52 protein-coding genes, 1 tRNA gene and 1 riboswitch are annotated in these 54,160 nt (G+C 60.7%); of the genes, 18 read left to right on the forward strand and 35 right to left on the reverse strand.

The features are described 5' to 3' along the window. The first annotated feature begins 172 nt into the window (after window positions 1–172). The 4 genes from J9893_RS00500 (at window position 173) to aceA (ending at window position 4,328) form a co-directional block, all read left to right on the forward strand. Window positions 173–249: transfer RNA gene (locus J9893_RS00500), tRNA-Pro, on the forward strand. Window positions 250–504: 255 nt separating this feature from the next. Then, window positions 505–645: a hypothetical protein gene (locus J9893_RS00505; protein ID WP_010675269.1), complete on the forward strand. Its 141-nt coding sequence runs from the start codon at window positions 505–507 to the stop codon at window positions 643–645. Window positions 646–1,337: 692 nt separating this feature from the next. Continuing rightward, window positions 1,338–2,945, forward strand: a complete 1,608-nt coding sequence (aceB, locus tag J9893_RS00510) for a malate synthase A (RefSeq protein WP_210599818.1) — start codon at window positions 1,338–1,340, stop codon at window positions 2,943–2,945. 69 nt (window positions 2,946–3,014) lie between these two features. Further along, window positions 3,015–4,328 (forward strand): isocitrate lyase, encoded by a 1,314-nt coding sequence (gene aceA, locus J9893_RS00515; protein ID WP_041213155.1) that lies wholly within the window; start codon window positions 3,015–3,017, stop codon window positions 4,326–4,328. 206 nt (window positions 4,329–4,534) lie between these two features. Here aceA and hda read toward each other — a convergent pair whose 3' ends face one another. The 3 genes from hda to upp form a co-directional block, all read right to left on the reverse strand. Further along, complete coding sequence (gene hda / locus J9893_RS00520) at window positions 4,535–5,236, reverse strand: DnaA inactivator Hda (protein ID WP_010675272.1); 702 nt, start codon at window positions 5,234–5,236, stop codon at window positions 4,535–4,537. Between the two features lie 102 nt (window positions 5,237–5,338). After that, window positions 5,339–6,367 carry a DUF2066 domain-containing protein gene (locus J9893_RS00525; RefSeq protein ID WP_210599819.1) on the reverse strand — a complete coding sequence of 343 codons (1,029 nt, stop codon included), beginning with the start codon at window positions 6,365–6,367 and terminating at the stop codon, window positions 5,339–5,341. 141 nt (window positions 6,368–6,508) lie between these two features. Next, a complete protein-coding gene (gene upp, locus J9893_RS00530; protein WP_005302745.1) occupies window positions 6,509–7,135 on the reverse strand; it encodes a uracil phosphoribosyltransferase in 627 nt (208 codons plus the stop codon). 176 nt (window positions 7,136–7,311) lie between these two features. On the opposite strand from upp, the gene purM reads away from it, so the two are divergent. Beyond that, window positions 7,312–8,349 carry a phosphoribosylformylglycinamidine cyclo-ligase gene (gene purM / locus J9893_RS00535; RefSeq protein WP_010675274.1) on the forward strand — a complete coding sequence of 346 codons (1,038 nt, stop codon included), beginning with the start codon at window positions 7,312–7,314 and terminating at the stop codon, window positions 8,347–8,349. Between the two features lie 32 nt (window positions 8,350–8,381). Continuing rightward, a complete protein-coding gene (gene purN / locus J9893_RS00540; RefSeq protein ID WP_210599820.1) occupies window positions 8,382–9,020 on the forward strand; it encodes a phosphoribosylglycinamide formyltransferase in 639 nt (212 codons plus the stop codon). Between the two features lie 114 nt (window positions 9,021–9,134). Here the strand turns inward: purN and J9893_RS00545 are convergent, their stop codons facing one another. The 5 genes from J9893_RS00545 to J9893_RS00565 all read right to left on the reverse strand — a co-directional run bounded on the left by J9893_RS00545 (window position 9,135) and on the right by J9893_RS00565 (window position 15,046). Next, window positions 9,135–9,896: a Nif3-like dinuclear metal center hexameric protein gene (locus tag J9893_RS00545; RefSeq protein WP_010675276.1), complete on the reverse strand. Its 762-nt coding sequence runs from the start codon at window positions 9,894–9,896 to the stop codon at window positions 9,135–9,137. Between the two features lie 107 nt (window positions 9,897–10,003). Next, window positions 10,004–11,338 (reverse strand): sigma-54 dependent transcriptional regulator, encoded by a 1,335-nt coding sequence (locus tag J9893_RS00550; protein ID WP_202042286.1) that lies wholly within the window; start codon window positions 11,336–11,338, stop codon window positions 10,004–10,006. 70 nt (window positions 11,339–11,408) lie between these two features. Next, the gene (locus tag J9893_RS00555) at window positions 11,409–12,443 is read right to left on the reverse strand and encodes an ATP-binding protein (protein WP_043153839.1); all 1,035 of its coding nucleotides are present in this window, start codon (window positions 12,441–12,443) and stop codon (window positions 11,409–11,411) included. Between the two features lie 105 nt (window positions 12,444–12,548). Then, complete coding sequence (locus tag J9893_RS00560; RefSeq protein WP_282597899.1) at window positions 12,549–13,967, reverse strand: sigma-54 dependent transcriptional regulator; 1,419 nt, start codon at window positions 13,965–13,967, stop codon at window positions 12,549–12,551. A 239-nt stretch (window positions 13,968–14,206) separates the two neighbouring features. Continuing rightward, window positions 14,207–15,046 (reverse strand): DUF2726 domain-containing protein, encoded by an 840-nt coding sequence (locus J9893_RS00565; protein WP_111896806.1) that lies wholly within the window; start codon window positions 15,044–15,046, stop codon window positions 14,207–14,209. 258 nt (window positions 15,047–15,304) lie between these two features. Here J9893_RS00565 and J9893_RS00570 point away from each other — a divergent pair, with 258 nt between their 5' ends. The 3 genes from J9893_RS00570 to ppx all read left to right on the forward strand — a co-directional run bounded on the left by J9893_RS00570 (window position 15,305) and on the right by ppx (window position 19,443). Beyond that, the gene (locus J9893_RS00570; protein ID WP_010675281.1) at window positions 15,305–15,817 is read left to right on the forward strand and encodes an ACT domain-containing protein; all 513 of its coding nucleotides are present in this window, start codon (window positions 15,305–15,307) and stop codon (window positions 15,815–15,817) included. A 76-nt stretch (window positions 15,818–15,893) separates the two neighbouring features. Then, window positions 15,894–17,963, forward strand: coding sequence for a polyphosphate kinase 1 (ppk1, locus tag J9893_RS00575; protein WP_010675282.1), 2,070 nt, complete (start codon window positions 15,894–15,896; stop codon window positions 17,961–17,963). Continuing rightward, window positions 17,953–19,443 (forward strand): exopolyphosphatase, encoded by a 1,491-nt coding sequence (ppx, locus tag J9893_RS00580; RefSeq protein WP_041206049.1) that lies wholly within the window; start codon window positions 17,953–17,955, stop codon window positions 19,441–19,443. The genes ppk1 and ppx overlap by 11 nt, the downstream gene beginning before the upstream one ends. A 59-nt stretch (window positions 19,444–19,502) precedes the next feature. On the opposite strand, the gene mgtE is transcribed toward ppx, so the two are convergent. The 14 genes from mgtE to J9893_RS00650 form a co-directional block, all read right to left on the reverse strand. Continuing rightward, window positions 19,503–20,846 (reverse strand): magnesium transporter, encoded by a 1,344-nt coding sequence (gene mgtE, locus J9893_RS00585; RefSeq protein ID WP_210599822.1) that lies wholly within the window; start codon window positions 20,844–20,846, stop codon window positions 19,503–19,505. A gap of 123 nt (window positions 20,847–20,969) precedes the next feature. Beyond that, window positions 20,970–21,139: riboswitch (M-box (ykoK) riboswitch) on the reverse strand. Between the two features lie 177 nt (window positions 21,140–21,316). Next, the gene (gene flgL / locus J9893_RS00590; protein WP_210599823.1) at window positions 21,317–22,525 is read right to left on the reverse strand and encodes a flagellar hook-associated protein FlgL; all 1,209 of its coding nucleotides are present in this window, start codon (window positions 22,523–22,525) and stop codon (window positions 21,317–21,319) included. Between the two features lie 3 nt (window positions 22,526–22,528). Then, window positions 22,529–24,526 (reverse strand): flagellar hook-associated protein FlgK, encoded by a 1,998-nt coding sequence (gene flgK / locus J9893_RS00595; RefSeq protein ID WP_210599824.1) that lies wholly within the window; start codon window positions 24,524–24,526, stop codon window positions 22,529–22,531. A 3-nt stretch (window positions 24,527–24,529) separates the two neighbouring features. Next, entirely contained in the window at window positions 24,530–25,630 is a 1,101-nt protein-coding gene (gene flgJ, locus J9893_RS00600) for a flagellar assembly peptidoglycan hydrolase FlgJ (RefSeq protein WP_069652528.1), read from the reverse strand. Between the two features lie 46 nt (window positions 25,631–25,676). Continuing rightward, complete coding sequence (locus J9893_RS00605; RefSeq protein WP_010675288.1) at window positions 25,677–26,774, reverse strand: flagellar basal body P-ring protein FlgI; 1,098 nt, start codon at window positions 26,772–26,774, stop codon at window positions 25,677–25,679. A gap of 60 nt (window positions 26,775–26,834) precedes the next feature. Then, the gene (gene flgH / locus J9893_RS00610; RefSeq protein WP_161646573.1) at window positions 26,835–27,506 is read right to left on the reverse strand and encodes a flagellar basal body L-ring protein FlgH; all 672 of its coding nucleotides are present in this window, start codon (window positions 27,504–27,506) and stop codon (window positions 26,835–26,837) included. A 16-nt stretch (window positions 27,507–27,522) separates the two neighbouring features. Continuing rightward, a complete protein-coding gene (flgG, locus tag J9893_RS00615) occupies window positions 27,523–28,311 on the reverse strand; it encodes a flagellar basal-body rod protein FlgG (RefSeq protein ID WP_010675290.1) in 789 nt (262 codons plus the stop codon). Between the two features lie 14 nt (window positions 28,312–28,325). Continuing rightward, entirely contained in the window at window positions 28,326–29,072 is a 747-nt protein-coding gene (gene flgF, locus J9893_RS00620) for a flagellar basal-body rod protein FlgF (protein ID WP_042648967.1), read from the reverse strand. Window positions 29,073–29,218: 146 nt separating this feature from the next. Then, window positions 29,219–31,084: a flagellar hook-basal body complex protein gene (locus J9893_RS21885; protein WP_113070031.1), complete on the reverse strand. Its 1,866-nt coding sequence runs from the start codon at window positions 31,082–31,084 to the stop codon at window positions 29,219–29,221. Window positions 31,085–31,094: 10 nt separating this feature from the next. After that, window positions 31,095–31,832, reverse strand: coding sequence for a flagellar hook assembly protein FlgD (locus tag J9893_RS00630; protein WP_053288339.1), 738 nt, complete (start codon window positions 31,830–31,832; stop codon window positions 31,095–31,097). Between the two features lie 90 nt (window positions 31,833–31,922). Continuing rightward, window positions 31,923–32,342, reverse strand: coding sequence for a flagellar basal body rod protein FlgC (flgC, locus tag J9893_RS00635; RefSeq protein WP_005329775.1), 420 nt, complete (start codon window positions 32,340–32,342; stop codon window positions 31,923–31,925). Next, window positions 32,339–32,740, reverse strand: a complete 402-nt coding sequence (flgB, locus tag J9893_RS00640) for a flagellar basal body rod protein FlgB (protein ID WP_053288337.1) — start codon at window positions 32,738–32,740, stop codon at window positions 32,339–32,341. The genes flgC and flgB overlap by 4 nt, the downstream gene beginning before the upstream one ends. 61 nt (window positions 32,741–32,801) lie before the next feature. Further along, complete coding sequence (locus J9893_RS00645; protein WP_052815061.1) at window positions 32,802–33,626, reverse strand: protein-glutamate O-methyltransferase; 825 nt, start codon at window positions 33,624–33,626, stop codon at window positions 32,802–32,804. Between the two features lie 17 nt (window positions 33,627–33,643). Continuing rightward, window positions 33,644–34,555 (reverse strand): chemotaxis protein CheV, encoded by a 912-nt coding sequence (locus J9893_RS00650; RefSeq protein WP_053288335.1) that lies wholly within the window; start codon window positions 34,553–34,555, stop codon window positions 33,644–33,646. Window positions 34,556–34,792: 237 nt separating this feature from the next. Here J9893_RS00650 and flgA point away from each other — a divergent pair, with 237 nt between their 5' ends. The 3 genes from flgA (at window position 34,793) to J9893_RS00665 (ending at window position 36,226) form a co-directional block, all read left to right on the forward strand. After that, on the forward strand, window positions 34,793–35,398 hold the full coding sequence (gene flgA / locus J9893_RS00655; protein WP_029314756.1) for a flagellar basal body P-ring formation chaperone FlgA: 606 nt from the start codon (window positions 34,793–34,795) through the stop codon (window positions 35,396–35,398). A gap of 94 nt (window positions 35,399–35,492) precedes the next feature. Continuing rightward, entirely contained in the window at window positions 35,493–35,813 is a 321-nt protein-coding gene (gene flgM, locus J9893_RS00660; protein ID WP_210599825.1) for a flagellar biosynthesis anti-sigma factor FlgM, read from the forward strand. After that, window positions 35,810–36,226: a flagellar protein FlgN gene (locus tag J9893_RS00665; RefSeq protein ID WP_052815062.1), complete on the forward strand. Its 417-nt coding sequence runs from the start codon at window positions 35,810–35,812 to the stop codon at window positions 36,224–36,226. The genes flgM and J9893_RS00665 overlap by 4 nt, the downstream gene beginning before the upstream one ends. Before the next feature lie 43 nt (window positions 36,227–36,269). On the opposite strand, the gene yfcE is transcribed toward J9893_RS00665, so the two are convergent. Together yfcE and J9893_RS00675 are read right to left on the reverse strand one after the other, a co-directional pair. Continuing rightward, complete coding sequence (gene yfcE / locus J9893_RS00670) at window positions 36,270–36,812, reverse strand: phosphodiesterase (RefSeq protein WP_069652525.1); 543 nt, start codon at window positions 36,810–36,812, stop codon at window positions 36,270–36,272. Between the two features lie 10 nt (window positions 36,813–36,822). Continuing rightward, window positions 36,823–38,460, reverse strand: coding sequence for a peptide ABC transporter substrate-binding protein (locus tag J9893_RS00675; protein WP_052814883.1), 1,638 nt, complete (start codon window positions 38,458–38,460; stop codon window positions 36,823–36,825). 289 nt (window positions 38,461–38,749) lie between these two features. On the opposite strand from J9893_RS00675, the gene J9893_RS00680 reads away from it, so the two are divergent. After that, window positions 38,750–39,652 carry a DMT family transporter gene (locus tag J9893_RS00680; protein WP_010675302.1) on the forward strand — a complete coding sequence of 301 codons (903 nt, stop codon included), beginning with the start codon at window positions 38,750–38,752 and terminating at the stop codon, window positions 39,650–39,652. 101 nt (window positions 39,653–39,753) lie between these two features. Here the strand turns inward: J9893_RS00680 and rsuA are convergent, their stop codons facing one another. Beyond that, window positions 39,754–40,446: a 16S rRNA pseudouridine(516) synthase RsuA gene (gene rsuA / locus J9893_RS00685; protein WP_210599826.1), complete on the reverse strand. Its 693-nt coding sequence runs from the start codon at window positions 40,444–40,446 to the stop codon at window positions 39,754–39,756. Window positions 40,447–40,618: 172 nt separating this feature from the next. Here rsuA and J9893_RS00690 point away from each other — a divergent pair, with 172 nt between their 5' ends. From J9893_RS00690 to J9893_RS00700, 3 genes are all read left to right on the forward strand, one after another. Further along, the gene (locus J9893_RS00690) at window positions 40,619–41,809 is read left to right on the forward strand and encodes an HD-GYP domain-containing protein (protein WP_210599827.1); all 1,191 of its coding nucleotides are present in this window, start codon (window positions 40,619–40,621) and stop codon (window positions 41,807–41,809) included. Window positions 41,810–42,075: 266 nt separating this feature from the next. Beyond that, window positions 42,076–42,969: an EamA family transporter gene (locus tag J9893_RS00695; RefSeq protein ID WP_010675306.1), complete on the forward strand. Its 894-nt coding sequence runs from the start codon at window positions 42,076–42,078 to the stop codon at window positions 42,967–42,969. A gap of 90 nt (window positions 42,970–43,059) precedes the next feature. Further along, window positions 43,060–44,910, forward strand: a complete 1,851-nt coding sequence (locus J9893_RS00700) for an extracellular solute-binding protein (RefSeq protein WP_225159936.1) — start codon at window positions 43,060–43,062, stop codon at window positions 44,908–44,910. Between the two features lie 89 nt (window positions 44,911–44,999). On the opposite strand, the gene J9893_RS00705 is transcribed toward J9893_RS00700, so the two are convergent. Continuing rightward, window positions 45,000–45,392 carry a DUF2750 domain-containing protein gene (locus J9893_RS00705; protein WP_010675308.1) on the reverse strand — a complete coding sequence of 131 codons (393 nt, stop codon included), beginning with the start codon at window positions 45,390–45,392 and terminating at the stop codon, window positions 45,000–45,002. A gap of 94 nt (window positions 45,393–45,486) precedes the next feature. After that, complete coding sequence (locus tag J9893_RS00710) at window positions 45,487–46,035, reverse strand: hypothetical protein (protein ID WP_045524136.1); 549 nt, start codon at window positions 46,033–46,035, stop codon at window positions 45,487–45,489. Between the two features lie 246 nt (window positions 46,036–46,281). On the opposite strand from J9893_RS00710, the gene J9893_RS00715 reads away from it, so the two are divergent. Then, the gene (locus J9893_RS00715) at window positions 46,282–46,530 is read left to right on the forward strand and encodes a TIGR02647 family protein (RefSeq protein ID WP_010675310.1); all 249 of its coding nucleotides are present in this window, start codon (window positions 46,282–46,284) and stop codon (window positions 46,528–46,530) included. Here J9893_RS00715 and J9893_RS00720 read toward each other — a convergent pair. The 7 genes from J9893_RS00720 to J9893_RS00750 form a co-directional block, all read right to left on the reverse strand. Then, window positions 46,517–46,828: a hypothetical protein gene (locus J9893_RS00720; protein ID WP_103260431.1), complete on the reverse strand. Its 312-nt coding sequence runs from the start codon at window positions 46,826–46,828 to the stop codon at window positions 46,517–46,519. The two genes, J9893_RS00715 and J9893_RS00720, sit on opposite strands and share 14 nt — an antisense overlap. A gap of 77 nt (window positions 46,829–46,905) precedes the next feature. Further along, the gene (locus J9893_RS00725; protein ID WP_005302803.1) at window positions 46,906–47,115 is read right to left on the reverse strand and encodes a cold-shock protein; all 210 of its coding nucleotides are present in this window, start codon (window positions 47,113–47,115) and stop codon (window positions 46,906–46,908) included. A 206-nt stretch (window positions 47,116–47,321) separates the two neighbouring features. Further along, entirely contained in the window at window positions 47,322–48,422 is a 1,101-nt protein-coding gene (locus tag J9893_RS00730) for a dihydrolipoamide acetyltransferase family protein (protein ID WP_053288328.1), read from the reverse strand. Between the two features lie 94 nt (window positions 48,423–48,516). Next, on the reverse strand, window positions 48,517–49,503 hold the full coding sequence (locus J9893_RS00735) for an alpha-ketoacid dehydrogenase subunit beta (protein ID WP_210599828.1): 987 nt from the start codon (window positions 49,501–49,503) through the stop codon (window positions 48,517–48,519). After that, a complete protein-coding gene (gene pdhA, locus J9893_RS00740; RefSeq protein ID WP_210599829.1) occupies window positions 49,500–50,588 on the reverse strand; it encodes a pyruvate dehydrogenase (acetyl-transferring) E1 component subunit alpha in 1,089 nt (362 codons plus the stop codon). The genes J9893_RS00735 and pdhA overlap by 4 nt, the downstream gene beginning before the upstream one ends. Window positions 50,589–50,859: 271 nt before the next feature. After that, complete coding sequence (gene astE / locus J9893_RS00745) at window positions 50,860–51,879, reverse strand: succinylglutamate desuccinylase (RefSeq protein WP_210599830.1); 1,020 nt, start codon at window positions 51,877–51,879, stop codon at window positions 50,860–50,862. Between the two features lie 269 nt (window positions 51,880–52,148). After that, complete coding sequence (locus J9893_RS00750; RefSeq protein WP_010675316.1) at window positions 52,149–52,358, reverse strand: DUF1127 domain-containing protein; 210 nt, start codon at window positions 52,356–52,358, stop codon at window positions 52,149–52,151. A gap of 531 nt (window positions 52,359–52,889) precedes the next feature. Here J9893_RS00750 and J9893_RS00755 point away from each other — a divergent pair. Next, window positions 52,890–53,783 (forward strand): DNA replication terminus site-binding protein, encoded by an 894-nt coding sequence (locus J9893_RS00755; protein ID WP_052814709.1) that lies wholly within the window; start codon window positions 52,890–52,892, stop codon window positions 53,781–53,783. 78 nt (window positions 53,784–53,861) lie between these two features. On the opposite strand, the gene J9893_RS00760 is transcribed toward J9893_RS00755, so the two are convergent. Then, window positions 53,862–54,160, reverse strand: a 299-nt coding sequence (locus J9893_RS00760) for a C-terminal helicase domain-containing protein (RefSeq protein WP_210621908.1), incomplete at its 5' end; no start/stop codon positions are given.

Here is a 54,160-nt window from a genome sequence, read left to right on the forward strand (position 1 = left end):
CCACCCTGTGCCCGCCTAAGGGGGCGGCGATTATGCCAAAACTCCGGCCAGGGCCCAAGTTGCATCTTGGCTGAACAATAAAGAAGCAGTCGGCATCTCCCTGATAAAAAAGGAGTTGCGCCCGCCAAATCATCCGATTAGACTTCCTTCCCGTCAGCCGAGCTGACTCCGTCGGTGTGTAGCGCAGCCAGGTAGCGCATCTGCATGGGGTGTAGAGGGTCGGAGGTTCGAATCCTCTCACACCGACCAAATTCCCCGAAATAGCCCAGTCAAACGACTGGGCTATTTTTTTGCCTGCACGCCCGACGCTTGCCTCTTTTCCTCTCACCTCCCCCGTTCATCGGGTCGCCGCTTTTTATTGGCATGAATTTTATACAGAACCACTTGAAGCTTTCATAAAGTGCCGCTAGGATACGCAACTTTTCCGCCGGCCATAAAAACAGGGAGGTGGACACTAGGGTGATGGAATCACCGACCGGCTTGCAATCAATGAGGCAAGCATCCATGACCCAAGCTGTTGACTCCCAGCCCGTTCAGCCCCTGATCTCCCCCACGCCCTCCGAGCTCGATTCCGCAGAGCACGGGTTTGGCAGTTCAGTGCACCTCGATGTGATCGATCTCGCCGCCCCGGATGAAGATTACTGAGACGAGCCCGTGCCATAGTGCGGTTCAAGACGCCGGTTTTGCTGTCCGGCACCGCCCTTGACCCAGGCCAACAGACCGCCACCGCAAATAACGACAAAATGCTAGTTTTTCTTCAAAAATCAGTTTAATTGACCATCTCCTGCGTTCCAACCTCCCTCTCCTTCATGGACACGCCTTGATACAAACCTACGTTATTGCTCGTCATTTCCCTCTCTCCTGTTCGCCTTCGCCATTTTGACTCAATTTGACATTTTAGTTTTAAACGCCAGTTCACTACCCGGTTACTTCATAGCCCCCATGCAGTCTGGATTGAACGAAGGCATTTCATACAGCTGTTTTTGCAAAGCTTGGAGTAATGTCGGGATTTGTTTTTGCATTTGTAATTTTATTACGTAATTAGTTACATTTTTAACCCATCCCCTCTACCGAAATCCTCCCCCCTGCCGCCCCGGCGACCCAAGAGCATAACCATCTGCAAAGAGCTTTTGCACTAATCACATAAATCCATTTAAAACAGCACCTTAACTATCATCAAAAAACACCCGTTTTAAAAATCAAGTTGACGAATCCGCCATTATTTTGCACCTTATGAATCGTGTTACCCCGCTGTTACGGGGAGTTTGAAAGAAAGGGATATAGACGTTAGTCGTAGTTAATAAATTCAAAATGTAACTTTTGGAGGAGTACCCACTATGTCGGCACCGGCCCAGACCATCAGCAGCACCCGCCTGCGCATTCAAGGCGAGATGCTTCCCGATTACGCGCAGATCCTGACGCCGGATGCGGTGGCCCTGGTGTCCGAACTGGTGGAACGTTTCGCACCCCAACGCAACGAGCTGCTGAAGCAGCGAGTCGCACGCCAGGCCCGTATCGATGGCGGCGAGTTGCCGGACTTCCTGCCAGAGACCGCCCATATTCGCGATGGTGACTGGACCATTCGCGGCATCCCCGCCGATCTGCAGGACCGCCGTGTGGAGATCACCGGCCCGGTCGAGCGCAAAATGGTGATCAATGCCCTCAACGCCAACGTCAAGGTCTTCATGGCGGACTTCGAGGACTCCCTGGCCCCGGCCTGGAACAAGGTGATCGAGGGCCAGATCAACCTGCGCGATGCGGTCAACGGCACCATTGCCTACCAGAGCCCGGAGGGGAAGGCTTATACCTTGAATCCAAATCCGGCCGTGCTCATCTGCCGGGTGCGCGGTCTGCATCTGCCGGAGAAGCACGTCACCTTTGATGGTGCCCCCATTCCCGGCGGCCTGTTCGACTTCGCCCTCTATTTCCTGCACAACCACAAGGCGTTGCTGGCCAAGGGCTCCGGTCCCTACTTCTACGTACCCAAGCTGCAGAGCCATCTGGAAGGGCGCTGGTGGAGCGAGGTATTCGCCTGGACCGAAGACAGGTTTGCTCTGCCCCGCGGTACCATCAAGGCCACCGTGCTCATCGAGACCCTGCCGGCGGTATTCGAGATGGACGAGCTGCTCTATCAGATGAAGGATCACATCGTCGCCCTCAACTGCGGCCGCTGGGATTACATCTTCAGCTATATCAAGACCTTGAAAAACCACCCGGATCGCGTCCTGCCGGATCGTCAGGTGGTGACCATGGACAAGCCGTTCCTCTCTGCCTACTCGCGGCTGCTGATCAAGACCTGCCACAAACGCGGCGCGCTGGCGATGGGGGGCATGGCCGCCTTTATTCCGGCCAAGGACGCGGCAGTCAACGAACAGGTGTTTGCCAAGGTGCACGCAGACAAGCAGCGCGAGGCCGACAACGGCCACGATGGCACCTGGGTCGCCCACCCCGGTCTGGCCGATACCGCCATGGCGGTGTTCAACGCCACCATTCCGGCGGGTGCCCAGAACCAGATCGGCGTGCTGCGCGAGCAGGATGCCCCCATCACGGCCGCCGACCTGCTGGCCCCCTGTGAGGGTGATCGCACCGAGGCGGGCATGCGCACCAATATCCGCGTCGCCCTGCAATACCTGGAAGCCTGGATCAACGGCAATGGCTGCGTGCCCATCTACGGACTGATGGAAGATGCCGCCACCGCCGAGATCTCCCGCACCTCCATCTGGCAGTGGATCCGCCACGGCAAAACCCTCTCCAACGGTCAGGCGGTGACCAAGGCGCTGTTCCGCCAGATGCTGGCCGAGGAGCAGGAGGTGGTCAGAGGCGAAGTGGGCGAGGCCCGCTGGCAATCGGGCCGTTTCGCCGAGGCGAACGCCCTGATGGACGAGATCACCTGCGCCGACACACTCATCGATTTTCTGACGCTGCCCGGCTACGAGCGGCTGTGAGACCCGGGCCGGTAACGGCCCCCATAACAAGTCAATGGAAACGTGAAATCAATGAAAGAGGGAACTGATATGGCACTGACCCGTGAGCAACAGATCCAGGCTATCGAGAAAGACTGGGCAGAAAACCCCCGCTGGAAAGGGATCAAGCGCGGCTACAGCGCCGAGGACGTGGTGAACCTGCGTGGCAGCCTGCAGCCGGCACACACTCTGGCCCAACGCGGCGCCGACAAACTGTGGGAGCTGATCCACGGCGGCGCCAAGAAGGGCTATGTAAACTGCCTCGGCGCCCTGACCGGCGGCCAGGCGGTACAACAAGCCAAGGCCGGCATCGAAGCCATCTATCTCTCCGGCTGGCAGGTGGCGGCGGACAACAACCTCTCCTCCACCATGTACCCGGATCAGTCCCTCTACCCGGCCAACTCCGTCCCCTCCGTGGTGGAGCGCATCAACAACTCCTTCGCCCGGGCCGACCAGATCCAGTGGGCCAACAAGGTTGGACCAGAGGACAAAGGCTTCATCGACTACTTCCTGCCCATAGTAGCGGATGCGGAAGCCGGTTTCGGCGGCGTGCTGAACGCCTTCGAACTGATGAAGGGGATGATTGAAGCGGGCGCCGCCGGCGTGCACTTCGAAGATCAGCTCGCGTCCGTGAAAAAGTGCGGCCATATGGGCGGCAAGGTGCTGGTCCCGACCCAGGAAGCGGTGCAAAAGCTTGTCGCGGCTCGCCTCGCGGCAGATGTCTGCGGCACCACCACCCTGGTGATCGCCCGCACCGACGCCAACGCAGCGGATCTGCTGACCACGGATGCCGACCCCTACGATGCCGGCTTCCTGACCGGTGAGCGCACCAGTGAGGGCTTCTACAAGGTGCAGGCCGGCATCGAGCAGGCCATCTCCCGCGGCCTGGCCTACGCCCCTTACGCCGACATGGTGTGGTGCGAGACCGCCAAGCCCGATCTGGACGAGGCGCGCAAATTTGCCGAGGCCATCAAGGCCCAGTACCCGGACAAGATCCTGGCCTACAACTGCTCCCCGAGCTTCAACTGGAAGAAGAACCTGGACGATGCCACCATCGCCCGCTTCCAGCAAGAGCTCTCCGACATGGGCTACAAGTACCAGTTCATCACCCTGGCGGGTATCCACAACATGTGGTTCCACATGTACGAGCTGGCCTACCAGTACGCCCGTGGCGAGGGAATGAAGCACTATGTCGAGATGGTGCAGCAGCCGGAATTTGCCGCCGCCGAGCGGGGCTACACCTTCGTGGCACACCAGCAGGAAGTGGGTACCGGTTACTTCGACAAGGTGACCACCGTCATTCAGGGCGGCCAGTCGTCGGTGACCGCGCTGACCGGCTCGACCGAAGAAGATCAGTTCCACTGATAACTGTGTAATGCTCGCAAACAAACCCCGGCCAAGTCCCGGGGTTTGTCATTATGGGGCTTAGAACCTATCCCAGTAGGCGTAATCGTTGAAGGCAGTTTGAACACGGACAGCGCGCAGAAACCGGAGCGTACTGTAGTACGTGAGGATTTCGAGCACTGCCCAGGTTCAAAATGGCGAATAAGATAGCCTAATGTGATAGGTTTTCAGAGCTCGAGGATCTCTTTGACGAAAGGGATAGTGAGCTTGCGCTTGGCACGGAAGGAGGCGTTGTCGAGACGATTGAGGGTGGCAAGCAGGGTACGCATGTCGCGGGAGAGGCGGTTGAGCAGGAAACGGCCCACGTCGATGGGCAGCTTGAAACCCCGCAGCTCGGCGCGCAGTTGCAGGGCGCTGAGTTTGCCCTCGTCGTCCAGCTCGTCGAGGTGGAAGCTCACTCCCCAGTCGAGACGGGACGCGAGATCCGGCAGTTGCAGCCCCAGCTTGCGTGGCGCGCTGCAGCCGGTAACGATGAGCGTCCCCTCCCCCTTCTCCTTCCATCGATTGTAGAAGTCGAACAGGGCCCGCTCCCACAGGGCGTTGCCGGCGATCGCCTCCAGGCTGTCAAGACAGACCAGGGGCAGGCTCTCCAAAGCATCGAGCATGCTGGGGTCAAGCTGTTCAAACTGATCGAGGGAGAGATAGGCCGCCGCCGCGTCGCGGGCGTTGACCTCGGCACAGGTGGCATGGAGCAGATGGGAGCGGCCCGACCCCTTGGCTCCCCAGAAATAGAGGAAGGGCGAGCCCTGACCGATGGCCGCATTCTTGAGGGCGGTGATCAGATGGGCGTTGTTGCCGGGATAAAAACTGACGAAGGTTTCATCATCCGGTAGTTGTACGGCTAAAGACAGTTGGGCCGGTTGCTTCACTCGTTGGGCTTTGACTGTGATATTTGCGGGCAAGTGTATCACCAGCGGGGCAGATAGAGAACCGCCCGGACCATGTCGGGCGGTCAGGATCCTTCCCCGGGATCAGGGCTGCGACCATTGATAGCGCAGGCCGCTCTCGTTGTCTTCCGCCTGATGCAGGCGGCTCTCCAGTTGCAACCCCCTCACCAGCTCGGCCTTGTCCCCCTGCAGCGAGAGGTTGAAGGTCACCTTGTCCCCTTCCAGCTTGCCGATAGCCACCTTGGTGACACTGGCCATCCCCTGCAGCAGCTTCTGGATCTGGATCATGCCATCGATGTCGGACAGCCCCTCCACCACCAGGGTCTGGCTGGAGGCGACACCGGAGAGACGGGTACCGTACTGCTGCACCAGCCAACCGGCCAGGGCATCGGCAAAGCCCTTTGCCACCTCGGCCTGGGTACCTGAACCCGTGCCCTTGGTCAGCTCGGTCAGCTCTCCTGCCTGCGCCCCCGGCTTGGTACCATAAAGACCCCAGTCGATGCTCCAGGCCTCCCCCTCCGGGCTCAGTTTGCCGAGCACCACCATTTCGGCGCCGTAACGCTGGCTCGCCTTGAGCACGGGATCGGCAAAGCGGCCCCAGACATCGGTGGCATTGACCGCCATGTTGTCATCCAAGTCCATCAGCGGGAGACTGACCGGCAGCCCCATGGCCTGGGTCTGGGCACGCAGCGCCTCGGACCAGCCATCGCCGGACTGATCCGGCAGAATGCGCCGCTCCCCTTCGTCGACCACCAGCCAGATGGCGACCTGCGGCCGCACCGGGCCAAGCAGGGCAAACTTGCTCTGGCCGACCAGGGCGTTCACCTTGACCACATTGAAATCCGCCTTGAGAAACTTGACCGAGCCGATGTCCTGATAGCTGTATTGCTGCACGTAATCCGCCGGCGCCGCCAGGGCCTTCACCACATCCGGCTGGGTGAGGATATCACGCTTGCCCGTCACCTTGACGAGCACATCCCCCAGCGCCTGGGACTGGGCGGCCGTCATGTCGCCACTGGTGGGAGCCTTGCCCTGATAGAGGTCGGTTACCTGGGCGGCCGACACCACGAGAGGCAGACAGCAGCAGAGGAGAGTCGCTAAGCGTTTCAGCATAAAGAAGATTCTCGAAATGGGGGATGGTGCTTATGGTAGCGGCAAGGCGCGCATGGCAGCAAGCAAAGGGGGGGAGAAACAGCGGAGCCGGCAGGATGCCGGCTCCGTTTGCGCGCCTTGGGCGCGGCGATGGGGTGATGCTTACTTGGTGCCGAAGATCTTGTCGCCGGCATCCCCCAGACCCGGGACGATATAGCCCTTCTCGTTCAGCCCCTGGTCGATGGAGGCACAGAACAGCTCCACGTCCGGGTGAGCGGCTTCCAGGGCCTTGATGCCTTCGGGGGCGGCAACCAGCACCAGCACCTTGATGGACTGGCAACCTTTCTTCTTGAGCAGATCGATGGTGGCGATCATGGAGCCGCCGGTGGCCAGCATGGGGTCGATGACCAGGGCCAGACGCTCTTCGATGTTGCTGACGATCTTCTCGAAGTAGGGGACAGGCTGCAGGGTCTCTTCATCGCGATAGATACCGACCACGCTGACGCGGGCGCTCGGCATGTGCTCCAGCACGCCGTCCATCATGCCAAGACCGGCGCGCAGGATGGGCACGACGGTGACCTTCTTGCCCTTGATCTGGTCGACTTCCACAGGGCCGTTCCAGCCATCGATGGTCACTTTTTCGGTTTCGAAGTCAGAGGTCGCTTCGTAGGTCAACAAACTGCCCACTTCCTTGGCCAGTTCACGGAAACGCTTGGTGCTGATGTCGCCTTCGCGCATCAGGCCGATCTTGTGCTTGACCAGGGGGTGTTTGACTTCAACGACTTTCATTATTATCTCCTCTAACCGGCGCCAAAAAAATCGCGGAATCATACAACAAAAGCCACGGCTTGTAGAGCTTTTCGATTCAAAAACGCGCAAACGATTTTCTTTCTGGTTTTTCGTGCCCGCTGGTAGAATACGCCCCGAATTTTACCCTCCACTTCTTTATATGACGGGGAATACGCGTGACTGACAAAACCTCACTGAGCTACAAGGATGCTGGCGTAGATATCGATGCCGGCAATGCACTGGTTGAACGTATCAAGGGCGTGTCAAAACGCACTCGTCGTCCTGAAGTCCTTGGTGGTCTTGGCGGCTTTGGGGCCCTGTGTCAAATCCCTGCTGGCTACAAGGAACCGGTACTGGTCTCCGGTACCGACGGGGTGGGCACCAAGCTGCGTCTGGCCATCGACCTGAAGAAGCACGACACCGTAGGGATCGACTTGGTCGCCATGTGCGTCAATGACCTCATCGTGCAGGGCGCCGAGCCCCTCTTCTTCCTCGACTACTATGCCACCGGCAAACTGGACGTGGACACTGCCGCTGCCGTGGTCACCGGCATCGGCGCCGGCTGCGAACAGTCCGGCTGTGCCCTGGTTGGCGGTGAAACTGCCGAAATGCCTGGCATGTATGAAGGGGAAGATTACGACATCGCCGGTTTCTGCGTCGGCGTGGTGGAAAAGAGCGAGATCATCGACGGCAGCAAGGTTGGCGAAGGGGATGCCCTGATCGCCCTGGCCGCCAGCGGTCCCCACTCCAACGGCTTCTCCCTCATTCGCAAGATCCTGGAAGTCTCCAAGGCCGACGTGCAGCAGCCGCTGGGTGACACCACCCTGGCCAACGCCCTGCTGGAGCCGACCCGCATCTATGTGAAGCCCGTGCTCAAGCTCATCAAGGAGTGCGAGATCCACGCCCTGTCCCACATCACCGGCGGCGGCTTCTGGGAGAACATCCCGCGCGTGCTGCCCGCCAACACCCAGGCGGTCATCGACGAGCAGAGCTGGCAGTGGCCGGCGGTGTTCAGCTGGCTGCAACAGGCAGGCAACGTCACCCGCCACGAGATGTATCGCACCTTCAACTGCGGCGTCGGCATGATCATCGCCCTGCCGGCGGATCAGCTGGACAAGGCACTGGCCCTGCTCAAGGCCGAAGGCGAGAACGCCTGGCACATCGGCCACATCGCCAAGGCGGCCGATGGTGAGGAGCAGGTCATCATTCAATGAATGATCGGATCAACGGCCAGATGACTTCCCCTATGAAACGCATCCTCGTCCTCATCTCAGGCAGCGGCAGCAACCTGCAGGCCATCCTCGATGGCTGTGCCGGCGGCAAGATTGCCGGTCAGGTGGTCGGCGTCATCAGCAACAAGGCTGATGCCTATGGCCTGGTGCGTGCCAGGGAAGCCGGGGTGGCAACCGCCACCCTGGCCCAGCAGCAGTTCGCCAGCCGGGAGGAGTATGATGCCGCCCTGCTGGCCCTGATGGCGGATTATCAGCCGGATCTGGTGGTGCTGGCCGGCTTTATGCGGATCCTGAGCGCCGACCTCGTGCGCCACTTCGCGGGGAGGATGATCAACATCCACCCCTCGTTGCTGCCGAAATACCAGGGTCTGCACACCCACCAGCGCGCCATCGAGGCCGGTGATGACGAGCACGGCGCCAGCGTCCACTTCGTCACCGAAGAGCTCGACGGCGGCCCGGTGATCCTCCAGGCACGGGTCCCCATCTTCGAAGGGGACAGTGCCGACGAGGTGGCGGCCCGGGTCCAGGTGCAGGAGCACAGCATCTACCCCCTGGTGGTGCAGTGGTTCTGTGAAGGGCGCTTGCAGATGCGAGAAGGGTCTGCCTTCCTCGATGGCAAGCAGCTTGGCCTGGCAGGCTATGCCAGCGAGTAACCGCTAGCAGCCGTAAGACACAACAAGGGAGGCTTAGGCCTCCCTTGTCATTTCCATCGACCAGCGCAATGGCTGTCATCACGTCCGATGACGCCGCTGCGCGGCTAATCGGCCCTACACCGGATTGTCGATATCGATAAAGGTCACCTCCAACCCGTGTACGGTGGCGAGCCACTCTCCCAGCGCCTTGACGCCGTAGCGCTCGGTGGCGTGATGGCCTGCGGCGTAGAAGTGCATGCCCATCTCGCGGGCGGTGTGGATGGTCTGCTCGGAGGCTTCGCCGGAGATGAAGGCATCGATGCCCTGCTCCGCCGCCTGGCTGATGTAGCTCTGGCCACCGCCGGTGCACCAGGCCACGGAGCGGATGAGCTCGGGACCACTGTCACCACAATGAAGCGGCTCGCGACCGAGACGCTCGGCAATCAGCTTGGCAAAATCGCTGCCGCTCATGGGCTCCTCCAGCTTGCCCACCATTGCGACGCTCTTGCTGTTCCAGGGTTCGAGGCCGCGACGCACCTTGATGCCAAGCAGCCTGGCAAGCTGGGCGTTGTTCCCCACCTCGGGGTGCACGTCCAGCGGCAGGTGGTAGGCAAACAGGTTGATGTCGTGGGTCAAGAGGGTCTTGAGACGACGCTGCTTCATGCCGGTGATCTGGGCCGGCTCGCCGCTCCAGAAGTAGCCGTGATGGACCAGGATGGCGTCAGCATCAGCGGCCACGGCGGCATCGATGAGGGCCTGGCTGGCGGTGACGCCGGTCACCACCTTGCGAATGCGCTCGCGCCCCTCCACCTGCAGGCCGTTGGGGCAGTAATCCTTGATGGCATGGGGTTCGAGCAGGTGGTTGAGCAGGCTTTCCAGTTTACGATGAGAGATCATGGGGGTCTCCTAGCTGGGCTCCCCACGCACTGTGCGGGGAGCCGGATTCCGATCGTCAGAGCCCATGATAATCGAGCCGGACCGGCAAGGCCATGCGCCTGTCAGGCCTAGGCGGGCAGCTCGATGCCGGCGTCACGCATCTGGGCCAGCTTGTAACGCAGGGTGCGCGGGCTGATGCCGAGCTTGTCGGCCACCGCCTTGCGACTGCCGTTGCACTCCTGCAGGGTGTCCAGAATGATCTGGTGCTCCTGCTGCTTGAGTTCGCCGCCGAGCCCCTCCCCTGACAGCCGCTCGAGCGGGCGCACCAGGGTCTCGTCCGTCTCCTCCAGGATCAGGTGCTCACAGTCGATGAGGCCGTCTGGACAGAGGATCAGGGCGCGCTGAACCACGTTGTCGAGCTCGCGCACGTTGCCGGGCCAGGGGTGAGCCATCAGACGCTCTCGGGCGTCCTCTGCGAGCTGCGGCGTCGGCAGCCCCATCTGGCTGGCATGCAGCGCCAGCAGATGCTCCGCCAGGGGAAGAATGTCCCCCGGGCGCTCCCAGAGCGCCGTCCAGCGCAGGGGGAAGACGTTGAGGCGGTAGTAGAGATCCTCGCGGAACAACCCGTCCTGCACCGCTTTTTTCAGATCCCGGTTGCTGGTGGCAATGACCCGCACATCCAGGGGGATCATCTTGCGGCTGCCGAGCCGCTCCACCTCTTTCTCCTGCAAGACCCGCAGCAGCTTGGCCTGCAGTCCCAGATCCATCTCGGTGATCTCGTCGAGCAGCAGGGTTCCTCCCTGAGCCTGCTCGAACTTGCCAGGGCACCCCTGCACCGCACCGGTGAAAGCGCCCTTCTCGTAGCCAAACAGGGTCGCTTCCAGCATGTTCTCCGGAATGGCGGCGCAGTTGATGGCGACGAAGGCCTGTTCTGCCCGGTTGGAGTGGTCGTGAATGTAGCGAGCCAACACCTCCTTGCCCGTCCCGCTCGGGCCGGTCACCATGACGGTGGCTTCGCTTCTCGCCACCCGGGTCGCCAGCTGGAACAGCTCCGCAGTCCTAGGGTCCCCGTACACCACGGCCCGCTTCTCCACCTTCTGGGCCGGCACATAACGGCTGACCTGGTTGAGCAGCACCTCGGGGGAGAAGGGCTTGGCCAGATAGTCGATCGCCCCCTCGCGCATGGCGCGCACCGCCCCGTCGATGTTGGCGTAGGCAGTCATCAGGAGCACAGGCACCTGGGGATATTGCTGGCGGATGTTGGCGAGCAGGGTCAGGCCATCCATGCCCCCCATCTGGATGTCGGAGATCACCATGTCAAAGCGCTGACGGGACAGGGCAAGCAGGGCCCGCTCGCCGCTGTCCACCTCGCGGCACTCATACCCACCGAGCAGCAGGGTATCCACCAGCGCCTCGCGCAGGCCGTTGTCATCTTCCACCACCAGAATGCGAGCCTGGGTCATGCCACACCTCCTACAACCAACATGGCCTTGTCGAGAATCATCTTCACCGGCGCTCCGGCTTTTGCGCGCCTCATGCCACGCCCCCCAACTGAACCTGTTGCTGATGCAGGGGGAAGGACAGGGTAAAACAGGTGCCCTCGCCAGGGACCGAGGCCACGCTTACCTCTCCCTGATGGGCTCGTACCACCGACTGCACCACCGCAAGACCGAGGCCCGTGCCTTGGGATCGGGTGGTAAAGAAGGGTTCGAAGATCTGGTTGAGCAGGGAGGGGGCCATCCCCTTGCCGTTGTCGATGACCCGCATCTCCACCCGGTTGCCGCTGCGCACAGCGCTCACCAGGAGCGAATCGGCGCCGGCCTGCCGGGCGTTGGCGATGAGGTTGTTGATGGCCCCCGCCAGGGCACTGCTGTTGGCAAGCAGACAGAGATCGGGCTCAGGGGCCTCCAGATGCAAGGCGCAGCCCTGCTGCTGGCAGAAGGCTTCGGCCCCCGCCTGCACTTCCGCCAGCAAGCCCTGCACCGAGAGGGGCGCCACCACCTGGTTGTCGCCATTGCGGGCAAACAGCAGGATGTCGTTGATCTGCTTCTCGAGATCCTGCAGGCGCGCCATCAATTTTTGCTGGAACTGGCTGCGGGATTCAGGCTTGAGGGTGCGGTTGGCCAGGTTGGCCGCATAGAGCATGGCGGCGGAGAGCGGGGTGCGGATCTGGTGCGCCAGGGAAGCCGCCATGTTGCCAAGGGCGGAGAGACGCTTCATGTGGTTGACCCTGTCCTGCAACTGGCGGGTCTCGGTCAAGTCGGTAATGAACACCAGTTGGCCGGGCTGATCCGGCAGCGGCTGGGTCGACAGCTGAACCCGGCGACCGTCTCGCAAGGAGATCTCGTGACCGTCATCCTCACGGGGTTCGAAGCAGCGGGCAATGATCTGGCGCCAGGAGAGGCCTTCCAGTGGCTCTCCCAGCAGCGCCAGGGCGGCAGGGTTTGCACGGGTGATCAGCCCCTCGCCATCGAGCAGCAGCACGCCGGTCGGCAGCGCCGTGAAGATGGCGTAAAGCTGACTCACTTCATGTGACTGGAGGGGGACATCCTGCTGCAAGATTGTCATAAAGCTGACCTCAAACTGGCGATTGAGTCAGCTTATTCAATTTCCATGCCAGCAAAATAGACGTTATTTATCAATCCATTGGCTCAATGCGTCAAAGCATTGACCTCAATTGTCCTTGCTCATGCCGTACTTCTTCATCTTCTCCACCAGGGTGGTGCGGCGCATGCTGAGCAGGTCGGCGGCGCGGGCCACCACCCCGTCCTGGGACTCCAGGGCCTGGCGGATCAGCTCCACCTCGAGATCGGCCAGCATCTCCTTGAGGTTGACCCCTTCCTGGGGCAACTGCATGGGCAGGGGCATGGCGATGCCGGGATCCAGCTCTGGTGGGGACTGGAACACGGCAGCCAGGGCGTCCCGCTCGTCCATCTCGGTGAGCCGTTCATCTCGTGGCTCGCAGGGCAGCAGGCGATAGCGGCCGGGCAGATCCGCCACATCGACGATCTGGTTCGGATAGAGGATGAGCAGGCGCTCGATGAGGTTGGACAGCTCGCGCACGTTGCCGGGCCAGGCGTACTGCATCAGGGACTCCATGGCGCGCTGGGTCAGACGGATGATCCCCTTGTGCTGTTCGGCATGGCGATTGAGCAGCTCCTGCAGCAGCAGCGGGATGTCGTCGGCCCGATCCCGCAGGGGGGGCGTCTCGATGGGGAACACATTGAGGCGGTAGTAGAGATCTTCGCGAAATGCCTGGGTGCGGATCATGGCTTCCAGATCCCGGTGGGTCGCCGCGATCACCCTCACATCTGCCTGGACGGCCTTGCCGCCCCCGACCCGGTCGAACTGGCGCTCCTGCAGCACCCGCAGCAACTTGACCTGCATCGGCAGCGGCATATCGCCGATTTCGTCGAGGAAGAGGGTGCCCCCCTGGGCCAGTTCGAAGCGGCCGCGCCGAGCGGCAATGGCACCGGTGAAGGCCCCCTTCTCGTGACCGAACAGCTCGCTCTCGAGCAGTTCAGCCGGAATGGCGCCGCAGTTGATGGGCACGAAGGGGCCCGCGCTTCGGGCGGACAGCTCGTGGATGGCGCGAGCCACCACCTCCTTGCCGGTTCCGGACTCACCGAGGATCAGTACGTTGGCGTCGGTCTCGGCCACCTGGCCGATAAGACGGCGCACCTCCTGGATGCCCCTCCCCTTGCCCACCAGCAGGCGCAGCAGGGTCTGACCCTTGTCGTGGGTCTGATGACGGGGATGCAGGGAGATGAAGGCCTGGCAGAAGTGCAGATGACGGGTGAGGGACTCATAGGTAAAGGGCGCCTCGGCCACCCCGATGAAGTTGCTGCAACCATGGCTCGCCGGCATCAGGGAGAGGAAGGGCAGACGAGGATGGGCGGCAAGCAGCTCACTCAGGGCGCGCTCGCGCAGTTCCCCGGCCAGAATCCCCTGCAAGGGCCCGGCAGTCTCGATGGCCACATCGAGATCGCTCTCAACCACCTCCTGCCAGGGGATCCCCATGAAGGAGAGCACAGTCCCCAGTTGCTGGCGCCGCACATCATTGGCATCAACAAGCAGCACACCCATAGCCATCCTATCCATATTTTCACACCTGACGCCAAACTATTGTTTTTTAAGTGCTTATTAAAACCAATTTCGCACTGTGTCATAAGGGGGACAAAGTGCCAAAATTATGGCGGATTGTCAAAACTTGTCACATCCTCCCGGACCCTGGCGGGACGGGGATCACGCTTCCAGCCAGATTGAGTATCGGATGAAAACCAGCGAAGGGGAAAGAATGACGCCGACAGGGTGCGGCGTCAGAGGAGGGATCAGTGTTTCACGCTCTCCTGGGGAGCGGCATAGCGGCACTCGGGAAACCGGCTGCAGGCGAGGAACAGGCGACCGGCATGGGGACCCTTTCGTGCTTCCCGTGCCACCAGGGGCGCGGCACAGCGGGGGCAATGAGGGATCGTCTCCCGGGGCTCCTCCTCATCCGGATCGAGGAAGGGATTCTCCTCCATCAACACGGGCATTGCCTCTCCGGCCTGGGGGGGCGGCACCTGGGGCTCCCTGGCAGCCCCCGGGTGTGACGTGCCCAGATCGACACCATCGAGCAGCAGCGGGCTGAAGGTCGGTTCGCGGCGCTCGCCGGGCAGCAGGTCATCCACCGGCGCCGTCGTTCTCGCCAGCAGGGGCAGCAGTTGCTCCCGCAACTCGTCGACCTGGTAGTGGCTGCTGGCCGGGATCTGCAACAGCGGCAGGCCGGCGCCATCGCAGGCCGCCTTCAGGAAGAGATCCCGCGACTTGCGCTTCTGGTGGCGGTGCCCCTCGTCATCCAGCTCCACGGCACACAGGAAAGAGAGATCCGCCGGGTGGCAGAGCAGAAAATCGAAGTGCTTCTCCCCTATCTTGCCGAGCGCCTGCTGGCGCTTGCCCTTGCCAAGGTGCGCCTCGGGCGTCAATACATAGGAGGCTCGTACCTTGGCAAAGACACGGGCCTTGTCCCCCACCGCCTGATCCAGCACCCCGAAGAAGGTGCGCTCGGCTGGGCTCATCAAGGTTTCCTGCAGATCATAGGGCTCGGCCTTGCCCTCTTTCTCCCTGCGCCAGACGATCACCAGCAGGAGCAACCCCAGCAACACGGCTCCTGATACGACAAGGCTATTCATACACGCACATCCCGTTTACAAGACAAATTCAGTTCACACCAAAGGAAGGGGCACACTCTACCACGGGGAAAGCGACTCAGGCAGCGCAGAAATCAAGCCCGTCCCGGCATTCGCGTTTTTTCACTGAATTTGCGCAAGGCGGGCTTCATATGGCCTGTCACAGCAGGCACAATGCTAGAGCCCATGGACGTTCTGGCGCGCACCCCGTCGCCGCCAGGCGTCAACGGACCCCACGCAGCCCCATTCAAGGAGAGCAGGATGCAAAAGCAATTGGTCGTCACCGTGATCGGCGCAGACAAACCCGGGATCGTCGAGAGCCTGGCCGATACCATCACCCGGCAGCAGGGTAACTGGCTGGCCAGCTCCATGAGCGAGCTGGCGGGGCAATTTGCCGGCATTTTGCACGTCGCCGTGCCTGACGAGCATTACCGCAGCCTGTGCGAGGCCCTGGTGATGCTGCCTGGCCTCACCGTGAGCTTCGCCGAAGGGCAGCTGAGCCCGCAACCGGCCCATCAGGTGATGCTCAGCGTCACCGGCAACGACAGACCGGGCATCGTCCACGAAGTGGCCAGCATCCTGCGCCAGCTCAACATCAACGTCGCCGACCTCACCACAGGTTGCGAACCTGCGCCCCACTCAGGCGCCCCTCTCTTCTATGCCCACGCCCTGGTGGCCCTGCCGCCGCAGCTCGAACTGGACGATCTCGTCACGGCCCTGGAGTCCCTCTCCGACGACCTCGTCGTCGACATCGATCAGGATCTGAGCGAATAGTGTCGCCTGTCATAAATTTGTCATGGTTTGACGCCATAACTTCCGCGCAGACGCAACCAGAGCAAAGAGGCACCAGATGAGCACCGACAAGCAGTATGAAGAGAAAGAGCTTAGCTGGCTCTCATTCAATGAACGGGTGTTGCAAGAGGCGATGGACAAGACGGTACCCCTCATCGAGCGGGTCCGTTTCCTCGGGATTTTCTCCTCCAATCAGGACGAGTTCTTCAAGGTACGGGTGTCGGACGTCAAGCGCCGCATCCTCATCAACGAAGTCCACGGCGGCGACGACGAGGCCAAGGTGCTGCTGCGCGCCATCCAGCAGAAGGTGATGGCGCTCGGCGAGGCGTTCGACAACACCTACAAGGAGCTGCTGATCGCGCTGGCCCGCCACAACATCTTCCTGGTGAACGAAAGCCAGCTCTCCGAGTCCATCCAGCAGTGGCTGCGGATCTTCTTCCGGGAAAAGGTGCTGCGCCACATCATCCCCATCCTCCTCAACAAGGAGGTCAACCCGGTCAAGTTCCTGAAAGACGAGCACACCTATCTCGCCATCGAGATGAAGAAGAACGGCCAGGTGATCCAGTACGCCCTGGTGGAAGTGCCCACCGACGATCTGCCCCGCTTCTTCCAGCTACCGCCGGAGGGCACCCGTCGCAAGAAGCAGATCATCATCCTGGACAACGTTATCCGCTTCTGTCTGGACGAGATCTTCAAGGGCTTCTTCGACTACGACGAGATTGCCGCCTACGCGGTCAAGCTGACCCGGGATGCCGAATATGACCTCTCCGACCAGCTGGACCTCAGCCTGGTGGACAAGATGAGTGACGGCTTGAAACAGCGCCTCACTGCCATGCCGGTGCGCTTCGTCTACGAGCGGGAGATGCCGGCGGCCATGATAAGCTTCTTGAAGCTCAAGCTGCAGATCAGCTCCTACGACGCCATCATGCCCGGTGGGCGCTATCACAACTTCAAGGATTTCATCGGCTTCCCCAATGTGGGTCGGGATTATCTGGAAAACCCCAAGCTGCCGGCCCTCGATTGCCGCGACTTTGACGGCTTCGTCAACGCCTTCGACGCCATCGCCAAGCAGGACATCCTGCTCTACTACCCGTACCACAAGTTCCACCACTTCACCGAGCTGGTGCGCCAGGCGGCCTTCGACCCGGCGGTCAGCGCCATTCGCATCAACATCTACCGGGTGGCCAAGAAGTCGCGGATCATCCACTCCCTCATCGACGCCGCCAACAACGGCAAGAAGGTGACCGTGGTGGTGGAGCTGCGCGCCCGCTTCGACGAGGCGGCCAACATCGACTGGGCCAACATCCTGACCGACGCAGGCGTCAAGGTGGTGTTCGGGGTGCCCAGCCTCAAGATCCACTCCAAGCTCTGCCTCATCACCCGCCACGAGAACGGCGAGGCGGTGCGCTACGCCCATATCGGGACCGGCAACTTCAACGAGAAGACCGCCAAGATCTACACCGACTTCTCCCTGCTGACCCGCCATCCGGACATCACCGCCGAGGTGGAGAGCGTGTTCGAGTACATCGAGTACCCGTACCGGCGCTACAAGTTCAACCACCTGCTGGTCTCCCCCATCAACAGCCGCCGCCAGCTCTATCGCCTCATCGACAACGAGCTGGCCAACGCCAAGGCGGGGCAACCCAGCGGCATCACCCTCAAGATCAACAACCTGGTGGACAGAGACCTCATCAACCGGCTCTATGCCGCCGGCCAGGCCGGGGTGCCCATCCAGATGATCATCCGGGGCATGTGCGCCCTGCGCCCGGGGGTGCCGGGTCTGAGCGACAACATCCGGGTCATCAGCATCATCGACCGTTTCCTCGAACATCCGCGGGTGATGGTGTTCCACAACAAGGGCAATCCCCAGCTCTATATCTCCAGTGCCGACTGGATGAGCCGCAACATCGACGGTCGCATCGAGGTGGGCACCCCCATCTATGACGAGCGGCTCAAGCAGCGCATCCTCGACATTCTCGAGCTACAACTGAGTGATACCTGCAAGGCGCGGGTGATCGATGCCGACCAGAAGAACGAATACGTGAAGCGGGGCAACCGCCGCAAGGTCCGTTCCCAGGTGGCGATTTACGACTACCTCAAACGCATAGAGTCAAACCATGGACAATAGTCTGTACGCCGCTGTCGACCTGGGCTCGAACAGCTTCCACATGGTCATCGCCCGCCTCACCGAGGGGCGGATGCAGATCATCGATCGCATCAAGGAGCGAGTGCGCCTCGCCGAAGGGATGGACGGTCAGCGCCGCATGTCCCCGGAGGCCATGGCGCGCGGGCTGGACTGCCTCGCCCTGTTCGCCGAGCGGCTCACCAACATCAAGCCGGATCAGATCCGCATCGCCGGCACCTACACATTGCGCCGCGCCAGCAACGCCCGCGACTTCGTGCGCGAGGCGGCCAAGGTGCTCAACCACCCCATCGAGATCATCAGCGGCCAGGAAGAGGCCCGCCTCATCTATCAGGGGGTCGCTCATACCCAGCACATCGAGGGCCAGGTGCTGGTGGTGGACATCGGCGGCGGCAGCACCGAGCTCATCATCGGCGAAGGGTTTGAGCACAAGGCGCTCACCAGCCGCAAGATGGGCTGCGTGAGCTTCACCCAGAGCTTCTTTGGCAACGGCAAGCTCGGTGAGAAGGCCTTCAACGCCGCCGTGTTGGAAGCCCAGCATCAGCTCGCCCCCATCATCAACCAGTACCGCAAGCTGGGCTGGCAGAGCTGCCTCGGCAGCTCGGGCTCCATCCGCACCGTGCGGGACGTGTTGCAGGGGGAAGAGTGGACCGATGGTGCCATCACCCTGGCGGGACTCGAGCGGCTGAAAGAAGAGATGCTCAAGCACAAGCGGGTCGACCAGCTCAAGCTGGCGGGCCTCACCGAGGAGCGTCAGGGGGTGTTCGCCGCCGCGGTGGCCATCCTGCTCGGGCTCTTCACCTCCCTGCCCATCGAGCGGATGGAGTACTCCGACGGCGCCCTGCGCGAAGGGTTGCTCTACGAGTTCGAGGAGCGTCTGCAGCATCACGACATTCGCGAACGCACCGCGCTTGCACTCAGCACCCACTATCGCATCGACAAGCGCCAGGCCACCCGGGTGGAGAGCAGCGTCCTCTCCCTGTTCGACGCCCTGAGCGGCCCCTGGGAGATGCCGGAAGAGCCCTATCGCGCCATCCTCGGCTGGGCGGCGCGGCTGCACGAGATCGGCCTTGCCATCAACTACAGCGGCATCCACAAACACTCCGCCTACATCTTGCAAAACACCGACCTGCCCGGCTTCAACCAGGACGATCAGGCCTTGCTGGCGGCCCTGGTGCGCTTTCATCGCAAGGGGCTCAAGCTCTCCGAGCTGCCGGCCCTGCCCAACCACGACGAGCAGACGGTGCTGCGCTGCATCCGCATCCTCCGCCTCGCGGTGGCGGCCCACCACAGGCGTCAGGACAACCTGCTGCCCGAGTGGAACGTGCAGGCCGCCGGGGATCAGCTGGTGGTCACCCTGCCCCTGGACTGGTGCGACGAGAACAAGTTGCTGATGCAGAACCTGGAAAAGGAGCACCGCTACTGCCACGAGCAGGGCTGGCCCCTGCTGTTCCAGCTCGGGTAACCCGCCCCTCTGTGCAAAAAGGCAGCCGATGGCTGCCTTTTTTTGTCTCTTGTCTTTTCCTACTGCAGATCCGGCAGGATCAGCTTGGCTATCTCGAAGTAGATGATGAGGCCGGTACCGTCCACCAGGGTGGCGATGAAGGGGGCGGAGACCACCGCCGGGTCGATGCGAAAGCGACGCAGCACCATGGGGATCACCGAGGCGACGGTGGCGCTCCAGAGCACGATGGCGACGATGGTCAGGGTCACCACCATGCCGATCTCGGGCCCCACCCCCAGGCTCCAGGCCCGCACCCAGGCCGCCAGCGCGATGGCGGCCGAGATGAGCAGACCGGTGGAGATCTCCTTCTTCAGCACGGTGCCGAGGTTTTTCAGGCTCACCTCCCCCACCGCCATGGCACGCACTATGGTGGTGGTGATCTGGGTACCGCTGTTGCCACCGGTACCGATGAGGAGCGGGATGAAGAAGGCCAGGGCGATGGCTGCCTCCAGCTGCTCTTCAAAGGCCCGCAGCACGGTGCCTGTGTAGGCTTCCGCCACGAACAGGATCAGCAGCCAGCCCACCCGCTTGCGCCACAACTGCCAGGGGGTCGCCTGCAGATAGGGGGTATCCAGCGGCGAGGAGCCCCCTTGCAGCTCCGCATCCTCGGTGGACTCCAGCTCCAGGATGTCGGCGGCATCGTCCACGTGGAAGACCCCCACCAGACGCCCCTGATCTTCCACCGGCAGGAGCGAGAGGTCGCGGTCAATGAGCAGGCGGGCCGCCAGCTCCTGATCCGCCCGGGCGTTGATGCGCACCGCCTCCCCCTCCATCAGCTCCCCTACCGGCAGCAGCGGATCGGCGATCAGCAGCGACTTGAGGGAGACGCTGCCAAGCAGGCGCTGCTCGCCGTCAACCACATAGAGATGACCAAACAGCCTGGCCTGATCCCAGGCGCCGTGGATCAGCTGCTTGGCGCTTTCCACCGTCGCATCGGCCTCCACTGCCAGGTATTCGTGGCGCATGTTGGCCCCCACCGACTCGTTCGGCCAGGCCAGCAGGGACTGGAAGGCTTTGCGGGCGGGCTCCGGCAGCCGGGCGAGCAGGGTCTTGCGATCGTGCTCGTCGAGCCTGCGCAGGATGACCAGCAGGTCACGACGGGCCAGGGTGCCCTGCAGTATTCCCACGATGCTGCCATGCAGCCTGAGCAGCAGATGGCCGGCACACTCCGCCGGGAGGGAGGCGAGCAAGGACGCCCCTTCCGGCATGGAGAGGGTATCGAAGATGCAGTTGAGCTCTTCCGGGCGCAGGGTCAGAAGCTGATCGGCACGGGCCACCGGATCCAGGTTGTGCGCCAGCCAGTTGCGCAGGGCAACCGGGTCGAGCAGTTGATGACGATTGAGCAGGGTGTGTGTTTTCTTCATCACAGATGTCCTCATGTGATTTCAGGCGAACCTGAACGCCTCCGGCACCTGGCCGGATGCAACGGCAAGAAAACAGCAATTTGATTGACGAGTAACAGGCAGGAAATGACGCCGTCCGGCGTGTTTTCATCCCCACGTACCAGCTTTAGCACTGCATAACGTATCCGGCATGCCGGAAGCCACTTGGGTTGACACCTTAATCCGATGAAAACTGTCCTGATCTTGGGCGTCTCTGGACGTCGTGAGATCAGTGGCCTGTGTTTATGCAGGAGCCTCGCCTAACGAGATGCTGCGAACATTGATTGCACGGCGCTACCGTGCGGGCGGCATCATCTGCCCAGGCGCAGGTCGAGTCAAGGCAAACGGGCCCCTGGCAACGGGTTGTTACAAATTGGCCGGACGGCGGGCCTTTCATGAAACGAGGCTCCCCCGTGCGTGGCACGGGGGAGCCTGCGGTCAACGGATGAACGTCAGCGGATATAGTCGAAGAGGGTCAGCTTGCTTATCTTGCTGAAGGCGAGCTGGGAGGCGCTCATGGCTGCATCCTCCTTGGAGAGGGCCGCGATCACCTCGTACATGTCCGCCTCGGACACCTTGGCCCGCGCCTGCTGGTTCAGAGTGCTGAGTCCGTCGTTGGAGCTCATCACCTGCTCCAGGCTGTTCATCCTTCCCCCCAGCTCCCCCAGTCCCCGGTCTATCTTGGTTCTGGCGTTGCTCATGTGGGTGGTGGCATCGGAGACCGCCAGCTGGAAATCGCTCTCGGACAGGGTCGGATCGCGCATGGCGGAGATGAAATCGGACATGCCATTGAGGATGTTGTCGTTTTTCGGGGTATCCAGCACGAAGTTCTGGGTCGCCGACCCCGCAGGGAGGTCGAGGGTGAGCGCCAGGCCGTTGAAGGGGATCTTGTTGCCCGCCACATAGTCGCCGCTTTGCAGCAGGGTGCCACCGCTGTCACGGATCTCGTAGGTGTCCGGCGGCCCGGCCAGGGTGCTGACCGCATATTGGTTGCTCGGCAGGGAAGCGTCATAGTTGTTGCGATAGAAGCTCTCGAAGTTCCCCTGATCCGCCACCGACACCTGGATGTTGCCACTGGCGGCGCTGGCAGTGCGCCGGGTCGCCACTATCTCGAACAGATCGAAACCGGAGTCGTTGGCCGGGATCTGCACCGTGGGTGAGACCTGGATGTTGCGCTGCCCCGTGTCCCCCTGGAACACATAGTTGCCACTGGCATCCTTGACGAAGGGCTGGGTCTTGCTCTGATTGCCGCCGAAGATGTACTCCCCCTGGGAGTTCTTGCTGTTCATCAGGTCGAACATCTGCTTTTGCAGCCCCTCCAGCTCGCTCGCGATGGCGCTGCGCTCCTCGGAGCCCATGGCGGAGTTGTTCGCCTTCTGGATCAGGGTCTGGGCACTGAGCATGGCGCTGTTGAGGGAGGTCAGCACCGTCTCCTCGTGGCCCAGACTGTTCTCCAGCAGGCTGCCGTTGACGCCGTACTGCTTGAAGAGATCGATCTCCTTGGTCAGCGCCATCTTCTGGCTCATGCCGGCCGGGTCCTCCCCGGAGCGAGAGAATTTATCCCCCGTCATCAACTGGTTGTAGGCGGTGTTCTGGCGCTCGCTCACCTTGCTCATGGAGGCAAGGTTGCGGTCATAGATCATGTTGGTGGTGATGCGCATGACTTACCTCACGGAGGAGAGCAGGGTGTCGAAGATGGTCTTGGCGGTGTTCACTATCTGGGCCGAGGCCGCATAGGACTGCTGGAAGCGGATGAGGTTGGCCGCCTCCTCCTCCAGATTGACGCCGGAGACACTCTCGAAGATGGCGGTACTCTGGGTCAGCTTCGCCTCGTTGGCCTGCAGCAGGGTCTTGGCCTGGCTGGTCTTGTTGCCAATGCCGCTCACCAGACCCGAGTAGGCATCGTTGAAGGTCATCTTGTCGTTGCTGGTGGCGGCGTTGTTGTTCTTGCGCACCAGCTCCTTGTTCTGCAGCTCCGCCAGCGCCAGGCCGTTGGCGTTGTCCGCAAAGCCGTCCTTGTTGTAGCTGAGCGTGAAGCTGTCGCTGGCCTCCACCTTGCCGGTGATGCTGAACTCATAGCCCGGGCTCTGGGTCGGATCGGCGTAGACCTTGGCTCCCCCCAGGGGGCTCTCGAGGGCGGCCATCAGGTTCTGTCCCTTGCTGGAGGCGGGGGCGACACCCAGCAGGTTGTTGTTCTTGTCATAGACCTCGTAGTTGCCGCTGCCGTCGATCTTGATGACCTGGGGGGCACTCGGGTCCAAAGTGTTGGTGCCAAAACCCGAGCCCGTGCCGGTGTTGTAGACACCGCCCAGCGTTATCTCGCCAGAGCCCAGGTTCTGGGATCCCTTGTCCGCCTTCAGGGGGGAAGCCAGCGCGATATCCTCAGGACGGGTGATCGCCTGCTCCAGGTTGGCAGCCGCATTCCGGGTGGGTTGCAACAAGATCTTGTCACCTGCAGCCGGTGTGCCGGAGAGATCGATTTCGATGCCGTGGCCCGTCACTTCGAAGGTGGCTGGCGGCGTGGTCCCCGTGGCGAGCGAGGTACGCTGCCCGCTGCCGTCGATGGCGAACACCTCGTAACCGGTGGCGCTGTTGAACCGCACCTCGTAGTCGAAGGTGGTGACCTCGCTCCCCTTGCCGGGAACGAAGTTGACGCTGGCCGCCCCGTTGCCCTGGTTGCTGGCGTAGGGCAACCCCTGGCTTCCTTTGAGGGTGAAGAGATCCCCCCCAAGCTCGTTGTCGAGATCCATCCCCAACCGGTTCTGCTGGTTCATGGCATCCCCCAGGGCGACGGCCATCTGCCCCAGCTCCCGCTTGGCGGGCTCCAGATCCCGACGCGCGGTGAAGAGGCCACCGATGGCGCCGCCAATATCCTTGTCGTTGATGCTGGCCTGGTTCTTGCCCAGGGTCAGCTGCAGGGAAGGCTCACGGGAATCCGGGTCCCCCGGCACCACCTTGAACTGGGCCACGCCGCCATCGAGCACCAGGGAGTGCCCTGTGCTCATGTTGACCAGCATGCTGCCGTTGGGCTGGGTCACGGTGCGGATCTCCATCTTCTCGGAGAGCTGGCGAATGGCCTCATCACGCTGATCGAACAGCATCAGGTTCTCTTCAGGGGAGCCCTGGGTGCGGACGATGGCCTGGTTCAGATCGTTGATGCTGTTCAGCAGGCTGTTCACCCTGTCCGTCTCGTCCCCTATGGTGGCGTTAATGGTATCGGACTGCTTGTCGAGCTGGGCGGAGAGGGTGTGGAATCTGTCCACCATACCGCTCAGTTCACTCAGGGTCGTCTTGCGCCCTCCGATCTCGGACGGTGACTCGTTGGCGGTGTGGAAAGCCTTGAAGTAGGAGGTGATGGTGGACCCCACACTGTTGCTGGCATCACCGAGCAGGCTGTCGAGCTGGAACAGTTGATCGTAGCGGGTGTTGGCGGCGTTATAAGCGGACGTATCACGGCGAACCTCGGCCTGGGCATAGGCGTTGATGATGCGATCACTCACCATGTCGCCCGTCCCCAATCCGACGGAATTGGTGTAGATCAGGGTGCGTTCACGTACATAGCCCTGGCTATTGACGTTCACTATGTTGTTGCTGGTGGTCTGCAGCAGCCGCTGCTGGGCCAACACACCCGAGGTCCCAATTCCAAGCAGATCGCTTGCCATAGCTTACAGCTCCATCTCTGTGTTCCTGTCTGCAATGTTGCCGGGCGTCGAATAGCCGGCGATGGCATCACTGCGCAACACTTGTTTAAGTTTCCTGGCGTACTGGGGATCGGTGGCATAACCGGCCTGCTGCAACGCCTCGAAGTAACGGTCCGGGCTGTCCACCTTGGCCAGCGCTCCCTTGTAGCGACTCCCAGAGGTCAGGAAATCCACGTAGTCGTTGAAGCTCTCTTCGAACGACTCGTAGGAGCGAAACGCCGCCTTCTGGCGCGAGGCCACCCCTTGCTCGTATTCCAGGGTGCTCACCACCGCCTTGGGACCTTCCCATCGCGGATCCGCCTTGATGCCGAACAGGTTGTGCGTCACGTTTCCGTCTGCATCCTTGATCACCCGCTTTCCCCAGCCACTCTCAAGGGCGGCCTGGGCCACCAACACCGCCGGGCTCAACCCCAGCTTATCCGCCGCCTTCTTGGCCAGCGGCATCAGCCTGTCGACGAACTCTTCCGGGCTGTCAAACACCTTGGCGCTGCCATCTAGGGCCGAAGGCCTCTGGCTGCTGCCCATGGGCGGCACGGTGCGGTGGGGGCGTCTTGGCATGGCCAGCGTACGCTCGGCCCCATTCAGCTCACCCTTCATTTCGTTATCAGCAAAATCTTTGCCAACTTTGGAGGCAGCAATCAGATCGTTGGAGGCACTGGGGGGTTGATAGGGCTTGTAGACCCGCTCGGTACGCTGGGGCAGCTTGAGTACCCGGCCATCCTGATGGGTGAAGGTCTGCTCGGGAGAGAGCTGCCTGGCCACCATCTCGGCAATGCCCAGCCCCCCCTTGCTCGACATGTCGGCAACCCGCTGCTCGTCCAGCATCCCTTCATAGAACTGGGTGTAGCTGCTGTTCATCGGGTTGCCCTCGGTGAGCACCGAGTTGGCCTGGCGCATCCCCTTGAATAGGGTCTGGGTGAAGATGGATTCGAACTGGCGGGCGGCCGCCATCAGGGCCCCTTGCTTCCCCTCCTTGCTCAGGCTCATCTGGCGCAGTTTGTCCAGGTTCTGGACGTCCTGCACCATGCCAATATTGATACCGCTCTGGGTGTCGAACTCTGCCATAACCTACCTCTTTGCCGCCCGTGGCAACCGCTTGCCGCTCACGAAATTACAGAATGACCAGTTGGCCCTGGATCGCGCCCGCCTGCTGCAGCGCCTCCAGGATCGCCATCAGATCCCCGGGGGCGACCCCCACCTGGTTCACCGCCCGCACCAGGTCGTCCAGGGTCGCGCCGGTATCGAGCTTGAACATCCGACCGGGATCCTGCTGCACGTTGATGGTGGAGTTGTTGGTGACCGCCGTCTGCCCGCCAGCGAGCGGATTGGGTTGGGAGACCTGCTGGTTCTCGGCGATGGTGACCGTCAGCCCACCGTGGCTGATGGCCGCCGGGCGCAGCTTGACCTCGCTGCCGATGACGATGGTCCCGGTGCGCGAATTCACGATGATCTTGGCGGACTCGCTCGCCGGGTCCACTTCCAGGTTCTCGATGGTGGAGAGGTAGGAGACCCGCTGGGCCGGATCCCGCGGCGCGAATACCTTGATGGAGGTAGCGTCCATCGCCTGGGCGGTGTTCGGACCCACCAGATCGTTGACCACGTCCGCCAGACGGCGGGCGGTGGTGAAGTCCGGCCGGTTCAGGTTGAAGGTGATGGTGTCGCCCTGGCTGAAGGAGTTGGGAACCTCCCGCTCCACGGTCGCCCCGTTGGCGATGCGCCCCACTGTGGGCGTGTTCACCACCACCTTGGAGCCGTCCGCCCCTTCGGCCCCGAGGCCACCGACCACCAGGCTGCCCTGGGCCACCGCATAGACGCGGCCATCCAGCCCTTTCAGGAAGGTCTGGAGCAGGGTGCCGCCACGCAGGCTCTTCGCCTCGCCGATGGCGGAGACGGTGACGTCTATGGTCTGGCCCGGCTTGGAGAAGGGGGGGAGATCCGCGTGGATGGCCACCGGTGCCACGTCCTTGATCTTGGGCTTGATGTTGTCAGGCACCTTGATGCCGAAGTTGTTGAGCATGGTCCTGAAGGTCTGCTCGGTGAAGGCGTTGTTCTTCTCCCCCGTGCCGGGCAGGCCCACCACCAGACCGTAACCGATCAGCTGGTTGCTACGCACCCCTTCCACCGAGGCGAGGTCCTTGATGCGGGATGCGTGCGCCAGCCCGAAGGGCAGCAGGCAGCACAGCAGGGCAAGCAGACGGAATCGGTTCATGACATCTCCTAACAAAACCTTCCTGATCCGGGACCCGTGAACGCCCCGGACTCTTGAGTCTTAAATGGGCCACCAGGGGCCGTTGAAGAAGCTGGTGAGCCAGCCCTGTTCCTGGGTGTTCGCCAGATCCCCGGTACCACCGTAATAGATACGCGCATTGGCCACCCGCTGGGAGGAGACGCTGTTTTCCGAGCTCACGTCCTCCGGGCGCACCAGACCGGTGATACGGATGTATTCGTTGCCATTGTTGAGCATGATCCACTTCTCGCCGCGCACCAGCAGGTTGCCGTTTGGCAGTACCTTGACCACGCTGACCGAGATGTTGCCCTGCAGGCTGTTGCTCTGATCCGCCTTGGCCTGCCCCTTGAAGGCACTGTTCTGGCCGATAGAGGCCGACAGATCGTAGGGCCCCGCCGTGACCGGCACGCCACCCAGGGTGACGGGGTTGAGCGCCAACTTGTTGTCCTTGCCGCTCTGGGTGTTGGCCTTTTTCGACGCCGAGGTCGACTCCGCCAACTGGATGGTGATGATGTCACCCACCCTGTGCGCCTTGATGTCCGAGTAGATGCCGTTGACCTGCTCGGGCTGGAAGATGGCGCCGGTCGGGCGCACCGACACCGGCTCCGACTCCCCGTAGACGGGGGCGAAATCCGGGTCATCCGGTTTGGCGGTATTGGGGGTACTGGTGCAACCCGCCAGGGTCAGCAGTCCCAGCATCCATATGGCTTTCATCATGGCACTCCTTTCATCAGGTCCGCTGGGTCAGGAAGGACATCATGGAGTCGACGGCGGAGATGACCTTGGAGTTCATCTCGTAGACCCGCTGAGCTTGGATGAGATTCACCAGCTCCTCGGTCACGTTGACGTTGGAGGTCTCCAGCATCCCCTGCTTGATCACCCCCAGCCCGTCCGCGCCGGCAGTCCCCTGAATGGGGGCGCCGCTGGACTGGGTCTCGAGGAAGAGGTTCTCCCCCATGGGCTGCAGGCCGGTGGGGTTGACGAAGTCCGTGGTGTTGATCTGGCCCACCACCTGGGACTGGCCATCCCCCTTGAGCTGGACGGAGACCTGGCCATCCTCCCCCACGGTGACGCTCTGAGCGTTCTCGGGGATCTGGATCTCCGGTTGCAACGGGTAACCGTTGCCCGGGGTGACGATAGTCCCCTCGTCGTTCAGGGTGAACTGGCCGTTGCGGGTATAGGCGGCGCTGCCATCGGGCAGCTGGATTTCGAAGTAGCCGCGGCCACTGATCATCAGGTCAAGGGAGTTGTCCGTGGTCTGGACGTTGCCCTGACTGTGGTTTTTCTGGGTGGCGACCACCTTGGCCCCCGCCCCCAGCATCAGGCCGGAAGGGAGCTCGGTGTCCGCAGAGGAGCGACCGCCAGGCTGGTTGATGTTCTGATAAAGCAGATCCTCGAAGATGGCCCGCGCCTTCTTGTAGCCCACGGTGCTGGCGTTCGCCAGGTTGTTCGAGGTGACCGAGATGTTGGTCTGCTGGGCATCGAGGCCGGTCTTGCTGATCCAGAGTGCAGGATTCATGGGGTGCTCCTTGATTAGCTGATACGCAGCAGCTGGGTTTGTGCCTCGTCATTCTCCTCGGCGGTCTTCATGATCTTGACCTGAGTTTCAAACTGACGTTGCAAGCGAATAAGGTTGGTCATCTCGTCGACCACGTTGACGTTGCTCCCCTCAAGGGAGCCGGCGATCAGGCCCACATCCGCAGACGCGGCCTCATTCTGGCCATCCTTGCGGCGAAACAGGCCGTCCTGGCCTTTCTCCACCGCATCTGCCGCCGGGTTGACCAGCTTGATACGCTGGAAATCTTCCGGCAGGTTGGCGGCGGCCCCCTCGGGACGGCCGCTGATGGTACCGTCACGATTGATCTCGATCTTCTCCATGGGCAGGGGCAGCACGATGGGCTGACCGGCATCATCCACCACATTCAGACCGGTGGAAGTCTGCAGATTGCCGGTGGCATTGAGCTGCAGGTTGCCCATGCGGGTATAGGCTTCCGCGCCGTTGGGATCCTGCACCGCAATCCAGCCCGGCCCATCGACGGCAACGTCAAGATCCCGCCCCGTGGTCTGCAGCAGGCCGTGTTGCAAGTTCTGGCCCGGCCGCTCGGTCATGGCGAACACCCGCGTGGGCAGCCCTTCGCCAAACGCCTGCATGCTGCGCGCCTGCTCGAAGTCAGACTTGAAGCCAATGGTGTTGGCGTTGGCCAGGTTGTTGCCACGAACAGCCAGGCTGTTCATGTTCTCCTTGGCCCCGGACATGGCGATGTAAAGCAGGTGATCCATGGGATCCTCCGTCAAACAGATGACTCTCACAGCTCAACTGCAAGTTGAATGCCAAGAGAGATGACGAAGATGGCATGAAAGGAGGAAATGAGGCGGGACGGAAATGACAAGGGGCGCCGAAGCGCCCCTGCCAACTACCCGCCGTCTTAGCGGATCTGCAGTATGTTCTGCTGCAGGGAGCTGTTCACTTCCAGGGAACGGGAGTTCGCCTGGAAGTTGCGCTGGGCAGTGATGAGATCGACCAGCTCGGTGGTGAGGTCCACGTTGGACTGCTCCAGCGCCGACGACTTGATGGAGCCGAACGTGCCGGAGTTCGGGGTGCCGGGCAAGGCATCGCCAGAGAGCAGGGACTGGCGCCAGGAGGTGTCGCCGACCTGGGTCAGCCCCTGAGAATTGGCAAACTTAGCCATGGCCACCATGGCAACCTTGACGGTGGTGGCATTACTGTAGGTTGCCGATATGATGCCATCTCCCGTAATTTCGACCTTCGTCAAGCGACCGACAGTGGAGCCATCCTGGGTCAATTGGTTGACTTCAAAAGGTGAAGCGTACTGTGTCACGGTACCGAGCTTGAGCTCGATATCCTGAGTGCCATCGGCACCATTAGTAATAATGCCGGCGCCTGGAGTGCCCAAGGGTTCGGTCTTAATGACCTCAGGACTAGTAGGTGTCTGCATTCTTCCAGAAGCATCAAAAGTGACACGCGCACTTAGAGGTGCTTGACTTAGGCCAGTTGCCATTGCCGTCGCTTGACCGCCAACAATATCAATGGGTTTATCACCTTCATAAAGGTACATACGCCAAGCAGTAGGTACAGTCGCCTTGCTTGGATCTGTAGAATCTGCCTCCTTGACAAAATACTGCGTGATAGTGTGCGGTTCACCAAGGGAGTCATATGCAACCACAGATGTTGATGAGGAATATGTAGTTGAATCTTTTGGATCAAACTTGGAATATGTGCGGGCGATACCGTCCTGGCTCAATTGGTTAACTTTGTATGGTGATGCCGATTCGCTTACCGCATCGAACTTGAACTCAACAACCTGAGACTCATTAGCACCATTCATGTTAATGCCAGCACCAGGAACAGCACTCGGCGGGTTGGGAGTTCCTAAAGGTACTGTTTTTAATTCAGCAGGAACCGTACCAGTCATAGTGCCAGAAGTATCGAAATTAATTCGCGCAAACTGCTGTGGGGTTCCCGCATCATTAATATTTATAGGAGTCGTCCCTTGGAAGAGGTACATACGCCAAGTTGCAGGTACTGCAGACTGAGTGGGATTTGCTGGATCTGCGTCCTTGGCAAAGTACTGAGTAATTGTGTGCTTCTCTCCAAGTGAGTCATAGACATCAGTAGTAGTTTGCATTGAATAAGTGCTGGGATCATTCGGGTCAAATGCCAAACCAGGATTAATGACATTAGCGCTAGAGTCCAAATTAAAACTGCTATTAACCTGAGAAGTCATCAATGGGTCTGCACCACTGGCTTTTGGTGTCGAGGTGGTGGGTAGATTAAAACTGGCATTGACTTGTGATGTCTGTACAGGCTCTCCGGCACGATCAGGGATCTGAATTGGCCGAGTTGCAGTAATGCTAACTGCTTTTGGGGTGCCATCGGCGTTGATCTCGTACCCCTGCAGATAACCGCCGGAGTTGCTCACCATATAGCTGTTTTCATTGAGCTTGAAGGCGCCCGCACGGGTGTAGGTGCGATCCAGGTTGGTCAGGCCGTCCGAGGTCACGAAGAAGCCGTTGCCCTGGATGGCAAGATCAAGCGCGTTGTTGGTGAATTGCAGCGCGCCCTGGTGGAACTGCTGAGCCACAGCGCCAGTCGCCACACCGTTGCCGACCTGGGTCTTGGCGTTGACGAAGATGGAGTTGGCGTAGACGTCGGCAAACTCGGCACGGGACTCCTTGAAGCCGGTGGTATTGACGTTGGCAATGTTGTTCGCGGTGACGTTCAGGTCTTTTTGAGCCGCATTGATGCCGCTGAGGGCATTGTTGAATGACATGTCTTTCTCCTTAGATCACTGCGTTAGAGGACGAAGCCGACTGGGTGGTGGTCTTGCCGGTCGTCGCGCCAATTTCCAATACATCGGTCAGGTAGATGCCGCCCAGTCCCTTGAGTTTGAGGGTGCTGGGGTTGGTGCTCGTTCCCAGGGTGACGCTCTCCACCTTGGCGTAAGTCAGGGCGGGGACACTCTCCGACGTGCCGTCGACGGTGGCATGCGCCTCTATCGAATACTTGCCGCTCTTGGCCTCGTTGCCGGACTTGTCCTTGCCATCCCATTCGAAGGCCACGTTCCCCTTGTGGCTCCCTTCAATGGCGAACTCCCTGATGACCTGGCCGCTCTCGTCCTTCACCGTCACCTTAATGTTGCTGCCGCCATCGCCGGTGGCGATGACCCCCGTGAGGGTGCCCCCCTTCTCCACGTAACCCGTGTTGGACGGGATCAGCACGTTCTGCCCCACCAGCGCGGAGGCCTGCAGCGCCTGGCTGGAGGTCATCAGGCTGTTGAGGCTCTCCATCTGGGTGGAGAGGCTGCTGATCCCCTGAGACGTCGACATCGAGGTCATCTGGGAAAGCATCTGGGCGTTGTCCACCGGTTTGAACGGATCCTGATAGGAGAGCTGCATGGTCAGCAGTTTCAGGAAGGACTCCTGATCCAGCTCCTTTTTCTGGGTACTGGTGTTGACCGTACTGGTCTGGGCCGACGTCGTCCGGTTGACGCCCAGCAGGCTGTCATAGGTATCTGCCACTTATGCTCCCCCCTCTAGGGCGTGCCCACTGGGCCGATTGTTGCCGCCTGGCAGGCGATCATGGGTCACTCTCATCCGGGTTCACCTCTGTCAGGACTTGCCCAGACCCAGGGTCTGCTGCAACATTTTCTTGGCCGCATCGGCCACCTGGACGTTGGTCTGGTAGCTGCGCGACGCCGCTATCATGTCCGCCATCTCTTCCACCATGTTGACGTTGGGCTTGAAGATGAAGCCATCCTTGTCCGCCATGGGGTGATTCGGGTTGTACTCCTTGAGCAGGGGCGCATCACTCTCGACGATGCCCTTCACATCCACCCCGACCGAGGCCTGCTTGTCGGACATGGCCTGATCCAACTGGGCGGCAAAGACTGGCCGCCTGGCGTGGTAAGTTTTTTCCACGCTGGAGCTGACGCTGTCAGCGTTGGCCATGTTGCTCGCCACCGTGTTGAGGCGAACGGACTGCGCGCTCATGGCTGAGCCTGCAATGTCAAAGACCTTGAACAAACTCATCCTTGCTCTCCTTTCAGTGCCTTGAGCAGGCCGCTTATCTTGCTGTTCATGAATTCAAGAGAGGCCTGGTATTCAAGGCTGTTGCGCAGGAACTCGCTGCGCTCCTGCTGTACGTCCACCGTGTTGCCGTCACCGGTATCCGGTTGCAGGGGATTGCGGTACTGGGTCGTGCCCGGGGAATCCATCTGCAAGGCGAAGTGCTTCTCGCTGGTAGTGCTGAGCCCGAACCCTTGCTGGCCCTGGGCATCCTGCAACGCTTGTGAGAAGTTGATGTCACGGGCCTTGAAACCCGGCGTATCCGCATTGGCGATGTTGCTGGACAACACCTCGGCACGCTTGGCGCGCACGCTCAGCGTGTACTGATGAACACCAAATGCCTTGTCGAATGAAATTGCCATAGCACACCTCCTGCTTCATGGATATTTAGCAAGAGGTGTGCCAAGAGGGTATTGAGCGGGGTTATTTGACCTTGTAGACGATGCCGGGGTTGCAGCGGATCATCTCGAACTTATCGGTGAGGCCAGCCAGAGACTCGGAGGCCCCCAGCATCAGGTAGCCGCCAGGATTGAGGCTGCTGGCGAACTGGTTGAGGATCTTGGATTTCACTTCGGGCGCAAAGTAGATGAGCACGTTGCGACAGAAGATGATGTCAAACTTGCCGAGCAGGCTGTAGCTCTCCAGCAGGTTGAGAGGGCGGAAGCTGGTCAATTTTCTGACACGTTCCACCACCCGCATCTTGTTGTCGCCATAGGGTTCGAAAAAGAGTCGCTTGCGCTCGGGGGAAAGCCCGCGAGCCAGTGCAAGGCTATCGTAGATCCCTTCCTTACACTGGTTCAGCATGGTGCTGGATATATCGGTCCCTACTATTTGCACCCCGCCCGGCATGCTACCCGGCCGTTTAACTTGCTGCTCCAGCGCCGTCATGGCGATGGAGTAGGGCTCCTGTCCGGACGAAGAGGCGGCAGACCATATCTTGATGGTGCGACCGCTCTTACCAAGCTCCGGGAAAATCTTGTCACTCAATAACTGGAACGGATAGGTATCGCGAAACCACAAAGTCTCGTTGGTGGTCATGGCATCGATCACTGCCATCTTGAGTTCCCGCTCGCGCACGCTCATCGCCCGGGTGACCAGATCAGACAGACTCTCGATACCAAACTGAGTCATCAAGGGCGACAGGCGGCTTTTAACCAGATACTGTTTGTTGTCACCCAGTACTATGCCGCTCTGTTGTGCCAGAAAATTGCTGAATTGCCTGTATAAGTCGTCCGAAAGTGTCTTCATGCAGTTGTTCTTCTTGATTAGAGAGCGCCTTGTACGGCCTTGGCCAATTCATCCGGCTGGAATTTGGCAATGAAATTGTTCGCTCCGACTTTCTGCACCATGGCCTGATTGAACACCCCACTGAGGGAAGTGTGCAGGATAACATGCAAATCCTTGAGGTTGGGATTGTTGCGGATCTCGGCGGTGAAGGTATAACCATCCATCTCCGGCATTTCAATATCTGAAATAACCAATGCAATCTGATCATGTATGGGGCCATTTTTGGACATCTCCAATAACATGTTGAGCGCTTCCCGTCCATCCTTGGCCAGCACGCACTGCACCCCGATAGCCTCCAGTGCACGTTGTACCTGCTTGCGCGCAACCGAAGAGTCGTCCGCAACCAGCACGGGACGCCCGTGAGGATTGCGCTCCACGCTTGCTTCCACCAACTCGGTGGACACCTCAGTGGAGACCGGCGAAATCTCGTTGAGAATGCGCTCCACGTCCAAGATCTCCACCAGCTCGCCATCTACCTCGGTCACTGCCGTCATGTAGTTGATGCGACCAGCCCCTTTGGGTGGCGGCAGAATGGACTCCCAGTTCATGTTGATGATGCGCTCGACCGAGTGGACCAGGAACCCCTGAATGGAGCGGTTGTACTCGGAGATGATGATGAAGCACTTGGAGAGATCCTGGATGGGGCGCTTGCCCATCGCCATGCTGAGATCGATCACCGAGATGGTCTGGCCACGGATATGTGCCACGCCGCGAATGCAGGAGTTGAGCTTGGGCATGACGGTCAGAGGGGGACACTGCAGCACCTCGCGTACCTTGAATACGTTGATGCCAAATCTTTGACGTCCATTGAGACGAAACAGCAGCAGCTCCAGCCTATTTTGTCCCACTAATTGGGTTCGCTGGTTAACCGAGTCCAGAACACTCGCCATAAACACTCCCTAAAAATGCTTGGCACTGATCGTGCATATCATTATGCATGCACATTGACTTGCATCAGACCATCGTTGTTTCAACAACAGAATAATTCTGGAGCAAGCATAGTTAACTACGGTGGTATACGTGAATAACTTATCGACCGGTAAGCAAAAATGATTAGTAGACTTTTCCTTATCTTACTGCCGTTTTGCAGTCTGTCTCACGCCATGGCGTCCGAGGTCACCGACTATCTGCAAGAACAGGCACAGGCGTTCGTGCTCGACCAGCTCGATATTCCCCTCGATGCACAGGCCGACGTCAAGGCCGGCACCATTGACGAGCGCCTCCCCCTCACGCGCTGCGAAGATGCCCTCACCATTTCCCTCCCCGCCCGGATGGAGATCCGTCGCAACACCACCGTCTACCTCAAGTGCGAGGGAGATAAATCCTGGGATCTCTATCTCCCTGTCCGGGTCAGCATCCAGAAACCCTATGTCACTGTCGCCGTCCCGGTTGCCAAGGGAGACATCCTGAGCGAACCGATGCTGACCTTGGCATACCAGGACCAAACCCTGATCCGTGGCGACTACCTTACCGATCCGACCGCACTCATCGGGGTACGCAGCAAACGTGAGCTCAAACCGGGCCAGCCAATCAGACTGACCCAGGTCTGCGTGGTCTGCAAGGGGGACCAGGTCACCCTGAGTGCTGAAAACAGCAGCATGCAGATCAAAACCATGGCCCGCGCCTTGCAAGATGGCAGCTTCGGAGACATGATCCGGCTTGTCAACACGCGCTCGGGCAGAACGGTGCAAGGCCAGGTCAGTGCAGTGGGCTCCGTGGTCGTGACATTCTGACACAGGAATGCACTGCGCAATTTTTTTCTAAAGTTCTGACCGCCGTCACCGATACACAGGTAAGCGAACAGCAAAGCAGACGAAGGTAAACCTTATGGCTATCAACAATATCAACAACTTGGCTAACAACCGCCTGCAAAACAGCGGCAACAGCCAAGGTGTAGTCACCAAGTCGGCGACCTCCAGCGAGAGCAGCCGTGCGACGACCGTCAAGAGCGACTCTGTCTCCTTGACCAGTGAGGCGCAGCAATTGCAACAGATGCAGAAGACCCTCAACACCGCCTCCACCGGTAACGAGAGCCGCGTCGAGAGCCTGAAGAAGGCCGTGGCCAGTGGGGAGTACAAGGTCAACAGCGAAACCGTGGCCAGAAAGATGTTCAGCTTTGAAGCCGATCTGGATAAACGGTTGGGATGATGGACCTCCCTTCGCTACTGCGCGCTCAGGACGACAACCTCTCCCAGATGCAAGGCTTGCTGGCAGAGGAGTTCGACCTCCTCAAGGCTCACCGGGCCCTTGCCTTGCCGGCACTCGCCGATCGCAAGCAGCAACTGCTGGTGGCCATCGAGACGCTGGACAAGACTCTGGCGGAGCTACCCGACCTGAAGCAACAGCTGAGCGCCTTCCCGACCCAATTGCAGGCCCTTCAAGCCAAGCTGGAAGCCTGCCAGGAGCAGAACAATCTCAACGGACGTCTGCTCGAACTCAGTATTGTCTCCAATCGCCGTCTCGCCAGCTTCCTCAGCAAGCTCAGAGACAGCAGCTCCCTGACCTATGACGCCAAAGGCAATACCCGCTCAGGCACCCGCTCTTTCGGGATCAAGGCCTGATCTCCTCTCCCCCTTCGGGCTTCCTCTCCTTTTGGGCCCCTAGTCAGAGCACCAGCTGCATCAGGGTTTCTCCATCCTTGCAGGCATGAATGCTCATGCGGCCCTCGTGATATCGCCCATAACTGGCCACCCACTCGCCCCTTGGAAAACAGATAGACCCCGGGTTCATCAGGATCATCTCTCCTTCCTGACATAGTACAGGCACATGGGTATGACCGCTGATGAACAGGCTCCCTGCAGGCAGGGGCACGTTGCTGGGCTCATAGAGATGACCGTGGCTGACAAACCAACGCCGCCCATCCACCAGTAGCTGGTTGTAGGGCGCCGTGATGGGGAAGTGGAGCAGCATCTGGTCCACCTCCGAATCGCAATTGCCACGCACCGCCATGATGCGGGGAGCCAGCTGGTTGAGCCTTGCCGCCACGGCAGCAGGATCATACCCCGCCGGCACCGGATTGCGCGGCCCGTGATTGAGCAGATCCCCGAGCAGCAGATAGTGATCAGGCTGCCAGGGAGCGAGTTGCGCCAGCACCTGCTCGAGGGCAGTCAGACTGCCGTGCAGATCCGAGATAATGGCAATCTTCATTCCACACTCCTCATGGCTGGCTGAAATAGAGATCCTTGGTGGCGATGGCGCCCTTGAGGTTGCGGCTCGGCAAGCCGCGCAGTGCCGGGTCCACCAGTCTCATCTGGTTGTAGTGATAGACGGGGATGACGGGCACCTCCTCCATCAGCAGTTGCTCGGCCTGATGATAGATCCCGGACCGAACGTTGGCATCCAGGGTCTCGGAGGCCTGCTGCAGCAGACCATCGAAGACGGGGTTGCAGTAGCCGCTCTCGTTCTGGGGATCCTGGCAGCGGAAACTGCCAAGCATGGACGACGGCTCGACATAATCACCAAACAAAAATGAACGAGCCAGCATGAAATCACCACTGTTCTTGGCCACCTGATAAGCATTCCACTCCATGTTGTTGAGGGAGACTTCTACCCCCAGCGGTTTCCACATGGCCGCCACCGCCAGAGCCAGCTTCTTGTGGTTCTCCGACGTGTTGTAGGTCAGTGTCAACCTGAGAGGATGGGCGCTGTTGTAGCCTGCCTGGGCCAACAGCGCGGCTGCGCGGGCCAACCGAGTTGACTGGTCTTCCCGGGAGAGGGGGATATCCAGTTCGTCATAACCTGGCATGGCGGGCAGCAATGACCAGGCAGGACGTTCTCCCTGGCCGCTCACCTTCTCGGTCAGCAGGTAGCGATCAATGGCCATGGAGAGCGCTTGGCGCACCCGCACATCCTGCAATTCAGGGAGATTGAGATTGAAGGTATAAAGATAGGTGCCAAGCAGCGGCAAACCCCAGATCCGCTCCGGTGCCTCCTGCATGGTCTTCTGGTAGTACTCCAGCGCCACCTTGTTGGTGAGCTGGATCTCCCCCGCTTCGTAACGCAGCCGCTCCCCATGCTGGGAAGCGAGCGGCAGGTAGGTCACCCGCTGGATCCGGGTATGGGCGTCATCCCAGTACTGGGGGTTGCGCTCGGCTTCGATGCGCTCGTTCACCACCCAGCTCGCCAGCTTGTAAGGGCCATTGCTCACCATCTTGCCTGGCTGGGTCCACTGCTTGCCAAACTGGGTGATGACCCGTTCGTTGACCGGCACGAAGGGACGCTGGCTGACCAGTTGCAGGAAATAGGGAACGGGACGCTCCAGGGTCACTTTCAGGATCTGGTCGCTTTCGGCCTCCACCCCCAGGGCATCGAGATCGAGCGCACCGGCATAAATGGACTGGGCATTGTTGATGCCGGTCGCCAGCAACAGGCCAGCGGAGGGGGAAGCCTGCGCCGGATTCAGCAGCCGCCGCCAGGCGTAGACGAAATCCCGGGCTGTGAGGGGCTCGCCGTTGGACCATTTGAGCTGGGGACGCAGAAAGAAACGCCACACCAGTCCATCCTCGCTGGTCTCCCAGCGCTGGGCCTGGGCGGGCACTATCATGCCCTGTCCATCCTCGCTCACCAGCCCCTCGAACAGGTCCACCAGCACCACCTCCCCTGGGAAGCCGGAGCGGATCAGGGCCGGATCGAGGGACTCGGGTTCGGCGCCATTGCCTTTGACCAGGGTTTGTCTATCTGAAATGTAAGTCTGCTCAACCACGCTACTAGCCAGTGACGGCGGCACCGCCATCAATCCAAGCAGTAAGGGAGATAGCCAGCGACGGGCTGGCCTGACGGCGAAACGGTAAAACATACATTAACCTCGTTCAATTCTTTTGACTGCAATAGGGAGAAGGCCGGCGGCGCGCCTGGAAACGAATGCATGATGCCGCGCTTGTTATCCCCGAAGACGGCCCGTATTGTATCGGGCCTGCCCGATAGAGGGAGTCTTCCGGGCTATTTTTTTCATGGTTTTATGACGACACGGCCGCCACGGGTGCGTGCGACAGCAAGAAGGCACGCTCCCCTGCCCCGTAAGCAATCGGCCCGGGGTGATATGTCGCCTGTAGGTCCGGTTGTCGTCTACCGTTTCAGGGGTCTTTATGGGTTACGAATGGTTGGCGCTGGCTGCCGCCAGTTTATGGGCGATCGCCGCCCTCATCTCCGTCAAACCGGCTCGCCATCTGGGGGCCTTTGCCTACAGCCGCTGGCGGATGTTCCTGGTCAGCCTGATGCTGGCCAGCGCAAGTCTGGTGACGGGAGGCTGGCAGACCCTCACCGAGAGCGCCCTTCCCCTGCTGGCCCTCTCCGGCCTCATCGGCATCTTCGTCGGCGACACCGCCCTCTTTGCCTGCATGAACCGACTCGGCCCCAGGCGCAGCGGTCTGCTCTTCTCCTGCCACGCCCTCTTCTCCGCCCTGCTTGGGCTCTGGCTCTTTGGCGAGCGGCTCGATGGTTGGCGCCTGCCAGGCGCCTTGCTGGTCCTGGCCGGGGTCATGCTCGCCATCCTGTTTGGTCGTCGTGGCGACAACCAGCAGAACGAATGGGAGCAGGTGCGCGGCCGCCTCGTGGTCGGCATAGCCCTTGGCCTCACCGCAGCCCTGTGCCAGAGCCTCGGAGCCATCATCGCCAAGCCGGTGATGATGAGCGGCACCGTGGACGCGGTGAGCGCTTCCGGCGTGCGCATGGGCAGCGCCCTCTTGGCACACTGCGTCTTGCGGGCGCTGCGCCTGCCGCTCGCCATGCCGCACAACCCCATCAACCGGCAGGTGCTCGGCATGATAGGCATCAACGGATTTCTGGCGATGACGCTGGGAATGACCCTGATCCTGGTGGCCCTGCGTCAGGGAGATGTGGGCATGGTGGCCATCTTGTCTTCCACCACACCGGTCATTCTGCTGCCCTTGCTGTGGTGGCACTCGGGGATGCGTCCCTCGCTCCCCGCCTGGGCCGGAGCCCTGCTGGCCACCCTGGGCACGGCCCTGGTGCTGGGAATGGGGAACTGAGCCCCGTCTCTCCTGCAAGAAGGAAGGACCAACACGCCCATCGGCGGCTCTGAGCCGCCGATGCTCCCCCGCGCCGGACAGGGAGAGAGGCGATCGCGCCCCTAGAACAGAGCCACTTCCTCTTCGGTCAGCTCCCGGTATTCCCCCGGTGCCAGCTCATCGTCCAGAGCCAGATCGCCGATGCGTTCCCGATGCAGTCCGACCACCTTGTTGCCGATGGCGGCGAACATCCGCTTCACCTGGTGATACTTGCCCTCGTGGATGGTCAGGCGTGCTTCCCGATCGTCCAGGATTTCCAGCTCCGCAGGGCGGGTCTTGTCGTTCTCGTTGCGCAGGTAGATACCGTCGGCAAAGGGCGAGATGGCCTCTTCACTCACGGGATCAGCCAGCCAGACATGGTAGGTCTTCGCACACTCGTGCCGGGGCGACGTGATGCGATGGGACCACTGGCCGTCATCGGTGATCAGCACCAGCCCGGTGGTATCGAGATCGAGGCGCCCCACCACGTGCAGTTTGCCCATGGCCGGCTCGTCGAGCAGGTGGAACACGGTGGCGTGATCCGGGTCCTCGTTGGAGCAGACATATCCTTCCGGCTTGTGCAGCATGAAGTAGCGATTCTGCAGGTTCAGGGTCAAGGTCACACCGTCAAACTCGATCTGGTGTTGCTCATTGATGTGAAAGGCGGGCTGCTTGACCAGCACGCCGTCTACCAGCACTTCCCCCTGACGGATCAGCTTGCCCGCCTGGGAACGGGTCAAATCGGAGCAATCGCAAAGAAATTTGTCGAGCCGCATGCAAAAACCTCGGAATCCATCATGATTGGGGGCGACATTATATCGGTCAGACCCGACAACACCAGTACTAAGCGACAGGGACTCAAGATGGCGCCTGACGCCATGATGTGCCAGTGATAGACTGCCGTCAGCAGACCGACATCACACATAATAATAAGCCCAGGATGTACCCATGAAGCCGACGAAGTCTCACCCCGTCATCCCCGTCAGCCAGTTGAAACCTGGCATGTATGTCATTGCCATTGTCAGCCAGACCGGCGCCATGGAAATTGCCCAGACGGGCATGGTGACCAACCCTCAACAGGTGGAGGCGCTGATCCGGCGCGGCGTGCTGACGGTGCGGGTGGATCTTGCCCGCAGCAAGCTGCCGGGAGGGGGCACGGCAAGCCCGGCGGATGTGGTGACAAACGGGGCGGGCTCCTCTCGTCAGATCGGCAGTGGTGAAGGGCGCGAGCTCAAGATCCGTCGGCTCTATCAGGAAGCGCGCGAACTCCAGGGCAAGTTCATTCGCCATCTCAAGGCCGGTGAGCCCATCGACATCACGCCCCTTGCCGCCGTGGCCGAAGAGATGGTCGATACCATGTTCACCCACGGCGATGCCATGCTCTGTTTGGCGCGGATCCGTGCCAAGGATGCCTACCTGATGGAGCACTCCATGAATGTCGCCATCCTCCTGGCGAACTTCGGCCGCTATCTGGGGCTGGATCGCAGCGTGCTCAAGGAGCTGACCCTGGGTGGCCTGCTCCACGACGTGGGCAAGATCATGACCCCGGACGAGGTGCTCAACAAACCGGGCAAGCTCACCGATGAGGAGCTGGAGGTGATGCGCGAGCACGTCATCCACAGCCACGACATCCTGGCCGCCACCGCCGGCATCACCCCCATCATGCTGGAAGTCGCTTCCAATCATCACGAACGGATCGATGGCACCGGCTACCCGCGGCGCCTCAAGGGGGATCAGCTCTCCCTCTACACCCGCATGAGTGGCATCGTCGATGTCTACGATGCGGTGACGGCAGACAGGGTCTACAAACAAGGCATGCAGCCTACCCAGGCGTTTCGCATTTTGCTCAAGGGGGTTGATCTGCATTTTGATGCCGACCTGGTGACCAAATTCATCAAGTGCATGGGGGTCTATCCGGTGGGCACCCTGGTGCAGCTCTCCAACCAACGTTTGGCTGTCGTAATGCAACGCAATGAACAACAACCGCTCAAGCCCGTGGTCAAGGTGATCTATCACGCCGGTCGTCGACACTATCTCGATGTGCAGTGGCTGGATCTCGCTAAGAAAGGGGTTCAAGAGACCATAGAGAGCACGGTGGACCCCAAGGAGTTTGGCATCAACCTGGCCAACTTCGTCTAACCTGTCCGGCTTGTTGACGGCTGCTCGCGGCAATGGTGTTCGCTGAGCCAGCGCACCGCGCGGCGCAAGTCTTCACCATGGAATACCTCCGGTTAGCCATCGACGCCAACCCGTCAATCGGGGCGCTCACTTTTTAGCTTAGCCCGCCCGCGCTCGCCCGGTGTGCAGGTAGACACCTGCGCCCTTGACGGTGCCCACCCTGTAGCAGGTATGCTCGACCCCTTCGGCGCCCTGCCGTGCGGGCGCCGCTCAAACAAGGATGCCGCATGCAAACCAAGGACAAGTGTCTGGCCGCCCTGGTCATTCTCTGCTGGGGACTCAACTTCGTCGCCATCAAGTGGGGGCTGGAAGGCATCCCCCCACTGCTGCTGGGAGCACTGCGTTTCGTCGGAGTCGTCTTCCCGGCCATTCTGCTGGTCCCCAGGCCTGCCATGCCCTGGCGCTGGCTGCTGGCCTATGGCGGTGCGATCAGCCTGGGCCAGTTTGCCTTCCTGTTCTGCGCCATGAAATTCGGCATGCCCGCCGGCATGGCCTCCCTGGTGCTGCAATCCCAGGTGGTCTTCACCCTGCTGTTCGCCATGATCTGGCTCGGAGAGCGCTGGCAGCCCCACCACTGGGTGGCACTGCCGCTGGCGGGAGCAGGTCTTTATCTCATTGCCACCCATGGCGAGGGCAACCTCACCCTCATCGGGTTTGTGCTGACGCTGTGCGCAGCCGCCTGCTGGGGCCTTGGCAACGTCATCAATCGCCAGATAGGTCTGCGCTATCGCACCTCTCTGCCGAGCCTGGTCGCCTGGGGCGGGCTGGTGCCCATCCTGCCCTTCTTCGCGCTCTCCTGGCTGTTCGAGGGGCCCGAACTCATCGCAAGCAGCCTGCTCAACATCCGTTGGCAGGGCGTCTTGTGCGTGCTCTATCTCTCGTTTATCGCCACCTGGCTCGGTTATGGCCTGTGGGGGAGGCTGCTGATGCGCTATCCGGTGGCCCAGGTTGCCCCCCTCTCCCTGCTGGTGCCCTGTGTCGGCATGGTGGCCGCCGCCCTGCTGCTCGATGAACACCCCACTCCCCTGCAATGGCTGGGCTCGGGTCTGGTGCTGCTCGGCTTCGTGGTGCATCTGCTGGGGGGCAAGATGCGCTTCTTGAAGACCCAAACCGAGGATTGACCTCGCCCGGGAAACTTCCCATCATGGGTCAGGCCCTCTTGGGCCCACCCCGTTATTTCGGCAGGATGCCATCATCAGGAGAGCAAGGACATGCGTCATCCGTCACTTTCGATCATTCCCTCTTTACCAGGCATCATGCGGGTCACGGCCATGCTGCTCCCCTTCTGCTGGAGCCCGTTCGGCTGGAGTGCCACCCTGCCGGCAGATCTCAAATGGGAGAGCAACGACACCGACCCCGTCTATGCAGACCCCGAGGCCAAGCGAGGCGGCACCTTCCGGGATTTCATGTCGAGCTTTCCGCTCACCTTGCGCAAATACGGGCCGGATTCCAACGGCGGTTTTGCAGCCTACGTGCGCGAGACCAACCTGCCGCTCCTGAGCACCCATCCCGTGACGCGTAATCCCATCCCCATGCTGGCCAACCAGTGGGCTTTTGGCACGGATAACAAGACGCTCTATTTTCGCATCAACCCCAAGGCCCGCTGGTCGGACGGCCAGCCCGTCACTGCGGATGACTGGGTCTTCACCCTCAAGATGATGCGCAGCAAGGAGATCAACGACCCCTGGTACAACAACTACTACAGCACCCAGATAAGCGAAGTGACCAAGTTTGACGATCACACCCTCGCCATCACCAGCGGCACCGAGAAGAGCCGGGAAGATCTGCTCGAAGCTCTCCCCTTCACCCCGGAGCCCAGCCACGCCATCAAGCTGACCGCCAACTGGGTCAAGGAGTACAACTGGAAGGTGCTGCCGGTCACCGGCCCCTACCAGATTGGCGAGCTCAAGAAGGGCAAGTCGGTTACCTTCGACCGGGTCAAGGATTGGTGGGGGAACGACGAGCGCTACTTCCAGCACCGCTTCAATCCGGATCGCATCGAGATCAAGGTGCTCAGGGATCAGAACATCGCCTGGCAGCACTTCCTGCGCGGTGAGCTCGATACCTTCCCCCTCGTGATGCCCAACTGGTGGCACGACAAGAGCAAGACCGCCGAATTCGAGAAGGGCTATATCGAGCGGCTCTGGTTCTACAACCAGACGCCTCAGCCCCCCATGGGGCTCTATCTCAACACCGCCGATCCCTTGCTGAGCAATCTCGACGTCAGACTCGGCATCCAGCACGCCCTCGCCCTGGACAAGATGATCGCGACTTTGCTGCGGGGGGACTACCAGCGTCTCAACACCTATGGCTCGGGCCAGGGAGAGTTCACCAATACCGACCTCAAGGCGCGCCCCTTCGATCCCGCCCTTGCTCGCGAATTCTTTGCCAAGGCGGGCTTTACCAAGACCGGACCGGATGGCATCTTGCGAAACGACAAGGACCAGCCCCTCTCCCTCAGCATCACCTACACCACGGCGGAACATGCCCAGCGTCTCACCCTGCTGCGGGAAGAGGCGAAAAAGGCGGGGCTCAACCTCGAGCTCAATCTGATGGATGCGTCTGCCGGCTTCAAATCCATGCTGGAGAAAAAACACCAGAGTGCCTGGATGGCCTGGAGCGGTGGTCGTTATCCCGCCTATTGGGAACACTTCCACAGGGTCAATGCCAACAAGCCCCAGACCAACAACATCATGAACATCGATGACGACAGGATCTCAGCCCTGGTGGAGCAATACGACAAGGCGTTCGATTTCGGCAAGAAGGCCGACCTCTCCCGCCAGATCCAGGAGCGACTCTATGAGCTCGCCAGCTTCGTCCCCGCCTATCAGGTGCCCTATACCCGGGCCGGCGCCTGGCGCTGGATACGCCTGCCCAAGGTGCCGGCAACCCCCCAGAGCGACTTGCTCTACTGGCCCCTCGACGGCTCCAACTCGGGTTACAGCTTTGGCGGCCTGCTCTGGATTGACGAAGCGGCAAAGGCGCAGACCCGGGCCGCCATCAAAGGGGGGCAGACCTTCCCGCCAGTGACCATCACGGATACCACCTACCAGCAAAAATAGGGCAGCTGGCACCGTCGGCCCTAAAACAAAAGACCCCGCACATTGGCGGGGTCTTTGTTACAACCGGGATGGCACCAGGCAGAGGGCGCTCAGCCGCGTTTGGCCTGCTTTTGCGCAATGGCGTCGGCGACGTCGGCCGGGTCCAGCACAATGCCTTCCTGATCCGGCGTCGGGAACACGGCCACGCAGAGATCATCCTGCTCCATGCCGTCCACCCAGCGATCCAGCCACACCTTGAGGGTGATGGACTGCGGCTTGCACTCGGCCCACTCCCCTTCGGCCCAGGCCTTGGCGTAGTCGGGATGCGGCCATACCGGGATGCAGTCTTCCTCTTCGGTCGTCAGCATCATGACGCCGTGTTCGTCGGTCAGGACAAACAGCTCTTCGTGCTCGACCAGCTTGCTGATGAAGTGATCAAAGCGGTAATCGGCGTTCAGTTGCAGCGCGGCATTGCGCTCGGTGTCGCTAAGTTCATAGCTCATCGGTCAAGTCTCTCGTTCAATAAAGGGCGACATGTTCACATCTTGCCGACCCCTTGTCCAGCAGGAGTAATAGGTCATCCGTCTTTCCATCGCCTCACCCCAGCTCGGGGGTCAACAGCCGGAGTCCCGCGGTCTCACCCAGTCGCTCCCTCAGCCAATAGGCGGACTCCACTTCCACAAAGCAGAGCTGATCCCGCCCCGCAGCGACCCCCACCATGATCTGCTCAAGCCGTGCTTGCTGGGCGGCACTCCAGGCAGCAACCAGCTTGCCGCCATGGGCCTCGTCCACCACCTCGCGGCGCAGCTCGAACAGGTTATCGGTGATCGGGCTGTTTATCTTGCTCGGGTGGCGCCAGTACATCTGCAGGTTGTCCAGCATCTCCTCATCGTAACTTGCCAGCGCATCGAGCTCCGGCGTCTCTTTGCTCTGGGCCGCGAATTCACACCAGCCTGCCGACAAGGTAGCCAGACTCTGGGCATCCTTGCCATGCTGACGCAGGGTCGTCACGTCTTCCCCGCGAATGGCCGGCAGCCAGAGATCTCCTTGATGTTGCGCTAGGAGAGGGAGCAGCAAGGAGGGAGCATAAACAGGAAAACGGGGACCCAGAGAGTGCAGCAGAGAGACCAGAGTGACAGTGATCATGAGACGCGCCTTGAACAAGATGACCTGGCATCACGCCTGGTCATGAGGGTGAACGAGGGTGCCATTCTAGCATGTTTGCCTTGCTGGGGGCGTTTGCGTCCAGCCGGACCGGTGATAGATAGCGTCCAAAAAAGCAGCGTTTGAACCAGAGCGGCCCCGATAAAGGCCAATTGTTTGAGCCAGCGCCCACTAAAGAGGCACCGGGGATGCTAGGTTGCATACATCTTTAGCGTAAGGAGTGCATCCATGAGTGGGATCAACCAGGTTTCTGACGATTTTGTGAATGAGCTGAAAATACTGGCGTGTTTTGATCCGGCCAACATGAGCCTGGGGATCAAGCTGCGCAGCGACATGTCGGAAGCGCTTTGCCAGGCGGCAGCGCGCCTGCACAGCCAGGGCCTGATCACCGCGGCAGATGGCGGCTATCTGACCCCTTTCGGCATGACCATGCTGGAGCATCTCCAACACCTGCTGGTCGCACTCAAGCCGAATTGAGCGGTTGTGGTGCCCAGAGCGAGAAGTTGAGCAACTCCCAGCGCTCTCCTTGTCGCAGCAGACAAGCAAACAGCAAAGGACCTTCGGGTCCTTTTATCTTGCCATCGACCAGCCACTCTCCCGCCCGTTTTGGCACCGGCTGTACCCTGATCTCATCGGGTTTCACCGCGTTTCCCAGGCGAACATGTACAAACTGTTGACACACGGACACGGCATCATTCACCGCAGGATCCGGCGTTGGCGGGCTGGCCTGACCGGTCAACGCCACGGTCAGCAAGAGGGATGCGAGCAGGGTCATGACGCGTATTGATGAAGCCATGAAAACAAAAAGCCGTGGCACCAGAGGTACCACGGCTTTCTTAAATTCTGCAAGAATTACAGAGCAGTTACGTTCTCAGCCTGCGGGCCTTTTTGACCTTGGGTCACAGAGAACTGTACGCGCTGACCTTCAGCCAGGGTACGGAAGCCGTTACCTTGGATAGCGCTGAAGTGAACGAAAACGTCCGGGCCGTTTTCTTGCTGGATGAAGCCAAAACCTTTGGTTTCGTTGAAAAACTTAACGGTACCGGTGATCATGTTAGACATATCTTTAAACCTGTATTCAAAATAATTACTTATGCTTTTCAGCGGGTAAAGCTCAAAAAACGGGATTACTTATGAACAACAGGAAAAGATGTAAAACATCATATTCATTGACATAACTATCGCCTTTTCAAGCTGGTTAACATTATACGTGCCTTTGTCGATTACGCAAACAAATTTGTACCCCGCCAGCGGCGGGGTACAGCGGGTCAGACCTGCGCCGACTCCAGTGCCTGGACCAAGGCTTTGAGGAAGCGAGCCGCCTCTCCACCGGTGCAGGCTCTGTGGTCAAACGTCATCGACAAGGGAAGTGCACGCACCGGGCGCGCCTCACCGTGGATGAACACCACCTTCTCGAACAACTTGCCCGCACCTATGATGGCCACCTGGGGTGGTGTGACGATGGGGCTGGCGTAACGGCCAGCGATGGCGCCAAAGTTGGTGAGGGTGATGGTTGCCCCCTGCAGCATTTCCCGCGGCACGGCACGGGCCTTGACATCGGCGATCATCCGATCCAGTCCCTGCCGTATGTCAGCCGAGTCCCGTTCAGCCACGTTCTCCATCACGGGCACATAGAGCCCATGCTTGGAGTCAACCGCGATGGCCACATTGACCTCCCTGAACAGACGCCGCGACAGGGTCTCTCCGTCAAACCACGCATTCATGGAGGGTTCGGCCCGACACGCCACGCCGATCGCCTTGATAAGGCGCACAGTCACATCTTCATCCGGGCGCCAGTGGCGCAAGTCCACTTCGTCGGTGATGCTCACCGGCACCACAGTCCGGTGCGAGAGCTCCATCGCCTTGGCCATGGCCCGGCGCGAGCCTTTCAGGAATTCGTTGCCGCTCTCCTGCTGGGCCTCGAACGCCTGCTGCACATCCTGCTCGGTCACCATGCCAGCGCTGCCGGTTCCCTTGACCTTGTCGATGTCCAGCCCCAGTTTTTGCGCCAGCAGACGGACCGCTGGCATGGCTTGCACCAACGTACCGCCGGGCGCCATGGCCCCCACCACGAAATGATCCTCGATATGCTGCTGATGGGCGCTGACCTTGCCAACGACGGTGCCGTCATCCTCGCCCCCTTCAAACTCCACCAACGGTGCCCCGATGTGGAGGATGTCCCCCTCCTGCCCGCACAATCTGGCGATGACCCCGGCCACCGGCGAGGGCACATCCACCAACGCCTTAGCCGTCTCCACCGACAGCAGTACCTGATCTACCTGCACCGTATCACCGGCGCTCACCTTCCACTCGACGATCTCGGCCTCGGCCAGTCCTTCGCCCAGATCCGGCAATTTGAAAAATTTCATGACCTGCTCTCCCTCTGCTGGGACATCACCAAACATTGACAGACACCATGGAGCCCTGTGGCCTAGGCACTTGCGCATCCGTACCTGTCGCGCGTCATAGCCACTGGTTCTCCATCAGTTGCCGAGCTGCCTGCGCGATCTCCTGCTCGGTGATGAGGTAATACTCCTCGTTGCGATAGTAGGGGACGGCGGCATCCACGCCGGTGAGGCGTCTTGGCGGCGCCTTGAGGGCAGTCATCGCCTCTTCGGTCACCTGGGACACGATTTCGGCCCCCACCCCAAAACTGCCACAGGCTTCGTGTACTACCAGCAACCTCCCGGTCTTGCGTACCGAGGTCAGGATGCTCTCCATGTCCAGGGGTTTGATGGTGGCAAGATCCAGCACCTCGCACTGGATGTCCTGCTCCGCCAGCAGGTTCGCCGCCCGCATGACTTCCTGGATGCAGGCTCCCCAGGCCACCACAGTGATGTCCCGGCCGGGACGCAGGGTAAAGCAGACATCCAGCGGCAGGCCGATGCCGTCATCCACCACATCCGACTTCATGGAGCGATAAATGCGATCCGGCTCGAAGAACATCACGGGATCCGGATCCCGAATAGCCGACAGCAGCAGGCCGTAAGCTCGCTTCGGGCTCGAAGGGATAACGACCCGCAGCCCGGGGATATGGGCAAACAGGGCCTCGACGCTCTCGCTGTGGTGCTCGGGCGAATGGATGCCGGCGCCGTAGGGGGAGCGGTAGACGATGGGACATGTGACACGGCCACGGGTCCGGTTTCGCATCCGTGCCGCCTGGCAGATGATCTGCTCCATGCCCGGGAAGATGAAGCCCTGGAACTGGAATTCGGCCACGGGTTTGAGCCCCTGGGTCGCCATGCCCACCGCCACCCCGGCGATGAGCCCTTCGGCCAGCGGCGTATCGATGACCCGCTTGAACCCGAATTTATCGCGAAGCCCCACGGTGGCGCGAAACACACCGCCGTTGACCCCCACATCCTCCCCCAGTACCACCACATCAGGATCGCGTGCCATCTCGTGGTGCAACGCCAGATTGATCGCTTCGAGCAGCGTGACATCGCTCATAGTCCCTCCCCGCTCTGCAGCATGCCCTTGGCGATGATGCGCTGGCGCTGGGCAAGATAGGCCTTCGGCAGCTCGGCAAACTGGTAATCGAGCAGGGTCTCCGGCGCCTGGGGCGTGATGGCCTCGTAGGCGGCAACGGCGCGTTCCACTTCCCGGCCCGCCTCTGCCAGCAGTGCCTGTTCCTGCTGCTCATCCCACCAGTCCCGTTCAAACATGAACTGGCGCAGCCGCTTGACCGGTTCCCTGGCCCAGGCCGCTTCCACCTCGGCGCCGTCACGATAGCGAGTCGCATCATCGGCGGTGGTGTGATCCCCGAGCCGGTAGCTGACGGCTTCGATGAGCGTCGGCCCCTTGCCGCTGCGAGCCCGCTCGACGGCGGCGCGGGTCGCCTCATAGACCGCCACCACGTCATTGCCGTCCACCTGGAGGCTGCGCACCCCGGCCCCTATGCCCTTCTGGGCCAGGGTGGGCGCGCTCGACTGCAACTTGCGCGGCACCGAGATGGCCCACTGGTTGTTGTTGATGATCATCACCATGGGGAGATGCCAGACACCGGCACAGTTGAGCCCCTCGAGGAAGTCTCCCTTGGACGTGCCGCCATCGCCGATGGTCACCACGGCGACCCTGGGCTGGTTGCGCAGCTTGAAGGCGGCCGCGATGCCGGCAGCATGGGTGATCTGGGTGGCGATGGGAACGCAGATGGGCAAGTCTTCCGACAACTCGCCATCGGCCTTGTAGAAGACACTGCCCCGTTCATCGCCGCCCCAATACTGCAGGTTCTGCTCCATTGGCACGCCCCTCACGTAGAGAGTGGGCATGTCCCGGTAGTAGGGCACATAGACATCCTCTGGCTGCATGGCGAGCCCGACACCGATCCCCACCGCTTCCGCCCCGAGATGGGAGGGAAAGGTGCCGAGTTTGCCGGTTCGCTGCAGTGCTATCGCTTTCTTGTCGTAACTGCGCACCATCACCATGTTGCGGTAGAAGGTGTGCAGCATCGCCTTGTCCAGCCAGGTCGGCAGTGTCGCGACCGGGCGCCCCTCCTCATCGAGGTAACGAAGGAAGGGAATGTCGACATGGGTCATAACTGGCTCCTTGCCGTTGTCAGCGTCACCACCATGAGGTGACATTTAAAATGTAAACAACATGTTAACTAAAGAGCAACGAGATTCATCCAGGTAAGACCAGTAGAAACTTCTTTTATTTTCGAAGGTAATCGGAACTTTCGGCGAGCAGAAACAAAGAAGGGAGCCTGTTCAGGCTCCCTGTCATATCGAGTTCGGGATCACGCCCATCACCGTCATGCTGCTTGCCACCGCCCGTGGCGCAGGTTCAGCATGAGAAAAAGGCGTCAATTCACTCCCACAAACGGGTGGGTACTACCAGCAGCATGGTGCGCTGTCCGATAGCCACGTTGGCGTTGGGGAAGACCACCGCCTCCCGCGGTTTCTCTACCCTGTATTGCCGATCCCCATCTTCTGCCAGCACAAAACCCTGGGGAAATTCGGTGAAATTGTCCACATCGCTGGCAAACAGGAAGCGGAACTGCTCCGACTGCTTGTTGATCACCCGATCTATGGCAAAAAGGGTGAAGTCATCGGCTCGCCATGGCTCGAGGGCCACCTCATCCCGGGTCACCAGCTCCTGCAATGTCTGGCGCACCTCGATGAAGCGAGTCATGTCGTTTTCACCGAAAGGCCGCACCTTGCCCAGCTCCACCGTAAAGGCATGGGCGCCGTGCTGGTGCGAGCTGTAATAGCTGAAGGTGGTAGTCGGGCCGTTCGAGAGCAGTATGGTGCGCACGCCGCAGGCACCGAGGAAACGTACCTGCTCCTTGCAGTGGGGGCGTTCGTGGGGGAAGGGATAGACGGCAAACTTCTCGTGGCGCGAGCCGCGAATGGCGGTATGCAGATCGTAGTGGTAACGGGGCCTGCCCGAGTCGGCAAAGAAGCGGCTCACATACTGCTCCAGACGCATGGCACGGATGCGCTCCCGGTTGCACAGCCCCTCCCCCTTGCTGTGGGCGCCCGAGAAGAGGCGGTTCATGTTCTCTTCCACCTCCCTCACCCCCTGGTTCATGGCGGCGGGGTTGCCAAAGAGGAAGAGCACCCGGTGACGAACCTTGAGCTCCTCTGCGAGCAACCGGGTCAGCAACTGGTTGCAGATCTCGATGGGGGCGGTCTCGTTGCCGTGGATGCCGCAGGAGAGGACGATGTCCTTGTGCCCGGGTTGCCCCGCCTCGGAAGCGGGTTCCAGGCAGATCACGCCGGTATCCCACACGCTCACCCGGGTACCGTCGGTCAGATTGAAGGCGAAAGGCTCGAGCTGCCACTCATGGCGGCGCGTCAGGGCCAAAAAGTCATGCTGGGGAATCATCCGTCTCACCCTTTAGTCTGGAATGCCATGGCCGGATTATACGCAAGGCAACCGGGCTTAAAATCAGTTTTTAAACAAATTCAAACAGTAAGGATACAACAGTGGCGAGAATGAGTGACAACTCATGCAACAGGGTCAAGCGGGGGGAAACACGGGAGAGGGAAATCAGTGAACGGGTATCGGCAGGTGAAGGCAGCATGCCTTCGGCAGACGGGTGGGCAGAATGCCCCTGGGATCAGCAGAAAAACAAGGCATCCATGCCCGGCTGATCAACCACGCCAGAACGGCTTGGTGGTCTCTTGATAGCGGTCGGCTTCGTTCAGACCGATGTCCTTGAGCAGGTAGGCGGGCAGCTCGGAGAGCTGGCGACGGCTGCGGCTGCGTTCCAGCCAGGTCAGGACGGTCATCTTGACGCGAGCAACCAGATTCGATTCGCTGGAATGCTGGTAACCGGCTTCGGTATAAGTCATGTTGGCCATGATATGGCTCCTCTCTCTCGTTCTGCGCAAGGCTCGGATTTGATGCGCAAAGCTTAGTCAGGGCGGGGAGGTGCCTCAATTGACGAATTTTGATACATGACATTAGTAAAAGTAATGGTTGATATCGCCAGGGCAATAACCATAACCATATGATTTTAAAATGAAATAATGCTGAAACTTTCCCCCTTTCAACCTGGCAGCATTTTCTCCTGCGCCACCCACTTCTAACTATGCACTTTCCCACGCTAGCTATGCACGGCACGACGGCGAGTCAGCAGGGTGCAAACTCTCAGTCACCAGGTTTTGTTAACAAATAGATCGCAACAAGATCGTTATTTAACAAAAAGATACGAACAGGCAACCTGAACCGGATGCCCCCATGTCACCCCCATCGTCAGGGTGGCACCGGACACTTGGCACCCTGCCATCATACTGGTATGGTTATTTATACAGTGGTTTATCATGCTGCCTCCCCACGTTGTCCCGATACCATGCTGAACAGGGGGAGCGGCACACACACAGGATCTGCCGATGGACACCTTTACCCCCACCGCCGCCCTGCGTCAACAGATGGCCCTGCTGGAGGCGTCGCTGGCACGCCTTGCCCGGCAACTGGGCCAGCTCGACCTGCTGGAGGCTCATGTCTATCCCCTCCCGGCCGTGGCCCAGGGGGAAGAGCATGAGCCCATCGAGGCCATCGAGGTGGGCTATCTCTCGGGCGAGGCGGCCCTGGCCGCCACCCTCGCCGCCTTTCAGGACCACAGCGCCCGCCCCGGCTGCTCCACCAAGGCGACCCACCGTCTGCCCGGCTGGCTGCGCTTTCCTGCCGCCTGCGCCAGGGAGCTGGCCCCCGTCATCGAGGAGATCAACGCGCACAAGCTCGCCTTCAAGGCCATGGTCCAGGCGGCGGGCGGGCGGGACGAAAAGTTCGAGCTGGTGCACGGCGCCCTGCCCGGCGTCATCACCCTGCAGGTCTATCGCAAGCTGACCTGGCTTCAGGGGGATCTGCATTCGCTGGGCTTCACCTGGGCCGACAAGCAGAGCATCAGCCGCCTCAGCCAGGAGCAGGTACTGGAGATGCTGGAGCGCAGCCGCCGGTATGTACCGGCGCTCTTTGACAACGAAGAGTGGAGCAAGATGGTGGATCAGGAGGTATACGACATTCGCCGCCTGCCGGCGGATGCGGCCCTGCGGATCCGCAGGCCGGTCAAGACCCACCCCATGATCAACCTGCTCTGGCAGGACCGGGAGCCCCGCAAGCAGCAGATCAAGGCGAGCCTTCCCCTGCTGCTCTGCTCCGATACCCAGCCGGCCGTCACCCATCTGGGCCACTACCCGCCCAAGCTGCGCCAGGCACGTCGGGATCGCAAGATTGGCGGTGACCCCATCATAGAGCGGCTGCACCTCTACCTCTATCAGGGGTAGCGCAGGCTCGGCACCGCCACAAACGACAAGGGGAGCATCACGGATGCTCCCCTTGTCACATCGAGCGACAGCCCGCCGTCAGCTCATCAGCAGTGCCCGCAGGCTCTCCACATCCAGCCCCTTCACCTCGGACTGGCCGCTCAGGAGGCCGTCGGCCAGTGCTCGCTTCTCGTCGTGCAGCGCCACTATCTTCTCCTCCACCGTCTGCTCGCACACCAGGCGATAGACGGTCACCGGCTGGGTCTGGCCCATGCGGTGTGCCCGATCGCTCGCCTGATCCTCCACCGCCGGGTTCCACCAGGGATCGAGGTGCAGCACGGTGTCGGCCTGGGTCAGGTTGAGGCCCGTCCCCCCCGCCTTGAGGCTGATGAGGAAGA

It is taken from the genome of Aeromonas sp. MaB10011B (genome assembly GCF_017939325.1).
Classification (GTDB): domain Bacteria; phylum Pseudomonadota; class Gammaproteobacteria; order Enterobacterales; family Aeromonadaceae; genus Aeromonas; species Aeromonas caviae.

Bases quoted from the DNA above. Each gene is read 5' to 3' on its own strand.
- J9893_RS00505 (WP_010675269.1), top strand. From the start codon at position 505: ATGACCCAAGCTGTTGACTCCCAGCCCGTTCAGCCCCTGATCTCCCCC.
- aceB (WP_210599818.1), top strand. From the start codon at position 1,338: ATGTCGGCACCGGCCCAGACCATCAGCAGCACCCGCCTGCGCATTCAA.
- aceA (WP_041213155.1), top strand. From the start codon at position 3,015: ATGGCACTGACCCGTGAGCAACAGATCCAGGCTATCGAGAAAGACTGG.
- J9893_RS00525 (WP_210599819.1), bottom strand. From the start codon at position 6,367: ATGCTGAAACGCTTAGCGACTCTCCTCTGCTGCTGTCTGCCTCTCGTG.
- upp (WP_005302745.1), bottom strand. From the start codon at position 7,135: ATGAAAGTCGTTGAAGTCAAACACCCCCTGGTCAAGCACAAGATCGGC.
- purN (WP_210599820.1), top strand. From the start codon at position 8,382: ATGAAACGCATCCTCGTCCTCATCTCAGGCAGCGGCAGCAACCTGCAG.
- J9893_RS00545 (WP_010675276.1), bottom strand. From the start codon at position 9,896: ATGATCTCTCATCGTAAACTGGAAAGCCTGCTCAACCACCTGCTCGAA.
- J9893_RS00550 (WP_202042286.1), bottom strand. From the start codon at position 11,338: ATGACCCAGGCTCGCATTCTGGTGGTGGAAGATGACAACGGCCTGCGC.
- J9893_RS00555 (WP_043153839.1), bottom strand. From the start codon at position 12,443: ATGACAATCTTGCAGCAGGATGTCCCCCTCCAGTCACATGAAGTGAGT.
- J9893_RS00560 (WP_282597899.1), bottom strand. From the start codon at position 13,967: ATGGCTATGGGTGTGCTGCTTGTTGATGCCAATGATGTGCGGCGCCAG.
- J9893_RS00565 (WP_111896806.1), bottom strand. From the start codon at position 15,046: ATGAATAGCCTTGTCGTATCAGGAGCCGTGTTGCTGGGGTTGCTCCTG.
- J9893_RS00570 (WP_010675281.1), top strand. From the start codon at position 15,305: ATGCAAAAGCAATTGGTCGTCACCGTGATCGGCGCAGACAAACCCGGG.
- ppk1 (WP_010675282.1), top strand. From the start codon at position 15,894: ATGAGCACCGACAAGCAGTATGAAGAGAAAGAGCTTAGCTGGCTCTCA.
- ppx (WP_041206049.1), top strand. From the start codon at position 17,953: ATGGACAATAGTCTGTACGCCGCTGTCGACCTGGGCTCGAACAGCTTC.
- mgtE (WP_210599822.1), bottom strand. From the start codon at position 20,846: ATGAAGAAAACACACACCCTGCTCAATCGTCATCAACTGCTCGACCCG.
- flgL (WP_210599823.1), bottom strand. From the start codon at position 22,525: ATGCGCATCACCACCAACATGATCTATGACCGCAACCTTGCCTCCATG.
- flgK (WP_210599824.1), bottom strand. From the start codon at position 24,526: ATGGCAAGCGATCTGCTTGGAATTGGGACCTCGGGTGTGTTGGCCCAG.
- flgJ (WP_069652528.1), bottom strand. From the start codon at position 25,630: ATGGCAGAGTTCGACACCCAGAGCGGTATCAATATTGGCATGGTGCAG.
- J9893_RS00605 (WP_010675288.1), bottom strand. From the start codon at position 26,774: ATGAACCGATTCCGTCTGCTTGCCCTGCTGTGCTGCCTGCTGCCCTTC.
- flgH (WP_161646573.1), bottom strand. From the start codon at position 27,506: ATGAAAGCCATATGGATGCTGGGACTGCTGACCCTGGCGGGTTGCACC.
- flgG (WP_010675290.1), bottom strand. From the start codon at position 28,311: ATGAATCCTGCACTCTGGATCAGCAAGACCGGCCTCGATGCCCAGCAG.
- flgF (WP_042648967.1), bottom strand. From the start codon at position 29,072: ATGGATCACCTGCTTTACATCGCCATGTCCGGGGCCAAGGAGAACATG.
- J9893_RS21885 (WP_113070031.1), bottom strand. From the start codon at position 31,084: ATGTCATTCAACAATGCCCTCAGCGGCATCAATGCGGCTCAAAAAGAC.
- flgC (WP_005329775.1), bottom strand. From the start codon at position 32,342: ATGAGTTTGTTCAAGGTCTTTGACATTGCAGGCTCAGCCATGAGCGCG.
- flgB (WP_053288337.1), bottom strand. From the start codon at position 32,740: ATGGCAATTTCATTCGACAAGGCATTTGGTGTTCATCAGTACACGCTG.
- J9893_RS00645 (WP_052815061.1), bottom strand. From the start codon at position 33,626: ATGAAGACACTTTCGGACGACTTATACAGGCAATTCAGCAATTTTCTG.
- J9893_RS00650 (WP_053288335.1), bottom strand. From the start codon at position 34,555: ATGGCGAGTGTTCTGGACTCGGTTAACCAGCGAACCCAATTAGTGGGA.
- flgM (WP_210599825.1), top strand. From the start codon at position 35,493: ATGGCTATCAACAATATCAACAACTTGGCTAACAACCGCCTGCAAAAC.
- J9893_RS00665 (WP_052815062.1), top strand. From the start codon at position 35,810: ATGATGGACCTCCCTTCGCTACTGCGCGCTCAGGACGACAACCTCTCC.
- yfcE (WP_069652525.1), bottom strand. From the start codon at position 36,812: ATGAAGATTGCCATTATCTCGGATCTGCACGGCAGTCTGACTGCCCTC.
- J9893_RS00675 (WP_052814883.1), bottom strand. From the start codon at position 38,460: ATGTTTTACCGTTTCGCCGTCAGGCCAGCCCGTCGCTGGCTATCTCCC.
- J9893_RS00680 (WP_010675302.1), top strand. From the start codon at position 38,750: ATGGGTTACGAATGGTTGGCGCTGGCTGCCGCCAGTTTATGGGCGATC.
- rsuA (WP_210599826.1), bottom strand. From the start codon at position 40,446: ATGCGGCTCGACAAATTTCTTTGCGATTGCTCCGATTTGACCCGTTCC.
- J9893_RS00690 (WP_210599827.1), top strand. From the start codon at position 40,619: ATGAAGCCGACGAAGTCTCACCCCGTCATCCCCGTCAGCCAGTTGAAA.
- J9893_RS00695 (WP_010675306.1), top strand. From the start codon at position 42,076: ATGCAAACCAAGGACAAGTGTCTGGCCGCCCTGGTCATTCTCTGCTGG.
- J9893_RS00700 (WP_225159936.1), top strand. From the start codon at position 43,060: ATGCGTCATCCGTCACTTTCGATCATTCCCTCTTTACCAGGCATCATG.
- J9893_RS00705 (WP_010675308.1), bottom strand. From the start codon at position 45,392: ATGAGCTATGAACTTAGCGACACCGAGCGCAATGCCGCGCTGCAACTG.
- J9893_RS00710 (WP_045524136.1), bottom strand. From the start codon at position 46,035: ATGATCACTGTCACTCTGGTCTCTCTGCTGCACTCTCTGGGTCCCCGT.
- J9893_RS00715 (WP_010675310.1), top strand. From the start codon at position 46,282: ATGAGTGGGATCAACCAGGTTTCTGACGATTTTGTGAATGAGCTGAAA.
- J9893_RS00720 (WP_103260431.1), bottom strand. From the start codon at position 46,828: ATGACCCTGCTCGCATCCCTCTTGCTGACCGTGGCGTTGACCGGTCAG.
- J9893_RS00725 (WP_005302803.1), bottom strand. From the start codon at position 47,115: ATGTCTAACATGATCACCGGTACCGTTAAGTTTTTCAACGAAACCAAA.
- J9893_RS00730 (WP_053288328.1), bottom strand. From the start codon at position 48,422: ATGAAATTTTTCAAATTGCCGGATCTGGGCGAAGGACTGGCCGAGGCC.
- J9893_RS00735 (WP_210599828.1), bottom strand. From the start codon at position 49,503: ATGAGCGATGTCACGCTGCTCGAAGCGATCAATCTGGCGTTGCACCAC.
- pdhA (WP_210599829.1), bottom strand. From the start codon at position 50,588: ATGACCCATGTCGACATTCCCTTCCTTCGTTACCTCGATGAGGAGGGG.
- astE (WP_210599830.1), bottom strand. From the start codon at position 51,879: ATGATTCCCCAGCATGACTTTTTGGCCCTGACGCGCCGCCATGAGTGG.
- J9893_RS00750 (WP_010675316.1), bottom strand. From the start codon at position 52,358: ATGGCCAACATGACTTATACCGAAGCCGGTTACCAGCATTCCAGCGAA.
- J9893_RS00755 (WP_052814709.1), top strand. From the start codon at position 52,890: ATGGACACCTTTACCCCCACCGCCGCCCTGCGTCAACAGATGGCCCTG.